Below are 56,615 nucleotides of genomic sequence, written 5' to 3'. Positions count from 1 at the left end.
TCGCTCACCTGCCGGAGGTAGGCCCGCGACTCGGCCTTCGGCACGGCGACGCCAGCGAGGGCGCCGGGCGACCTGGCGGACACGTCCTCCAGCAGCGCGAGGTCGGGCGCGCTGTCGCCCGTGTCCGCCGGGTTGACCCGCACGAGCACACGACCGGGTGCGGCCGTGGCCAGCAGATCGCGGATGGCGGTCCGCGCCCGTTCCCGGTTGTCGGCCGCGACCGCATCCTCGAGGTCGAGGATCACCAGGTTGGCCCCGGAATCCAGCGCCTTCGAGAAGCGGTCGGGCCGATCCCCCGGGACGAAGAGCAGCGTCTGCGCTGCCGCGAGGGCGCTCATCGCTCGACCGCGTCGGGCAGCGACGACTCGTCGGGGCGTGGCGTCGGGGAGACGGGCAGGAACCCGCGTCTCGAGACCATGAACGTGCGTCGGAAGCTGATGACGACGACGCCCTCCTGGTTGTACCCCTCGGTCGCGACCTCGACGATGCCGACCGAGGGGCGCGAGCGAGACTCCCGGAGCGAGAGCACCTTGGAACGCGACGAGATCGTGTCTCCCACGAAGACCGGATGCGGGAGCCGGACCTCGTCCCAGCCGAGGTTCGCGAAGACGTTCATGGACAGATCGATCGTCGACTGCCCGGTGACGAGGGAGAGCGTGAAGCAGGAGTTCACGAGGATGCGCCGGAACTCGGTGCTCTCCGTGAGGCGCGCGTCGACGTGCACCTTCGCGACGTTCTGCGTCATGAGGGTCGACGTCATGTTGTCGTCCTCGGTGACGGTCTTGGAGAACGGGTGGTAGTAGAGGTCTCCCGGGGTGAAGTCCTCGAAGACCCGCCCCGTCCATCCTTCGACGATCTGCGTCATGATGCTCCCTACAGTTTGACGATGACGGTCTTGGTCTCGGTGTACGCGTCGAGCGACTCGACGCCCTTCTCTCTGCCGTAGCCGGACTTCTTGAAGCCGCCGAACGGGTACTCGACGCCGCCGCCCGCCCCGTAGGCGTTGACGTATACCTGCCCGGCCTCGACGCGCGCGGCGAGGCGGTGTGCCCTGGAGATGTCGCGGGTCCAGATCGCCGCCATGAGCGCGTAGTCGGTTCCGTTGGCGATGCGGACCGCCTCGTCCTCGTCGGCGAAGGTCGTGGCGACCAGCACGGGGCCGAAGACCTCCTTCTGCGCGATCTCGGAGCTCGGGTCGACGTCGGCGATGAGCGTCGGGGCGAAGAAGGCGCCGGCCCCGTGCCCGTCTGGCACGTGCCCGCCGGTGATGACGCGGCCGTCGGCGCCGTCGACGAGGCCGCGTACCCGGTCCTGCTGCTTGACGGACACGAGCGGGCCGAGGTCGCGGTCGTCGGAGCCCGGGCCGATGGTCACCCGCTCGAAGGAGGTCTTCAGCTTCGCGAGAAGCTCGTCGGCGACATCCTCGTGGACGATGAGTCGTGAGCCCGCCGAGCAGGTCTGACCCGCGTTCTGCAGGATGCCCTTCGTGATGAACATCGTCGCCTCATCGAGGTCGGCGTCGGGGAACACGACGTGGGGGCTCTTTCCCCCGAGCTCGAGCACCGCCGGGATCACGTTCTGCGCGGCCGCGGTCGCGATCGACGTGCCGACCGCAGTCGAGCCGACGAAGCCGATGTGGTCGATGCCCGGATGCTCGGCGAGCGCGGCACCGACCTCGACCCCGATGCCGGTGACGATGTTCAGCACCCCGGCGGGGATGCCGACCTCGACCGCGAGCTCCGCGATGCGCACCGCGGTGCGGGGCGTCTCGTCGGCCGGCTTCAGCACCACGGTGTTGCCCGTGGCCAGGGCGGGCGCGACGGCCCGGCCGAAGAGCTGCATGGGGTAGTTCCAGGCGATGACGCTGCCGCAGACGCCGAGCGCCTCCCGCCGCGTGTACACGTGGAACGCCGGATCGACGGGCAAGGACAGGCCGTAGTAGGAGTCGATGGCCCTGCCGTAGAAGGTGAAGTACCGAGCAGCGACCGTCGCATCCGTTCGCGCCTGGGTGAGCGGCTTGCCCGTGTCCTGCGATTCGAGCAGCGTGAGCTCCTCGCGGTTCGCGATGATGGCCGCCGCGAGCGCCTGCAGCAGGTCGGCGCGCACCTCCGGCTTGGTGGCGGCCCATCCGGGTTGCGCGGCCCGGGCGGCTGCGACCGCGGCATCCACGTGGGAGGCATCGCATCGCGCGGTGAGGCCGAGCACCTCCCCTGTCGCCGGGTCGATGTTCTCGTAGCTGCGCTCAGCGGCCACGCGCTCGCCGCCGATGTAGGCCGTCGTCGTGGCAGCTCCCGACGCGGTGTGCACTGATTGGGACATGTCTCTCCTGGAATCTCTGCTGGCCTGGAATCTCTGCTGGCCAAAAATCTCTGCTGGTCGTCGGCGGATGTCGACGTGGTGTCGCCGGTGATCAGTCGTCGATGACGATGCCGGCGCGGGTCACCTGCCGCGCCTCTGCGGCGGCGAGGGCCTCTGGCACCTGATCGAGGGTGTAGTCGGCGTCCACGAGCGACTCCCACGGGAACTGCGGCGTCGCCTCGATGAAGCGCACGGCCTTGCCCAGCACCTCGAGCGGGTAGCGGATGGCGGCGCGGATCTGCACGCCGGTCCGGGTGAAGAGGCCAGGGTCGAAGTCCGTGAACTTGTTCGGAGAGATGTTGCCGATCTCGACGACGATGCCGCCGGATCTCGCCGACCGCACCGACTCCGAGAACGCGGACGGCACGCCGGTGAGGTCGATCACGACGTCACCGCCCCCGCCCGTCGCGTCGCGGACGAGCTGCACGCGTGCCGCGCCGTCAGCGGCCTGCGAGAGATCGATCGTGTGGTGGGCGCCGAAGTCCTTGACCTTCTCGAGGCGGCTCGGCGTCATCTCCGCCACGTAGACCTCCGCCCCAAGCACCGAGGCGACGGCGGAGGCGCAGACACCGAGCCCGCCGGCGCCGAAGATGACGACCTTGTCCCCGTAGGAGACCTCCCCGAGGAGGCACCCGTAGTAGACCTGCGACAGGGCGCAGTTGGCCGAGGAGGCAGCCTTCGAGGTGACACCGTCCGGCACCTTGTACACGGCCTGGTTCGGGCCCACCGCATAGTGCGTGCCGAACGTGCCGAAGAAGTGCGGGGCCTCGTCGGCCTGCTTCGACCATCCCGTGTAGGCGTTGCGGCAGATGTTGCCGTGCCCGTTGTTGCACTCGGGACAGCGGCGGCAGGCTTGGAAGTACGTGGCCACGACTCTGTCTCCCACGGCGAGCGGCGCCCCTGCGAAGTCGGTCGTGACGCCGTCTCCGAGCGCGGCGACTCGGCCGACGCCCTCGTGTCCCATGACGCAGCCGGGTCGAACCAGCGGGTGGCTGCCGTGCAGGATGTGCACATCGGAGCCGCACACGTTGGCGCGGATCATGGACAGCACGACCCCGCCCGGCACGGGGGAGGGCACCTCGTAGGACCGGGACGCGGTGCGGTCGATGTCGTCGAGGATCGTCGTCGTGCCGTGCGCCTGCTGCGCATCGGTCTGGGCGTGCGTGGAAGCTGTCGCAGTCATGCTCCGGCCCCTCTCCTGGTGGTTGTGTTCGCCGTCGAGGCTTGCGATTCCGTTGCGCGAGCTGCGGCGGCCGTCGCGGAGGCGACCGATGCGCCGATGTCGTCGCCCGCACGCAGCGGGCGCCCCTGGAAGATCCCCTCGTGGGCGAGGATCGGGCGCCGGTCACCGGCGAGCTCCGGGTACTTGGCCTCGAGCTTCTCGCGCTTCTCGATCTTGGAGCGCCAGTGGGCGACCGCTTCGGGGCGGCCGCGATCGATGCCCTGCCAGCTGTGCGGCATCTCGGCGCGGCTGGGTCCTGCGTCGGCGGCGCCCCCGATCCGCACCGCGGAGGGGACACGGCTGGTCGCCGTCCCGCATCCGGGGCAGGCGGGGTTGTCGGCAAGCATTGACTCGATGCCGGCCTCGAAGCGATGCCCTTCCTGGCAGCGGAAGTCGTAGAGGATCATGAGTAGAACCCGTTCGGCGCGAAGGTGAGCTCCTTCTTCTGCTCTTCGTCGTGGCCGAAGATCACCTGGGCGTCGGTCTCCTGGGCGATGCGGCGGAGCTTCTCGACCGACTCGAGCCACGCGAGGTTGTTCCACACGATGGCCGCGCCGACCGCGGGCGGCCCCCAGGAGTCGGCGAGGTAGACGGCGTCGGAGGTGAAGATCTTCGTGCCGTCGTTGGGCAGGTCGACCTTGAGCGACATGGTTCCCCACGTGTGGCCCGGCGTCTGGATGACGCTGACGCCCGGCAGGATCTCGTCGTCACCGGCGATGCCGCCGATGTTGAGGCCCTTGAAGTCGTCGGGGATGTGCGCGCCCTGGTTGTACCCGGTGATGGTGGCGACTCCGTCGAGCTCGGCCTGGCTCGTGACGATGCGGGTCTTGCCGTTGTCGAACATCCTGGCGTTGGCGGCGTGGTCGAAGTGCAGGTGCGAGAGCACGAGGATGTCGATGTCGTCCGGGGTGAGCTCGAGCTGCTTGAGGCTGGAGTCGAGGTAGCCGGTGTCTGCCTGTGGGTCGTCGATGACGGGGAAGAACTCGTCGAAGCCGGTCGGAGCCCAGTGCTCAGCCCAGTTGCGTGGGACGCCGGTGTCCCACAGGATGCGCCCGTCCGGGTGGTCGATGAGCACGGCGTGCGTCGGCACCTGACCCCATGCGCGTTCGTCGTGGCGGTGGTCGCGGGTCTTGATGACCCTGCCTGGCTTGAGCAGCAGCCAGGTGAGGTCGGCTTCCATGGTTCCTGACTCCAGGATGTGGAGCTTGATGTCGTTCGTCACTTGCCATCTCCTTTGATTGGCCCAGCGGGGGAAGGCGCTCGGGCTCTGGGTGGCGAGCGTGAGGAGCGCTTCCCGATTACCGTAAGCGAATATATTCAAGGGGTCAATACCTTGTAGCCAGCTCTCAGCCTTGCTATGTTGGCGAATATCCTAAAAATATTTGACGGCCTGTCGCCCTGTCGCGAGTGCCGCCCCTGATCGAAGGAGAGCCGCTGTGACAAGCCGGACTGCCAGCGACGACAGAACAGCCCTGCGTGCGCGCACTGAAGCGGTCTGCGACGAATTCGACGACACCTACTGGCGTGAGACCGACCGCGAGCGCCGCTATCCGCAGGAATTCGTGGACGCCATGGGAGCTGCCGGCCTCCTCTCGGTCATGATCCCCCGCGAGTACGGCGGTGGCGGCTACGGCATCGACGCCGCCACGGGAGTCATGGAGGCGATCAACCGCTCCGGAGGACACTCCGCCGCCTGCCACGCGCAGATGTACACGATGGCCGCACTGCTGCGGCACGGCACCGACGCGCAGAAGGACCGCTACCTCCCCGGCATCGCGGACGGCAGCATCCGCCTCCAGGCGTTCTCGATCACCGAGGACGCCGGCTCGGACACCCTCGCCATCACGACCACCGCGACGCCCGACGGCGACAGCTATGTGATCGACGGCCACAAGACCTGGACGAGCCGGTTCGAGGAGTCCGACCTCGCACTCGTGCTCACGCGCACCTCCGAGACCCCGAAGGGAACCACGGACGGCCTCACGCTGTTCCTGCTCGACCTTCGCGAGATCCGCGCACAGCAGCCGGATGCCCTGCTCGTCACCCCGGTGCGCACCATGTTCAACTACGCCACCAACCAGGTCACCTACCGAAGCGTCCGCGTGCCCGCCGACGCGGTCATCGGACGAGTCGGCAACGGCTTCCGGCACGTGCTCGACGGCTGGAACGCCGAGCGCATCCTGCTCGCCTCCGAAGCCATCGGCGACGGCTACTGGTTCATCGAGCGCGCCGTCTCCTACGCCAAGTCCCGCCACGTGTTCGGACGCGCCATCGGAACCAACCAGGGCGTCCAGTTCCCCATCGCCGACGCCTACATGAAGGTTCGCGCGGCCGAGCTCATGCGGGACGAGGCGACCGCGCGCTTCGATGCGGGTGAGCCCGCCGGCGCGGAGGCGAACATGGCGAAGCTGCTCAGCTCCGAAGCGTCCTGGGCGGCCGCCAACATGTGCCTCGACACGCACGGCGGCTACGGATTCGTCGACGAATACGACGTCGAACGCAAGTTCCGGGAGACTCGGATGTTCTCCGTCGCACCCATCAACAACAACCTGGTCCGCAGCTTCGTCGCCACGAAGGTGCTCGGGCTGCCGAAATCGTACTGAACGGGGCCCACCCCCCGGGCCGCAGCATCCACCGCATGTATCGACGAAGGAGTCAACATGAACATCCAGGGAGCAGTCCTCGAGGAGATCGGCCTGCCGCGGCCGTACTCGGAGTCGAAGCCGTTGAAGGTCGTCGAGCTGGAACTCGACGATCCGGGACCCGACGAGGTCCTGATCCGCATCAGGGCGGCAGGGCTCTGCCACTCCGACCTGTCCGTCGTCGACGGGAACCGGGTACGGCCGACGCCCATGCTGCTCGGCCATGAGGCTTCGGGGATCGTGGAGAAGGTGGGTTCGAACGTCACCGACCTCGAGATCGGCGAGCAGGTGACGACGGTTTTCCTCCCCCGCTGCGGTGAGTGCGACAACTGCAAGACCGACGGGAAGCTGCCGTGCACTCCCGGCAGCGTGGCCAATAACGCCGGCTACCTGGTCGGCGAGCACTTCCGGCTGCACCGCGACGGGAAGGACATCTTCCACCACGTCGGCGTCTCCGGATTCGCGACGCACGCGGTGCTCAACCGCCAGTCGGTGGTGCCCATCGGGCACGACGTGCCCCCGGAGATCGCCGCCGTGCTCGGCTGCGCGGTGCTCACCGGTGGCGGCGCCGTCATCAACGCGGGCAAGCCGCAGGACGGCGACACCGTGATGATCGTCGGCCTGGGCGGCGTCGGGATGGCGGCGCTCCTCACGGCCGTCTCGCTGGAGAAGGGCAAGGTCATCGGCGTGGACGCGAACCCCGAGAAGCTCACCCGAGCCCTGGAGCTTGGCGCGAGCGAGGTCTACACGCCAGCGGAACTCGCCGAGAACGGCGTGAAGGCCCCCATCGTCATCGAGGCGGCTGGCCATCCGCGCGCCTTCGAGACCGCAGTCGCCGCTACCGGCGTCGGCGGCACGACGGTCACGGTCGGCCTGCCCTCACCGGATGCGCGTTCATCGATCGCTCCGCTCGGGCTCACCGGGGAGGCACGGACCATCGTGGGCTCCTACCTGGGATCGGCAGTCCCGGCTCGCGACATTCCCGTCTACGCGCAACTCTGGCGCGACGGGAAGCTGCCCGTCGAGGAGCTCATCTCGGGACGCATCCGGCTGTCGGAGATCAACGATTCCCTCGACAAGCTCGCCGACGGGCAGGCCGTGCGACAGGTCATCATCTTCGACGAGTAGAGCGATCGCCGCCGGGCTCCGACCGGGGCGAGCCCCAGAGCTGACTTGTGGTCGTCAACCCTCAAGGTTGACGACCACAACTCAGCTCTCGACTTCCGGGCCACCGCGCGCCTCGCGCCCCGCGCCTCGGGCCTCGGGCCTCGGACCTCGGACCTCGGACCTCGGACAGCACGCTGCCCTCCAGCACCCACGGAATCCGCGCGACCCCAACCCGGATGCCGAAGGCCCCCGCGAAACGCAGAGCTGACTTGTGGTCGTCAACCCTCAAGGTTGACGACCACAACTCAGCCCTCGGCGTTCAGGGGGACGCGAGCGCCGGGTGCCGGGCGGCGGGCGGTGGCCCGAGGAGTTACGCGTCACTCGGACGCGGGCCCGGACGGCGGACCGCGGGGTTACGCGTCACTCGGGCGCGGGCGCGGACGCGGGCTGGAGAGCTTCCGCGGCGGCCACGAGGTCGGGGTGCCCCGCAAGCCCACGGACCCCGTGCATCGAGTACGTCGCCATCATGATCGCGACCGGCACGTGATCGCCGACGAGCATCAAGGGCTCCGCCCCCTCGAACTGCAGCACCAGCGACCGCTCGCGCAACGACGGGTAGCTCGCGACGACCCCCGAGTACCAGAACGACAGCCACCGCCCGCCCGCGAAGCAGATCAGTCGCTGGTTCGAGACCAGGACCCTCGCCGTCTGCCACTCTCGCCACTGCTCCGCGGCTTCTCGCTCAGCGCTCGACCGGGCGGATGCGTTGCCGAGCGCATTCACTGCAAGCCCGGCCGCGACGAAGGCCGGGCTGCCGAAGAAGAAGCCGGAGGTGGTGGAGTAGCTGACGTCTCGCCCGTAGTAGCGGGCGTAGGTCGCTGGCGCATCCTGGAAGAACACCTCGTCAGGTGAAGCGCGGAAGTCCCACACTTCGACGGTCTGCGGGATGCGCTGCTCGAGCAGCTCATCCCGGAAGCGAAGCGCAGCCGTGAGCCGGTCGTGGGAGTAACGCTGCGCGTCGAGCCGCTCGCGCTCTCGGCTCGTGTACTTGCCGCGGCGGTGCCTGCTCTCACGGCGATTCACGGCGGCCCCTCGGAGCGCCGCGCGGCCAAGGCCCAAGAGGAGGAGGACAGCGAAGAGCATGCAGGCCCAGAAGAGCAGCGAGAGGCCGAGTCCCGTGAAGGAGCGGCCGACCTCGTCGTCCGCTGACGGAGCCCCCTCGAATCCGGAGAGCACCGGGGTGACGATGGCCGCGATGAGCACGAACACGGCCCCGAGGACGAGCAGCGGCACGAGCCAGCGCCCACGCCGCTTCCACCGCTCGGCCTCACCACCCTCACCGTGCTTCCGCGCGGCCCAGCGTCGTTCGACGGCGCGCAGGAGGTCGACTCGGACGACGTGCGTCGACAGGATCACCAGGGCGAGCAGCGCGGCGGGCAGGAGCAGGAAGTACGCGAGTGTGGCGAAGCTGAACGCGAGCTCGTCCGCCGATTGCGCTACGTGGAGCCGTTCGAGCGACTGGGGTGCAGCACCGAGCCCGAATGCGACCAGGGCGACGAGCAGCCCGAGCCAGATGAAGCGGCCTACCTGTGAGCCCCGTTTCGTCGTCATGACGCCAACGTACGACGATCCACCGACGTTCGGCCAGGTCAGTCCTCCCCCGCCAGGCCGCAGAAGCGAACGCACCGGCCGAGTGCGGGATCGAGGACGAGGGTCAGGCGGTGACGCCCACCTCGCCGGTCGCGGTCGCGTCCGCGACGTCGCGCCTGCTTGCGCGGGCACCGAGGGTGCCGCGGAACCACAGCGCGCCCGCGACCGCGAGGCAGACGAGGAAGGCGCCGAGTGCACTCACGACGGGCACGAGCGCCTCGCTCGGTCCTGCCACGAACGGCATGAAGGCGACGACGAAGAACACGACGACGGCGATGGGCGGCGAGAAGAGCAGCGGCAGCGTCCAGGTCGCGAAGAGCGGTGTCTCGCGCAGTGCGATCCACCCGAACGTGGTGCCGACGGCGTACACGGCGTAGGCGATGAGACCGACGATGAACGCGAGGAGGACAAGCGGCACGAGCGTGCCGAGGAAGAACTGGTAGGCGTCGCGCCCGAACAGCACCATGACGTCGTCGCTCGCGACGGGCGTGGACGTGAGCCGTCGCAGCGAGAGGGCGATGACGCCGACGATGCCGAGCACGGCGACGACGGGCGCGGCGATGAGTGGCAGTATCCAGCGCAGGTGCTCCATGCCGCTCAAGATAAGCGCGGTTGCGGATGCGCGCGGCGAGCGACGCGCCCGAGTTACCCACCAGAGACCTCCCGACTGCGCCTCCCTCCCGCCTCACGCGGCCCTCACCCGGGCGCAAGTGTGAGCCAGATGCAGGTTCCAGCGAACTGGAACCTGCATCTGGCTCACGCTTCTGTCATCGGCGCCGGCACTGATACTGACGCAGGCGCCAGGCGCCAGGCGCCAGCGCCCTACTCGATTGCCGCGGAGTGCGGCGTGGTGGACTGCACGGTGAGGGACTCGCCGTCGCTCGCCACGACGACGGAGATCGTGTCGCCGTCGCGGACCGTGCCCGCAAGGAGTGCCCTCGCGAGGCGGTCGTCGATCTCGCGCTGCATGAGCCGACGCAGCGGCCTGGCCCCGTAGATGGGGTCGTAGCCTCGCTCGGCAAGCCAGGCCCTGGCGTCGTCGTCGACCTTGATCGTGAGGCGACGCTCGCCGAGCCTGCGCTGCAGCCGCTCGATGTAGAGCGCCACGATCTGCGCCAGCTCATCCTGCGAGAGGGCGCTGAACACGACGATGTCGTCGAGTCGGTTCACGAACTCCGGCTTGAACGAGTGCCGGACGGCCGCCATGACGCTCTCCTCCCGATCCTCGGGGGTGAGGAGCGGGTCGATGAGGTACTGCGAGCCGAGGTTCGACGTGAGGATCAGGATGACGTTGCGGAAGTCGACCGTGCGTCCCTGGCCGTCGGTGAGGCGCCCGTCGTCGAGCACCTGCAGGAGGATGTCGAAGACCTCGGGATGCGCCTTCTCGACCTCGTCGAACAGCACGACCGAGTACGGCCTGCGCCTGACGGCCTCGGTGAGCTGCCCGCCCTGCTCGTAGCCGACGTATCCGGGAGGGGCGCCGACGAGCCGGGCGACGGAGTGCTTCTCCCCGTACTCGGACATGTCGATGCGAATCATGGCCTTCTCGTCGTCGAAGAGCAGCTCGGCGAGCGCTCGCGCGAGCTCCGTCTTCCCGACTCCGGTGGGGCCCAGGAAGAGGAAGGAGCCCGTGGGGCGGTCGGGGTCTGCGATGCCCGCGCGCGTGCGGCGGATCGCATCCGCGACCGTCGCCACGGCCTTCTCCTGCCCGACGAGTCGCTTGCCGAGTTCGGCCTCGAGGTGGAGGAGCTTCTCCATCTCGCCCTGCAGCAGCCTGCCGACGGGGATGCCGGTCCACGCGGCCACTACCCCCGCGATGTCCTCGGCCGTGACGTGGTCGTTGACGAGCTTGGGCCCGCCGCCTTCCGTGGCCTCAGCCTCGTGCAGCTGCTTCTGGATGCCGGGGAGCTCCCCGTAGAGCAGCCGGGAAGCGAGCTCGAGGTTGCCCTCGCGCTGCGCGCGGTCGGCGCGCACGCGGATGTTGTCGAGCTCCTCGCGGAGCTCGCCGATGCGGTTGAGGGATGCCCGCTCGATGCCCCAGCGCTCCTTCAGCTCACCGAGGCGCGCATTCTTCGTGTCGAGGTCGGCACGGAGCGTGGCGAGGCGCTGCCGCGAGGCGTCGTCGTGCTCCTTCTTGAGCGCGAGCTCCTCGAGGCGGAGACGGTCGACCTGCCGCTGGAGGGTGTCGACCTCCACCGGCGAGGAGTCGATCTCCATCCGCAGGCGCGAGGCCGCCTCGTCGATGAGGTCGATCGCCTTGTCTGGCAGCTTCCGGCCCGTGATGTAGCGGTTCGAGAGCGCGGCTGCGGCGACGAGCGCCTGGTCGGCGATCGACACCTTGTGGTGCGCTTCGTACCGCTCCTTCAGACCGCGGAGGATCGCGATCGAGTCCTCGACGCTTGGCTCGCCGACGAACACCTGCTGGAAGCGTCGCTCGAGCGCCGCATCCGATTCGATGAACTGGCGGTACTCGTCGAGTGTCGTCGCGCCGATGAGGCGCAGCTCGCCACGAGCGAGCATGGGCTTCAGCATGTTCGCTGCCGAGATGCTCGACTCTCCGCCGCCAGCACCCATGAGGGTGTGGAGCTCGTCGATGAACGTGATGATGCGCCCGTCGGATTCGGTGATCTCCTTGAGGACGGCCTTGAGCCGCTCCTCGAAGTCGCCGCGGTACTTGGCGCCCGCGATGAGCGCCGACATGTCGAGGCTGACGAGCTCCTTGTCCTTGAGGGATTCGGCGACGTCGCCGGCGACGATGCGCTGGGCGAGGCCCTCGACGACCGAGGTCTTCCCGACGCCGGGTTCGCCGATGAGCACTGGGTTGTTCTTGGTGCGCCGGGTCAGCACCTGGCTGACGCGTCGGATCTCGGAGTCGCGGCCGATGACCGGGTCGAGCTTGCCCGAGCGGGCGATGTCGGTGAGGTTGATTCCGTACTGTTCGAGTGCGCTCTTGGCCTCTTCGTCTGGTGCCTGAGCGCCTTGCATGTTTGCCATGGGGCTCCTTCGTCAAAGTTGCTTCCGACCCAGATGGATCAAGAGTTGAGTCGGTATGGCTCAAGTTTAGATTCCGAGACGGAATAACACCACCCAAAGCTGGGTGGCTCAGCCAACTCCCAGCGCAACCTCGACGCCTCCACACCGCCTCTGACCGGGACTTCTCTTGACGTGGCAGAGTTCCTGTCATGCCAGAAGCACCCGAAGAGTCGCCGCTCGACATCAACGCACTCCGCGTCGGCAGCGTCGAGCTGCTCGGCGAGCGATTCTCGATCGTCAAGGCCGGGCCGTCGGAGGCCGTGCGCGCCTCAGGATTCGGGAGCCCGAACTCGCTCGCCTACGCGGTCTTCGGCCGCCGATCCGAGCTCCTCGAGGTGCAGGAGCTCGATGACGCCGACGCCGCACTCGCCGCCGTCCGAGCCTTCGATGACGGCGACCCGTCGCTCCTCGACGCCATCGACGTCCACCAGGACGGCACCGAGCTGCGCCGCGCCATGTGGAGGGCGGCCAGGCTCGTCGAACCCGGCACCCTCGCGAGCTACGGCGACGTCGCGACCATCGCCGGGCATCCACGCGCCGCCCGCGCCGCCGCGAGCGCGTGCGGCGCCTGCCTCGTGGGCCTCTTCGTGCCCGTGCACCGCATCGTCCGCGCCAGCGGCAAGCTCGCGGGGCACGCTGACGACATCGCCGTCAGGCAGGCGCTCATCGACCACGAACGCGCGATGGGGATGCGCGGCTGACGGTCAGGAGCGCGCCGCGGTCGAGCTCCGCGCGTGCAGCACGGGGAGGACACGAGTGCGCTGCGCCGGTCGACGGGGACCCTCCTCGAGACGCGACACCATCGTCTCGACGGCCAGCCGGCCGATGTGCTGCTTCGGGGGACGCAGCGCCGTGATGGGCGGCTCGGCGTTCTGCGCCACCTCGTCGTCGTAGGCGATGACGGCAAGGTCGTCGGGGATCGACCAGCCGTGATCGCGGGCGTACTGCTGCACGAGCACCGCTTGAGGGTCGGAGTGGATGAGCAGGGCCGTCGCAGATGCCCGGCGGCAATCATCGAGCACTCGAGCGATGAACGCCTCCCTGGACTGCCCGTCCATGTCGTCGAGGTTCGCGTCGACGTCGACCACCGATTCGAGGCCGAGCTCCTCGACGGCACCGCTCCAGCCCTGCCGGAGCTGCGCGGAGGTCGGGGAACCGGTCGAGGTGAGGATGCCGACCCGGCGGTGCCCGAGCGCCGCGAGGTGGTCGGCAGCGAGTGAGCCGCCGAAGACGTGGTCCGTGGTGACCCATTCGAGGCTCGTGAGCGTGGCGACGGAGGAGGCGTGGCGCTCGGCGAGCACGACGGGCACCGGGAGGGACTCCAGCCAGTGCAGCAGCGCCCGTCCGTCTGCACCGCCCGTCTCCGGTGCGGCGATGATGCCGTGGAGGCCGCCCGATTCGACGAGGGAGGAGATCTGCCTGCGCTGATCGTCGACGGAGTAGCTGGCACCCCTGAGCACGAGCTGCACGCCGAGGTCAGTGGCCGCGGCCCGTGCGCCGACGATCACCTGCGGCCAGTAGTAGCTCAGCGACGGGGTGACCATGCCGACCCTGAAGCGAATCGCGGTCGCCTGTGCGGCGACCGATGGCACCGAGGTGTCGAGGCGGCTCCGCAGGGTCGCGCCGCCGTGGACTCTGGTCAGGAGACCGCGATCGGAGAGGTGCGTGATGTCGCGGCGGATCGTGAGCTCGGACACCTCGAGCTGCCGCGCGAGCGCGGCGACGCGGACGGATCCTGCCCGCCGCAGCTCGTTGAGGATCCGCTCTCGACGCAGGAGACCGAACGGCGGCATGTCGTCCACGGATCCGAGCGTACAGACATGTTCGCATCGCGTCGAGCATGAACGGTTCTGTTCGCTTTGCTGGCCTTTTCGCCGACCCCACTTCAAGATCAGCTCGGAAGCACACAGTCGTGCCCGCCGCGCACTCAACGAACGAGCCCGCGCGGACAGCGCACAGAACGGAGAGCGCACATGCCTCAGGACCATCGGCTCGGTCGAGTCACGAGCACGAGCAGGGTCCGCAGGCGGCGGATGAGTCTGGCATTCATCGCGGCCACGGCGGTGGCGATGATCGCGCCGGTTCTCGTCGCCCCCACGTCCGCGCAGGCCGCGGGATCGGATCCCGTCTCGGTGACCGTGGACGGCGCAGATGTCGCGGCAGCCGCAGAGAACGTCAACGGCCTCACGTTCAAGGGCTTCGGCGTGCTCACCGCCAACTCGACGAGCGCTCTGCTCCTCGACTACAAGGCGCAGCATCCGGAGAAGTACTGGGAGCTGATCGAGACGCTGTTCGGGGGCGACCGCCCGATCATGAACACCATCAAGATCGAGATGGGCAACGACCGCAACACCTCCACCGGGCCGAACGCAGCCACGATGCGCACTCGTGACGAGTACCCGAACGTGCAGCGCGAGCCCGGCTTCCAGCTCGCGGCCGACGCGCAGCTCGTCGCGCACGGCGACGTGCACGTCAGCATCCTGCGCTGGAATCGGCCGGCCTGGGCCACCACGCACGCCGCCCAGTACATCTGGTTCAAGAACACCGTGCTCGCCGCGTACCGCGAATACGGCATCATGGTCGACTCGATCAACCCGGACGCCAACGAGACGAGCAACCCCGAGGTCCAGCTCTACAAGGACTTCTCCGGCTGGCTCCGCGGCGACGACAAGGGCTACGAGAGCGCGAGTGCGGGCGACCCGAACAGCGGCTTCGCCTCGGACCAGGAACGGGACCTCTACCGATCCATCGAGACGGTCGCCGCCGACACGGTCGGGACTCCGCCGGTGTCCTTCGGCAACCAGATGACGTCCCCGAGCGACTCCTCGCTGCGTGACGCCGTCGACATCGTGGGCTTCCACTACTCGAGCGCCGACGACAACGCGGGCAACCTCAAGAAGGTTGCAGAGGAGCTGGACAAGGAGGTCTGGAACTCGGAGGGCCAGTCCACGTTCTCCAACTCGGCCGACCGGCCGAACAACACCAACAGCGACGAGCGGGGCGGAACGGGCACCGAATTCGGCGGCCCGAACAGCGCCCTCGAGATGGGCAACTGGGTCACGACCGGATTCGACGAGTCCCGACGCACCCTCAACATCTTCCAGCCCGCGATCGGCTCGTTCTACGACGGGTTCCAGTACTCCTCCAAGGAGCTCGTGAGCGCGCGCGACCCGTGGTCCGGCTGGCTGTACTACGACGGCGGCCTCGCGATGATCGAGCAGTTCACGAAGTTCGCGAAGCTCGGCTGGGAGAACGACGACAACACGGCGGGAATCTGGCGGGCGATCCCCCAGGCGTCCGACAGCGAGCTGGGGAAGGGCAATCCGCCGAGCGGTGCCCGCCTCGGTGGCGCGTCCTTCACGACCCTGGCGGCACCCGACGCCAGTGACTTCTCGACCGTCATCATCAACGACAGCAGCTTCACGAAGACGTACCGCATCACGGCCAAGGACATGGAGCTCGGGGCCGACCGCACGGCCGAGCTCTGGGAGACGCGCGCCGCGGACGACGGCCAGGCCTACAACGACAACTACCTCACCCCCATCGGCGAGATCTCGCCGGATGGGGACGGGCTCTACACCGTCGAGGTCAAGCCCTGGTCGTCGTTGACCCTCACGACGCTCGACCAGGCGACAGCAGCAGCCGACGGCAGCCTCGCGCCCAGGGACGGCTACGCCAGCTCGCTGCCGACATCCCCCGAATACACCGACCAGGACGGGGGCCGCGACGTTCTCGACACCGACCCGACCGGCGCCCAGAACGGTGTCACCGATGACGAGGTCCTGTACGCCGACGACTTCGAGTACGCCGGCGCAGGCAACATCAGCGGCTACGACCCTGCCACCGGAGCGCTGGTCGATTCCGGAGCGTCGTTCCTGGACAGCCGCGGCGCCAAGCAGAAGCCGAGCGGAACGCCAGCGCTGCAGCCGGAGGACCAGGGCGTGACCCCGCGCTACACCAACGACACCAACGGCGCATTCGAGTCGGTTGCCACATCCGATGCGACGCACGGCCGGGTGCTCAGGCAGCAGGTCGGCCCCGGCATGGCCGGCGGCGCGTGGAACAGCGGCGACCCCAAGACGACGATCGGCGACGCCCGGTGGGCGAACTACACCGTCTCGACCGACGTGCTCTTCGAGGCGGCGGGAGCGCAGTACGCGACCATCGGCGCCAGGGAGCAGGGTGGCACGGCGAACGGGCAGAACGTCTCGGCGGCCGAGCTCAAGGTCGAGCCCACCGGCGCGTGGACCTTCAGCCGCTACGGCGCGACGCTCGCGAGCGGCACCGTGGCAGGCAACGCGGAGGTCGCGTTCAATGCTGGTGCCGGCGTCTGGAACAGCATCGCCGTGACCGTCGCAGGCGACACCTCCACTGCCTCGATCAACGGCGTGCAGATCGCGTCGCACACGGATACCGCGCCGCAGGCCGCGGGGCGCATCCAACTCGGGTCCAGCTTCAACTTCGTGCAGTTCGACAACCTGCGGATCCAGACACTGCCCGGGTACACGCCCTACTACACGCAGATCATCGACGGGATGCACCAGAGCAGCTGGTCGAACACGTCGACCCCGGTGCTCGAGTTCGACGCCAACTGGAGCCACGTCAACGGACAGGGCATGTTCGAGTGGCAGCGAACCGCATCCAAGAGCACGGCCAAGGGAGCCGCACTGAGCTACTCCTTCACCGGAACGGGCTTGGACATCATCGGCGCCAACCCCGGCACCGCGACGCTCGATGTCGAGGTGGACGGGATCCCCGTCGCGCTCGCAGCTCCAACGTGGAGCGCAGGCAGCGCCCGAACGACCTTCACGCTCCGCGGGCTCGCGAACGGCGCCCACACGGTGGTCATCAGGACTGCCAACGACAGCGCACTCAACGTCGACTCGGTCGCCACGATCAGTGCGGTCGCCGACTCCGCGCGCGTCGACACGGGAGCACTCACCGAAGCCGTCTCCGCCGTCGCGCAGCTCGTCGAGGCAGACTACGGCCCCCAGTCGTGGGCCCCGTTCGCTGCCGCACGGACGGCCGCGCAGGCCGCGATCGCCGACCCGGTCGGCTACGGACTCGACGTCGAGGGCGCCACAGCGCTCGAACGGCGTCTCGACTCCGCGGCAGACGCGCTCACCCCCAAGGATGTGAGCGCCGACGTGACGGACCTCGGCTCCCTGGCCATCACGACCGCCCAACGTGCCCTGCCCGGCACACTCCTCCTCTCGGGTACCGAGGAAGAGGTCATCTGGACTGCCGCGTCGAACGCCGGCGCCACGACCACCGGCGAGCTCGCGAGCTTCGCCGCCAGCGGGCGCACCTCGGAGAAGACCGGGGCCGGCGTCTACCAGCGCTTCTCGGCGACGGTGCTCGTCGTCCCCGCCGATCTCGACTACTTCATCGATTCCGGCTCGAGCGGTTCGGAGGCAGGGTCGGCCCACGCGGCCGCGGCAGGCGTCTCGCCTGAGCTCCGCAACGAGACCGCCGACCAGAAGTGGGACGGCACCGCCCCAGGCAGCACGTGGGGGTACTCGACCGCGGCGACCACGCTCGCGAGCGGAACACCGCAGGATTGGGGTTCCTCCTACATCGGCGCCGACTTCAACAAGCCGGTCACCTACCACCTGACCCTCCCCGCCGGTTCCTACAACATCGTCGGAGTTCAGGCACCCCGTGCGGGACTCACGACGAACCTCTCCGCGAAGCTCACGGCGAACGGCGAGACCGTCTCGAAGACGGCGACCTCGACAGGGTCGGCGACGCCGATCGCGCAGACGCTCACGCTCGACGAGGAAGCCGTCGTCCAACTGGAGTTCGGCACCAATGGAACGAGCGGCTACAACGCACGACTCGCACTCGTCTACGTGCAGACGCTGCCACGCGACCTCGGCGTGCAGGGCGTGCTCGACACCGACGATCCACTCCCGAGCACGGTGAAGGTCGCGGACACCGAACGTGCCGTCACGTGGGAGCCTGCAGCCCACGAGCAGCCCCGCACCGAATACGAGACGATCACGGCCAACGGACGCCTCGACGAGAGCGACGCACCGGTCGTCGCGCAGTTCGAGATCGTGCCACCCGGGATCGTGTACTTCATCGACGCCGGAACGGACGGCGCCGCCTCGCCCCAGTACGCGGCAGTGTCAGCTGCCGTCGATGGACTGCGCAACGACAAGGTCGACCAGGTCTCCACATCCGCCACGCAATGGGGGCACCTCTCTGACGGCATGAAGCTGAAGACGGGGACCGATATCAAGGACAAGTACTCGACGGGGCTCTACCAGGACACCACCAAGCTGAGCTACCGGCTTCCTCTCGAGGCTGGCACCTACACGCTGACCGGCGGCTTCACCGAGTGGTGGAACCTCAGCAGGACCATGTACCAGACCGTGTCGGTCAACGGCACGGAACTCGCGAAGGGAAGCATCCCCCTCTCCGGTTCAACACCTAAGCTCTCCGCCGGCCTGACCTTCACGCTCTCGGAGGCGGCGACGGTCGACTACCTCGTGACCAACGAGGGCGCGGGCGGCGAGAAGCCGGTCATCTCCTGGCTGGCCGTCGCCGACGAGACGCTGCCGGGGACTCCGCAGAACGCCGTCGCGACGCAGGAGGGCGACACCTCCATCGCCGTCTCCTGGGATGACCTCGCCAACCCCGGTGCGGGCTTCGCGGGCTACCGCGTCTACGAGGCAGGGGAATCGGAACCGGTCTGTGCAGCGACCGAGACGAGCTGCACCGTCACCGGACTCGCTCCAGGTTCGACCCACTCCTACGAGGTGACCGGCGTCAACGCCTCCGGCGAGGGTCCTCGCTCGGCGGCGACCGCACCCGTGACGCTGCCGGAGGCGCCGACGGACGACGGCGCGACGAAGGCGCCGGGAAAGGGAGTGCTCTCCTCCAACGACGGCTGGAACACCGGTCTCCGTGACGGCGAGTTCCAGCTGACGATGAACCTGTGGTGGGGCGAGAACGGCTCCACCTTCCGGCTCTACCAGGACGGCCAGCTGGTCAGCACGACACCGCTCAGCACGAACTCGCCAGCGGCACAGTCAGCCGTCGTCGACATCGCCGGCCTGGCGAACGGAACCTACGTCTTCACCGGCGAGCTGGCGAACTCGAAGGGAACGACCGCAACGGAGTCGCTCACGGTGACGGTGACGAACGCCTCCCCCGGCGCCCCGTCCCTCTCCTCGGACAACTGGGACGGCGACGGCACCTACACCGTGACGGCGAACCTCTGGTGGGGTACGAACGCCACCGCCTACCGCTTCCTCGAGAACGGCGTCGAGGTCGGCACCGGCGAACTCACCGCGGCGAGCCCCGCCGCCCAGAAGGCGACGCTGCAGGTCGAGGGCAAGGCGCTGGGGCAGTACGCCTACACGGTCGAGTTCATCAACGCCGCAGGCACCACCGTGAGCACAACCCACGAGGTGTCGGTCACGAAGTAGCTGCACGCCCGAGTGGGCTCCGCGTCGGACACGAACGCGGCGCCCGCTCGGCGGCGTTCGCCGGGCCCGCGGCCGAAGCGCTCACCGAGGGCACCACCCAGTTCCCGGCCGCGCCCGTTCGATAGCGTCGTCGTCGACCCAGAAGCCGGCAGCGCCTGCCGAAACGCGACGCGAAAACGGGGGCCTCGATGCCAAAGAACCGCAACCGCAAGGGAGCGCTCGCAGTCCTCGCGGGCGCTCTCCTGCTCATCGGCCTCGTGACCGCTGCTGCGCTGCTCGGCCTCCCGACCGGCTGGGTGATCTTCATCGCCATCGCTGGTCTCCCGCTCGTCCTCGTGCTTGCCGCATTTCTCGGGCTTCGCTGGGGCGACGCCCGGATGGCCAAGGCTGGGCCCGGTGTCCTGACTGCCCTCGGCCCGGGGGAGATCCACGAAGTGGACATCGCTGAGACGTCCGTCGCGAAGCTCGGCTGGCGGGCCGCTGTGCAGCATCTCCCCGCTCAGCTGCCGCCGGCACGCATCCGCACCCTGGTGGTCGCTGGAGTCGTCGGCGCGGTCGCGGGCGTGTGGTTGACCGTGACGCTCACCGAGGCCCCCGGACCGTGGCAGACGACTCTCGGGGCAGCGCTCCTCGGCGTGACCGGGTCAGCGGCCCTCTGCCTCGCACTGCTCCTCGCCTGGCTGGTCATGGCTCACCGAGACACGCCACTTGATCGGAGCTCGCGCAGGCTCCTGGAGCAATCGATCAACCCCGCGAATGATCGCATCCGCATCAACATCGCGAGGATCGATGAGCTGCAGGAGGCGATCGATCAACGACGCACGGTCACCCCACTGCTCCTACCCATCGCAGCCGGCACGACGATAGCCTTCTTCACCGCTGCCGCCGCCGAGCTCGTCCTCTCGGGCGGCGAGCAGTTCCCCCGCCTGGCGTCATTCGCATCACTGCCGATCCTGCTCTGGATCGGGCCCACGGTTCTCGGCAGAGTCGAGCAGATCGCCCTGGCGCTGGATGAGGTGCGGTCGCGCGAGGGGGCCGCCTGACGTCCGCACCAGGGGTTCAGCCCTCGCGAATGAAGCGAGCTTCTCCAGCAGACGTCGGCATGACGATCTCCTCACCATCGACAGACAAGCCAGTGAAGCCGCTGTAGAGCAGGTCCTCCACTTCGTGGAGATTCGGATCGCAGCCGACCTCGGACGCGGCCCAGAAGTCGATTCGGATCCGGTTCCCAACCACGGAGTACGGGCCGGATGCACCGTTGCAGCCAGCTCCGGCGAAGGCGTGCTCGTCGGTGAACTCGATCGTCGCCGAGCCGAACTCCGCAGGGACGTCGGCTGGCGACTGGCTCACGACCCAGGTGCCGATCAGCTCCTCCTGCGAGAGCGTCGGTGCCGTGCAGGCTGCAAGAGCGAGAACGACGAGGGCAAGCGACGACAAAGCCACTCGGGTGCGGCGGGACGTGTGCTGCAAGATACCTCCGGTGTGGTCGAGTGCTCGTCGAGCATCCGCTCACCATCACCCTACGAAGACCACGCGCTGCAGACCAGGCCGACTGAGCCTCAGCCGCTACGCCGAGTCGCGCCTCGAGTCGGGTTCGGTCGTGGCGGCACGGATGAGGCCCGACGCCATCCGCCGTGCCGTGGCCGTCGAGTACCGCTCATCGCGGAGACGCATCGCGAGGTAGCCCGTGACGAGCAGCAGCAGCTCCTCAGCGAGGGACGCTGACTCGTCGAACGGGCTCGCGAGGTGCGTGAGCCGCGACCGCAGCGACTCGGTGTCAGTCTGCACCGCTGCACGGACCTCGGCGGGAGCGTCGGCGTACTCGGCGGAAGCCCCGAGGAAGGCGCACCAGCGAGAGCCGAGAGGCTGCTGCCGAAACGCGTCCAGGGCATCGAAGACGGCGAGCAGCTGCTGCTCGTCATCGCGATGCTTGGCGATCTCCGCATCCCACAGCTCGATCCAGGCACGGTGTCGGCGCTCGAGGGCCGCCGCGACGAGGGCCTCCTTGCTGGCGTATCCGCGATAGAGCGTGGCCGCCGAGACCCCCGCGCGCTCGAGGACGGCGTCGATCGGCGTCGCGTGGATGCCCGCCGTGAAGAACAGCTCGTCCGCGGCGTCGAGCAGCTTGGTCTCGGTCCTGGAGCGGATTGCCATGCCAACACTCTAGAGTCGTAAATATGAAACGATCGTTTTCGTTACGGGGTCGCCGCCCACTCCTGCTGGTCGCCTCGGGGACCGCCCTGATCGCAGCCACCTACGGGCTCGTCCGCCTCGCCTACGGACTCTTCCTCCCCGATGTCCAAGCGGAGCTCTCACTGAGCGCATCCGCCGCCGGACTCATCTCGAGCGGCGCCTCCGCCGCCTACTGCGCAGCCGCGCTCGCCAGCTTCCTGCTGGCGGCCCGCGCCCCGCACCTCTTCGCGGCCCTCGCGACCGTGACCGCTGCCGGCGGCGCGCTCGGCATGGCCCTCGCCGCTGACGGAGGCGTCTTCGCGGCCTCGGCGATCCTCGCGTCGAGCGGAGCCGGCTTCGCGTCACCCGCCCTGGTGGAGCTGCTGCACAGGACAGTCAAGAAGGAGCACGTGGGACGGATGCAGGGCGTCGTCAACGCGGGCACCGGCCCCGGCCTCGTCGCAGCAGGCCTCCTGGCGCTCGTCCTGCTGCCCGACTGGCGACTCGCCTGGACGCTCGCCGCGGGGGCCAGCATCGTGGCCGGCGGCTTGGTCATCGCCTCGACCTGGCGAGGAACCACCGCCACCACCGCGCGACCGGATGCTGCGCCCCGCCTCGCCCCCGTTCCGCCGCGATCGTGGTTTCGCCAGCACCTGCCCGTCATCGCCGCGGCGCTCTTCCTCGGCGCAGGCTCAGCCGCCGTCTGGACGTTCGGGCGCACCGCGCTCGTCGACGCAGGCGCAAGCCAGGAACTCTCCGCCGGGGCCTGGATCGCGCTCGGTGTGGGAGGAGCGGCGGTCATCGCCTCAGCCGGCAGACTCCAGAAGCTGACCTCTCGACGGGCCTGGCTCATGACCAGCCTGCCCGTCGCCGCGGCGACGGTCCTGCTCGGCACCTCCGCGGGGGTGTGGCCACTCGCCTTCGCCGCCTGCATCGCCTTCGGCTGGGGGTACACGGCCGGCACCGGCGTGCTCATCTGGTGGACGACGCGACTCGATCCCACCCGCGCGCCGGCAGGGACGGCGCTGCTGTTCGTTGTCCTCGTCCTCGGCCAGGCGCTCGGCTCGGCACTTGTCGGGCAGGCCATCGAGCTCGTGGGCATCCCGGGCAGCTTCATCGCATCCGCCCTGCTCGTGGTGATCGGCATCCTCGCCGCCTCGAAGCAACCGGCAGCGAGCTCACCGGCGCGCGCCTCGGACGCGCCTCCCGCGCAGGTCAGTCGTACTGCAGGCGCAGACGCAGCCGCTCACCGACCTCGAACTGCGCATCCGCCAGCTTGAGCGGATCGAGCTGCAGGTCACGGAGATCGATCGGGTCCTTGAGCTCCTCGCGGATCTGACTGCGGACCGCCAGCAGCAGCAGGCCGATGAGCGGGTTGCGGCTCGTGAGGCGCGGGTTGATGAGCTGCAGCTTCAGGTCGTCGCCGAGCTGCGCCTCCGTCGTGAACAGCAGACTCGCACGCAGGAAACCCCGCCGGACCTTGCCGGACGCATGCAGGTGCGCGCCTCGGGGGCCGGCCTGCGTGAGCTCGAGATCGACATCGGACACGTGGATGCCCTGGCTCTCCCCCGACTCCGTGACGATGGACACGAGCGCATCCACCACCTCCCGCTGCCTCGCGGAGACGTCGATCAGCAGCGTGTCGACGGGGAAGACCGTCGCGGCCTCACCACCCGCCGTGCCCTGCCTCAATGCCAGCGCGAGCTGCCCGCGATCATCCTCCGCCCAGTCGACGTGCACACCGGCGGCAGTGATCGACGCCTCGACTTCGGCGCCCTGGATGCGAACCGGGAGGCCCCGCACCCGCACCTCGGCGACGCGGGCGTCGGTCCTCGCGACCTCGGTGCCGAACTCGGGGAACTCCGGGAGCGGCGGCGCCTCCTCGACCGTGGCGTCGAAGGTGACCTGGACGCCCGTGAGATCGATGTCGATGCCGAGGAGGTCGCCCGCGAGCGGATGCGCGGTGACACGCGCCAGGTCAAGGCCGCGCACGTCCATGGTGTTGTCCGCGTCGAAGATCGGCGGCATCACCTCGCGCACGAAGCGCTCCAGCACTCGGGAGACCGCCTCAGGCGTCGTCGGCCGCGGGGCCGTTGCAATAACCAGCGCCTCGGGTTCGACCTCGGAGGATGCGTCGCCTTCTGGGCCATGCTGAGGAGTCTCCATGCCCTCAACCCTACGGGCGAGCGGGTGCACGACCCTGGCTGCGGGCCAACACCAAGTAGGATCGATCCTCGACGCGACCCAAGCGGACGCGACAGTTCACTCCGGCTCGACGAGCCCGAGCACCAATTTCGAGAGAAACGCAGCTATGGACAGCAAATTGATCGCGTGGAACGGCGACGTGCAGCCAGAAGCCGTCGAGATCCTCACGGGAGACGGCGGACTCGTCGTCGTCCCGACGAAGGTCGGCTACATCATCATGACCTCCGACAAGGAGGGACTCGAGCGGAAGTTCGAGGCGAAGGAGCGCAACCGCAACAAGCCTGGCGTCGTGCTGTGCGGTTCCCTCGAGCAGCTGCGCGAGCTCGCGCAGCTCACGCCGGAGATCGACGCGTTCTACGAGCGCCACTGGAACGACGACATCCTCCTCGGCTGCATCCTCCCGTGGAAGGAAGAGGCCGTCGCGGCCCTTCCCGACGACGGCACGAAGGAGCTCATGATGGACGGGCGCGGCACGAGCTGCTTCGTCATCAAGTTCGGCGTCCCCGGCGAGAAGCTCGCGAAGGAGCTGTACGAGAAGCACGGACGCTTCGCGTTCGCGAGTTCCGCGAACCCGTCTGGCAAGGGCAACCGTGGACTCGTCGAGGGCATCGGCGAGCGCATCCACGACCGCGCCGACCTCATCATCGAGGCGAACGACTACGTCGCATCCATCCAGCCTGAGGCCACCACGGAGACGCGCCACGAGCAGGGCGTCATGATCTCGATGGTCGACGCCGACGGAACGCTCATCCCCGAGCAGGGCGGACAGCGTTCCATCTCGCCGGCTCCCGTCGTGATCCGCAAGGGCCTCGACATCAACCGCATCATGGCGATCCTCGCTGAGTCGTTCAACAGCTGGGACTTCCGCCAGGGCGAGTACTACTGATTCTGGCTCGCACCGGGGGCTGAGCGCCTCTTGTGCGTACGGCAGATTCACGACGTGATTTGTCGGGCGGGCTCGCTACGCTTTCCGCGTGCGAGCCCGTTCTTCGTCTGCTGACCTCACCCGCCTCATCGCGTCGCGGCCCATCTCGCGTGCGCGCCTGCGTCGTGTGCTGAACGCGCCTCCCACGGCCGCGACGACGCGGGAGTGGTGGGGCGCCTTGTCGGAGGCCGAGCGCGCGCGTCTCCTGAAGCAGGTTCCGCTGCTTGTCGGCAACCTCGATGGCATCCCGTGGTCGGTTCGCGTGCGGGCCAACCGGGAGTCGCTCGGGCGTGCGATCGGTGCTTTGGAGTCGGGCGCCTCCATCGAGCGTGCGCTCGGCAGTGCGAGTGCGTTCGCGGGTGGTGAGATCAAGAGCATCCTGGCGGATGCGAGCCGCGGGGAGCTGCGCGACCGCGAGCGGCTCGTGCACCAGCTGCGGGAGCTGCACGGGGGCCGTGGCTTCGTCGACCGCGGCGGGAAGCCGCGCTTCGTGCTCGCGTTCGATCCCGAGCGGGACTCGATCGTCGAGTACGTGGGCGCGGCGATCTCGGAGTCGGAGGACCCGTTCGCGTCTCCGTTCGCGGAGGGGGTCACGTCGGTGGGGGTGTTCGTGCCCGGCAACGAGTCGCGGCTGCTCGACTTCGAGGGCAAGGCGCACACCATGTCGGAGCTCATTACGCTCGCGCCCGCTGGCACGGCCGGGCTCGTCGTGTGGCAGGGCGGGCGGTTCCCGCGTGGCCCGTTGGCGTTGTCGGCGGCGATGGCGGATGGGCTGGCGCGCAAGCTGGGTGGGTTCGTGAACTCGATCCCCCGTGACGGGCGCGTGGAGCTGACGGCGTTCGGGTTCAGTTTCGGCGGCGGCGTGACGGGGCGGGCGATGGCACTCGGGATGCGGGTCGACCGGGTCGTGCACGTGTCGAGTGCCGGGCTGGGGCACGGTGTGGCGTCGCTCGACGATCTGCCCGTGTCGGCTCGCGTGCCGCATTACTCGCTGCTCGCTCCCGTCGATCCCTCCGTCGGTCCGATCCTGGGCATCAACGTGCACCTGCCGTTCCTGGGGCGGGTCGGCCATTTCGGGCATGGTGTGGATCCGGCGCATGCGCCCGGGGTGGTTCGATTGGAGACGGGGGTGCTCGGTGCGGCGCAGGGGAAGCGCGCTGCGGGTGCGGCGCTGTCGCTCGGTGACGTGCTGACGGGGCACTCGGCGGTTCTGGAGCAGTGGGGGACGACGGCGAAGCGCAACATGGTGGCGGTTCTCATGGGTGGTGGCGCTGAGGTCGAGTTGGCGGCCGACGGCGGCGTGCTCGGCCGCATCGCGCAGCGTCTCGTCGTGCCGTACGTGCCGTTCCTGCGGGTGCGCGAACCGGAGCTGCGCAGCGTCGCCTGAACGGGTGCGGTGCCGGAGGTCAGCGTTCGTCGCGTTCGTGCTGCGGGGAAGCCTGCTGCGTGCGCGCACGGGTGGACGTGTGGGAGCGGGTTGGGTCGGCGAGTGGGCTGGTGGTGTGTCCGAGCGCCGTGGCGAGCTCGGTGGTGAGGCGCGGGCCCTGCGCGCGCTCCTCGACCGCGCCCGCTCGAGTGGGCCGCTCGCCGTGGCTGAGGGCTTCGCGTGCGGCGCTGGTGCGGGCGCCGAGGGCCGCGAGCGCTGCCGACGTCTCCGCGTGGGCGGGGCTCTGCGTGGTGTGGGCGCGGGCCGCGATGTGGGGTGCGTCGGCTCGGAGGTCATCGATGGTGGCGAGCACGTCGCCGCCGAGATCGGCTTGTCTGAGCACGAAGTTCGCGTCTCGGTCGAGTGCTGCGAGCCAGGTGTTCGCGTCGCTCGGGGTGAGGTTGTCGAGGCCCCTTCCGGCGATGACGGCTGCTCGGGCGTCGGCGCCGTCGCGCGCGCCGGTTGTGCTCGCAGCGTTCGTGTCGATGTCGGCTGCGTGGAGGGCACGACCGCCGCGGTCGACGACGAGCACCCGGTCGACGTGCCCCTCGGCGATGACCCGTTCGAGCGACTTGGGCATCTGCTCGGCGGCGACGTCGTGGAATGCCTGTGGGGTCCACCTGCCGGCCCCTTGGTCGCGGACCTGTTCCGCGTACCGCGAGAGCACGCCGAGCCGCGAGACCGCTTCGGGCACGGCAAGCGCGCGCACTTCGACGCGGTAGCCGGCATCGCGAAATTCCTTGGCCGTCGCGACGACGGCGTCCGGCTGTCGGAACGTCGTCTCGAACACCACGGATGCCTGACGTTCCCGCAGGTAGTCGCTCGACATGCGCGCCCACGCGCCAGCAGCCTGCGCCGTCACCTCCGGCATGCGAAGCGGGTCCTCCCGCATCACGCTCACGTAGTCGGGATGAAAGACTCGCAGGTCGTCCCCGATAACCGGGATAGCCCCTCGGAAGTCCTTCTGCACGCGACCCACCGTTCGCGTTTTCCCGGCACCGGGTTGTGCTCCAACAAGCACGAGCGTCGGCTCCGAGGCTCGTTGGGAAGATCGGAGAGCATCGAGTTCCGGCCGAATGGACTTCTCAAAGATCTCGCGCAGTTGCTCGCGGGTGACCTCTGACTCCGAGCTCAATGGTCCTCCGCCTTGAGCCGTGCGACGAACGACGCCCGGAGAGCTTGCACCGCATTGAGCGAGTACGTGTCGACTTCATCCGCCTCGATCCTGACGGCGATCTGCTTCTCCAGCCAGTGCTGTCGCTGTTGTTCAGAGCCGGCTTCATTCTGTCGAGCAACATAAAGACCCCTGAGCCGGTTCGCGGCTTCGCGCATGGCGTCGTAGATCATCGGGTCGTAGTCGTCGATGGGCTCGTCGCTGGGCATGTCGGTCATGTTCGTCCTCTCGTGGTGCGTGTCTGCCGTGGCGCAATCACCGTCGCGTTCATCCGGTGCCCCGGACTGCCCTGCCGCTGCCGCGCCCGCTGGCGACGATGCTCGCCTCTGCCCGGTGCCGCTCCAGCAGCTCGTTGCGCTTCCGGACGACGCTCACGTTCGACTGGGCGTCGACGCCCGCGACCTCCTCGCGGAGTTCGGCGAGCTTCCCCAGCCACCGCCTGGACTCGAGGTCGCTGCGGGCACGCGCTGCTCGCGCGGCATAGAAGGCGGCCAGCCTGCCGCCAGCATCCAGCAGGAGGTCGTACACCTCAGGCGAGTAGCCTCCCGTGCTCGGCACCCCTCGCGGGTCGCCGGGTGAACTGTCGAACGTCGTGGTGCGCGGCACGTGCTTCCTCCCGATTGCGTACTCGCGAACCTACTCGCGGCGCGACGCCCGGAACGGTGGAGGGGCGAATCTGTGGACAACGGCAGCCGACCACGCATCGCGGTCGGCTCCGTCGAGACCGGCAGCGCCCCTAGGCGAGGATGCGCTGCACCGCGCGCACGGGAATCCTGAGCCAGGCCGGCCGCTGAGATGCCTCGTAGATCACTTCGTACAGCGCCTTGTCGAGCTCGAAGACCCTGATGAGCGCGGCCGACTCCGCAGCGCTCAGCGGCAGCGAGCTCGACTGACCCCCTTGCGAGAAGGGACCAGACCCACCTCTCGCGTCGCGCGTGCCCCTGGCATCGTCGAAGTCACGCGCCTGCCTGCGCGCGGCCCGGCTGTCGAGCGTGATCGCGCCCGTGTGACGCCCGATTCGCTCCTGGCCACTCACGGCCGCGGCGTAGCCGTTCAGGAACGACTGCCGAGCACGGGCGGCCCAGTCACCGGCGACATCCCGCCCAGTCGTCATCTCCAACGACCCGGCGACGTAGTCGAACGATCGCAGGATGCCGGCGATGTCGCGTTGCGGGGCATCCGCCGTATTGCGCTGCTCGATGCTGCGCAGCGGCTCTCCCTCGAAGTCGAGGAACACCCAGCCGCTGCCCTCCACGGCAAGCACCTGACCCAGGTGCAGGTCGCCATGCACCCGCTGCAGCGTCGGCCAGTGCATCTCGGCGGCGTGCGCGTAGACCTCCTCCGCTGCACCCCGCAGGCGCTCGAGGGCCGGGGCGACGGCGATGGCCGCATCCAGGCGCTGCCGCATCGCGTCGACCTCAGCCTGCACCTTCAGGGCGCTCGCCTCGACGCTCGGCAGCACCTCGCGGAGCGTGCGATGCACCTCAGCGGTCGCCTCCCCGAGCGTGTACGCGGCGTCACCGAAGTCGTCCCCAGTCTCGGCGGCGCGCAGCGCCACCCGCCACGCATCCTCGACCCCGGGGAGGAACTCCTGCGCGAACACGAAGTTGCCAGAGGCGCGCCCGCTGCTGACGCGCGGGTCGGGCCAGTAGCCCGACAGGTGGCCGATGGCGGGCGGCACACGCACGGAACCGGCCGCGGCGAGCGCCGACTGCAGCGTCACCTCCGGGTTCTCGCCATCGTGCAGCATGCGGAAGACCTTGAGGATGAGCGGGGCAGCGGCGCCCCCATCTGGCATGCGCATCTCGCAGATGATCGACGAGTTCGACTGCTCCCCAGACAGCACCCGACTCGTCACGAAGCTGCCGAGCACGGCCCCGGGCATCGGCAGTCCGTACGCAGCGATGTCCGTCCGCCCACCGGCCCCCGCCGCGTGCCCCTCGCGCTCGAGCAGCGCCAGGAGCGCCCGAGCGAACGCGATGTCGTGCGGACCATCGACGACGGCGCTCACACGCCCGGCTGCGTTGCTGATCGACCCGATGTACCCGAGCGCGGGAACGCGCGCATCCACCTCGCGGAGCACGATCGGCACCTGGTACACGACCGGGACATCGCCGGAGGAATCGAGGATGCACGGCACCGTGACGAGATGCACCCCGGCCTCCCCGTTCGGGTTGGCGAGCACGTAGCTGCCGAGGTGCGTGAGCTGCGGCGTCCGACCCTCACCGCCCGAGTACCAGCGCTGCTTCGGCATCCAGTCGCGAAGCATGTGGATGAGATCGGTCATTGCGCCTCCGGTTCAGTTCCCCAGCCTACCGACCGGATGCCCGCCCGGAGGCGCGAATCCGCCACTTCTCGTCGCGATCAGCCGCGCCTGCGACTGAGCACCACCGTGAACTTGGCACCGCGCGAGATCTGCGTACTGGGGCCGACGATCCGCTCGAGCGCCGCACGGTGGGCCAGACCCGAGTTGAACACCGTGAGCATGCTGGCACCGGGCCTGAGCATGCGCGCGGCCTGCTCGAAGAGCGGATGCGCCATGTCCTCGACCACCTCGTGCCGGTCGTGGAACGGCGGGTTGAGGAGCACCACATCCACGGAACCGGTCTCGATGCTCGACCCCGCGTCCTCGCGGCGCACCTCGACCCTGTCTTGGACCCCCGCGATTCGCACCGTCTCGCGAGCAGAGGACACGGCAGCCCAGGATCGATCGCTCGCGATCACCTCGAGCTCCGGTCGCAGCCTCGCGAGCGCGACGGCCAGCACGCCCGTGCCGCAGCCGAGGTCGACGGCGAGGCCCGCCTCCGGGAGCTCGTCTGCGGGGAGGTCACGCAGGGCTGCGAGCAGCTCACGCGTGCCCAGATCGAGGCGCGGGCCCGCGAACGCACCACCGTGGCTCGCGATCGAGAAGCCGAGCTCGTCGGAGCTCTGCACGATCGGGTACGCCGACGCCGCGCCTCGCAGCTCCGCCTTCGGGGCGCTCGCGTGCAGCACCCTCGACTTCTGCCTGCCGAGGCTCGCCGTCACACGCTCGAACGAACGCTCGAGGGTCTCGTTCATTCCGCGGCTCATGTGCTTGATGCGTCCGCCAGCGACGATCCGCACCTCTGGATGCGCGTGCGCCGCGACGAGGCGCGCGATCTCATCGAGTTCCGCGAGCGACTTCGGCAGGCGCAGCAGCACGAGGCGAACGCCGTCGAACAGCGCCGGCTCCAAGCCGAAGCGAACGGCCTTGAGCGAACGGAAGCTCGCCCGCACTGCATCGTCGCTGGCCCGCTCCTCCGAGACGGCGTCGTGGAAGGTGCGGACCGTGTCCAGGTCGAAGCGCTCCGCGGCCGCGACGGCCAGCGCCCCCGTGGCGTCGCCGACGACCGCGAGCGGCGCATCCACCACACCCAGCTCGGCGGCTTCATCGAGGATGAGCCGGTCGACGGGGTCGGGCTCCGTGACGCCGGAAGCTGCGGCACTCAACAGGGGATCCGGCATGCCTAGGCGATGGTGTCGATGAGGGGCTCGGCCTCTTCACCGGTGATGTAGCGGCGGCCAGAGACCTCGACGACCGTGATCGCCACGTACTCGTTCCTGGGTGCCGCGATGAGCGGGCGCACGCCGAGCGCTTCCGCCTTCTCGAGCTCAGCCTCCGTGCTGAGCACCCGGGCTCCCCCGCGTGCCACGAGGCTCGTCGCGAACCCGTCGCCGAGGGCGTCGGATTGGAACACGACCTCCTTCGCGATGGAGGCCCCCGCGAGCTTGAAGCCGGGCGCCGACTTGAAGACGATCTCACCATCGCGCTCGCTGAACACGACGTTGATCGGATAGATCTCCACACGGCCGTTCACGGCGAACGCGATGCGACCGAAGGTCGTCGCGCGCAGCAGAGCGCGGCTTTCCTCGTCACTCAGGACGGTGATCAGTTGCTCGTCTTCCATGCGTCCATCATGGCCTGATCGACGCCCCCTCGCCTGACCGATTCTCGTCGCCGCGCACGAATCGACATCTGGGAGTCGAGTTACGACGCGAGCGGTGCGAAACTTGAGGCATCCCCCGAGCGACGTCCGCTCGATCCGACACGGAGGTCATCCAATGGGCTACGGCAGCGGCATCGCACTCATCGTCATCGGCGCCATCCTGGCGTTTGCCATCAACATCGACCTCGACGGCTTCGTCGACCTCAAGACCATCGGCTACATCCTCATGGGTGCTGGCGTCGTCGTCTTCATCCTGAGCCTCGTCACGGCGCTGCGCCGCAAGCAGTCCACGTCGACGACCCGGAAGGTCATCGACCCCAACACGGGCCAGGAAGTCATCGAGCGCACGAACCGCAGCAACTGACCTGAACGGTCAGCGCTGAGCTCGGCACCCGCTGCGCTCAGGCGGAGACGAAGAACAGGCGCTTGTTGGCGAACTCGCCGATCCCGATGGGGCCCATCTCGCGTCCGAAGCCCGAGTTCTTGACCCCGCCGAACGGCAGCTCTGCCGCCTCCGCCGCGATCGTGTTGACGTGCGCCATGCCCACCTCGAGGCGCTGCGCGATACGGGTCGCGCGCGCTTCGTCGCTCGAGAAGACCGAGCCACCGAGACCAAGCGCGCAGTCGTTCGCAAGGTCGAGCGCCTCCTCGTCACTCGACACTCGGTAGACCGTCGCGACGGGACCGAAGAGCTCGACGCCGTACGACTCGGAGTCGCGTGGGACGCCGGTGAGCACGGCCGGCGAGTAGTGGGCTCCCGGGCCGTCGGACAGCACTCCGCCGATCTCGAGCGTCGCGCCCTCCGCGACCGCCTTCTGCACCTGAGCCTCCACGGTCTCGGCCGCCGTTCGGCTGGACATCGGCGCGAACTGGCCCTCGGCCAGGTCGAGCTGGTCGCCGGGGACGAGTCCCGTCGCGAGCTTCTTCAGCTCCTCGACGAACTCGTCGTAGATGTCGTCCATGACGATGAGACGCTTGTTCGAGTTGCAGACCTGGCCCACGTTGTAGACGCGGAAGTCCCACGCCTGCTTCGCGACAGCCGCGACGTCATCCGAGTCGAGCACGATCATGGGGTCGATGCCGCCGAGCTCGAGCACGCACTTCTTCAGGTTCCGGCCCGCCTGCGCCCCGATGATCGCCCCAGCACGTTCGGAGCCCGTGAGCGAGATTCCCTGCACGCGCGAGTCGGCGATGAGCGTCGCGATCTGATCGTGCGACGCGAAGACGTTCTGGTAGCCCCCGACCGGGACGCCGGCCTGCTCCATGATCTCCTGAATGGTCAGGGCCGACCGCGCGCAGATGTCCGCGTGCTTGAGCAGGATGGTGTTGCCCAGCACGAGGTTCGGTGCCGCGAAGCGCGCCACCTGGTAGTAAGGGAAGTTCCACGGCATGACGCCGAGCAGGGTGCCGACGGGACGATGCTCGATGAACGCCTTGCCGGGAATGGTGCTGGGGATCTCGGCGTCGGTGATGAGGCTCGGGCCGTGCACGCCGTAGTAGTCGATGATCGACGCAGCGAACTCGACCTCGTCGATCGACTCCTGCACGGACTTGCCCATCTCGACGGCGATGAGGTGGGCGAGCTCGTCCTTGCGCTCGAGGAAGATCGCGGCGACGCGTCGCACGACAGCGGCCCGCTCCTGCACGCTGCGCTCACGCCATTCCCGGTACACGGTGTCGGCGCTCGCGACGGCCTGCTCGATCTGCGCATCCGTCGCGTCGTCGAACGTCTCGATGATCTCGCCGGTCGCGGGATTCTGCACTCGGTACTCGGACATTTCGCTCCTCGGTCGCACGGTTCGTCGGTGCCAGTCTGTCGCAAAACCCGCTGCCAGTTTGGTCGAATACCGGGACGCGGCTCTACAAAGCCGCTATTCGAACGTCGGTGCCCGTCCGTAGGCTGACCATGTTTTCAGCCAGAACAAGCCCGCACCCCGAGGAGCATCACGTGGACTCTGCCCTTCCCACGATCCAGCACTGGATCGACGGCGCCTGCTCGACCTCGACGCCCGCGCGCACCTCGCCGGTCTTCAACCCCGCACTTGGCGTCGCCACCAAGCAGGTCGCGCTCGCCGAGCAGGCGGAGATCGACGCGGCGGTAGCGGCGGCGAAGGCGGCGTTCCCTTCGTGGTCGAACGCCTCCGTCGCGAAGCGCCAAGGGGTGCTGTTCCGCTTCCGTGAGCTGTTGAACGAGCGGAAGCTCGAGCTCGCGCGCATCATCACCTCCGAGCACGGGAAGGTCGTCTCCGACGCCGCTGGCGAGATCCAGCGGGGCCTCGAGGTCGTGGAGCTCGCGACCGGGTTCCCCCACATCATGAAGGGCGACTTCACCGAGAACGCCTCGACCGGCGTCGACGTGTTCTCCATCAAGCAGGCCCTCGGCGTGGTCGGCATCATCAGCCCGTTCAACTTCCCCGCGATGGTCCCGATGTGGTTCTTCCCCATCGCGATCGCGGTCGGCAACACCGTCGTGCTCAAGCCGAGCGAGAAGGACCCCTCCGCCGCGATCTGGCTCGCGGAGCTCTGGAAAGAAGCGGGCCTGCCCGACGGCGTCTTCAACGTCCTGCACGGCGACAAGCAGGCCGTCGACGGCCTCCTCAACCACGACGACGTCGCCGCGATCAGCTTCGTGGGCTCGACCCCCATCGCGCAGTACATCTACGAGACCGCTTCCAAGAACGGCAAGAGGGTGCAGGCCCTTGGCGGCGCGAAGAACCACATGCTCGTGCTCCCCGACGCCGACCTCGACCTCGTCGCCGACCAGGCCATCAACGCCGGCTACGGGTCCGCGGGCGAGCGCTGCATGGCCATCAGCATCGTCCTCGCGATCGAGCCCGTCGCGGACCAGCTCATCGAGAAGATCACCGAGCGCATCAAGGGGCTCCGTATCGGTGACGGCACCCCCACCGACACGCACGCAGAACCCGACATGGGCCCCATCGTGTCGGAAGTGCACCGCGACAAGATCGCCTCCTACATCCAGATCGCCCACGACGACGGCGCCGACGTGCTCGTCGACGGACGCGAGATCAGCGCAGAAGGCGCCGAGGGCGGGTTCTGGCTCGGCCCGACCCTCATCGACAACCTCCCCACCACCAGCCGCGCCTACACGGAAGAGATCTTCGGCCCCGTCCTGGGCATCGTGCGCGTGAAGAGCTTCGAGGAAGGCGTGGAGCTCATCAACACCGGCCAGTTCGGCAACGGCACCGCGATCTTCACCAACGACGGCGGCGCCGCCCGCCGCTTCCAGAACGAGATCCAGGTCGGCATGATCGGCATCAACGTGCCCATCCCCGTGCCCGTCGCCTACTACTCCTTCGGCGGCTGGAAAGACTCCGCGTTCGGCGACTCCAAGGCCTACGGCCTCCAGGGCTTCCACTTCTACACCCGCGAGAAAGCCGTCACCAGCCGCTGGCTCGACCCCGCCAAGCACGGCGGCATCAACCTCGGCTTCCCCGAAAACGACTAGGAGGCGGGGCGCCCGCCCTGCGGGCGCCCCGTGCCCGCTTCCCCGCGTCAGAGTTGTGGCGAGATGCGCTTCGGTACCGCGGCAGCAGCATCAAGCCACAACGCTGTCGCGGACGGGCGAGACGTGCAGGTGCCGCGCGGAGACACGAGGGAGGATGCACACGTGCGAATCCTCCTCAAGCTCGAGCTCGACTGCCCAACCGAACTGCTCGCCGACGCCCTCCAACGGCCGGAAGCCTTCCGCGCAGTGGCGGGCCCACTCGCGGAAGTGCGCTCGCTCGAACCCGGCGGCTTCCCCGAACGCTGGTCGCCCGAGCGCCCCCACCGCGTCGAGATCCGCCTGCTCGGCGTGGTTCCGCTCGGCACGCAGGTCATCGACGGCCAGTACCGCGACCTGGGAGACGGGATGCACGAGCTCCGCGACCGCGGGTACCCGGAGTCGGGACTCATGGCCGTCATGACGACGTTCGAGCACACGATGGTCGTCTCGCCGCTGCCCGGCGGTCGCACGCTCTACCGCGACCAGCTCAAGCTGGGTGCTGGCCTCCTGACCCCGTTCGTGTGGTTCGGGATGTGGACCTTCTGGCAGAAGCGCGCCCTCAGCATGCGGCAGCTCGCAGACCGGCTCCGGAACGGGCAGTAGCCGCCGCGCTGAGTCAGGCGTCGTCGAGGAGGCGCATCGCCGACCACACCTCGGCCCGCCCCGCGAAGGACTGCAGGTCGATGCCGAGGAGCTGCTCTGCCGTGGTCACGCGGCTGCGAAGCGTGTGCCGGTGGATGCCGAGTGACTTCGCGACCGGGTCCCACGCGCAGTTCCCCTCCGTCCAGGCGGCGAGCGTGTCGAGCAGCAGGCGGCCCTGCTCCCCATGCTCGAGCAGGGGCTGCAGGACGCGGCGCGCGGTGACTCGGCCGTCGGCCGCCTCGAGCGCGCCGAGCATCCCCGTCGTGGCGAGGTCCTCGAACCGCACGGACGGCCGGTTCGGCGTGCTGCGCTCCGCGGCCTTGCGCGCCTCCGCGAGCAGTCGCGGCAGCTCGGGCCAGTCGCCGGGCGCGGAGGCGCCGGCCGAGAAGCCAGCTTCTATGAGCGCCTCGAGCAGTGCCGCGCCCCCTCGTGCTGGCACGATCGCCACGAGGTCGTGGTCCCGTGCGGCGAAGAAGATCGGCTCGGGACCGGACCCCGCGAGCCGCTCGAGCCGGTCGAGCAGCGCCTGCCCGGGTTCGCCGCCCCGCGCCTGCATGACCCGGATCGGAGCCGCGGGGAGCTTGCCCCACACCGTCTCGGCAGTGCGCGTCGCCACCTCCATCTCGCCGGCGAGGAGCAGCTCGAGGAGGCCGACGCGCAGGTGCCCGCGGGCCGCATCCAGCTCCCGATTCTGCTCGAGCGCGATCGACGCGTGACCGATCGCGCTCGCGACGAGGTCGTTGCCCGCCAGATCAAGCGGGGCTCGCCCGCCGACCGCGAGCACCCCGCGGAGCTGGCCGTGCTGGCCGACGGTCTGCAGGGTCACGTCACCGCTCTCGCCGTGCAGGTGCGCCCCCGAGCGACCGCCGCGCGCGAGGAGGCTCTGCACCATCCGCTCGATCTCAGGGGCTTCGCTCTCCGGCACCCGGATGCGCGTCTGCGCGTCCACGCGGAGCCCCGTCGAGTCGTAGAGCGCCACCCAGCTCTCCAGCTGCCGTTCGAGCTCGACGAGGATCGCGCCGAGACCGCCGGGCCTGAGGGCGGCCCTCGCGAGCTTGCGCTGCGCCTGCAGCGACCATTCGAGCCGCGCTCGCTGCTCGAGGGCGCGCTGGTCCGCGAGGTAGCGGATGATGCCGATGAACGGGGTGCGTTCGGCGACCTCGACGAGCGTCAGGCCGTGGCGCTCGCAGGCGGCGACGAGGGCAGCGGGCACCTCCGCGTGGATGACCTCGGTCGCGAAGCCGAGCGCCGCGATGTCGGCCGCCCGCAGTCGGGCGACATACGCGTCGAAGACGTCCTCGCTGGCGAGCGCTTGGAATCGAACGGTCGCGGTCGCGGAGACCGGCGAGCGCAGTCCGTTCGCGGCGCTCTGCGGCTGCGCTCCGGGGTCCGGCGCCTCGGACACCGCGAACTGCATGCCGTCGGTGAGCAGGAGCTGGCCGGCTTCGAGCCACGGTGTCGGGTCGCCGAGGTCGGAGCTATGCGCCCAAACGAGCTCGCGTTCCAGTGCGCTCGCGTCCGCGGCGTGCAGCACCCGCAGCTTGAACTCGGTCTCCTCCACGAGCTCGCGCAGCGTGACACTCACGCGAGCCCCCTGGGTGCGGAACCATGCTGACGCTTTTGTCGAGTCATGGCACCCATTCTCACCGATTTGACCACGAACGCGACGCATTCCGGGCCGCAGAGTGGAGACATGACCGCTCCCACCCTCAGCACCCACCTCAGCAACACGGACGTTCGCGAGCGCGACCTCGCCTCGGTGTTCCACTCCTGGTCAGCTCAGGGGAAGATCTCGCCGCTGCCCATCGCCCGCGGCGAAGGCGCGAGACTGTGGGACTTCGACGGCAACGAGTACCTCGATTTCTCGAGCCAGCTCGTGAACGTCACGATCGGCTACCAGCACCCGAAGGTCATCGCGGCCATCCAGGAGCAGGCCGCGAAGCTCGTGACGATCGCCCCGGCGCACGCCAACGAGACAAGGGCGAAGGCGGCGGAGCTGATCCTGTCGCACGCCCCAGAGAGCTTCTCAAAGGTGTTCTTCACGAACGGCGGTGCGGATGCGGTCGAGAACGCGATTCGCATGGCCCGCCTCTCGACGGGGCGCGACAAGGTCGTGTCCCTGTACCGCAGCTACCACGGCAACACGGGAGCCGCGATCGTCGCGACCGGCGACTGGCGACGCATCCCCAACGAGTACGCGCGCGGCCACGTGCACGCCTTCGGCCCGTACCTGTACCGCTCGGAATTCTGGGCCGAGACGCCCGAGCAGGAGAGCGCACGGGCACTTCGACACCTCGAGCGCGTCGTCCAGGCGGAGGGCCCCGCGTCCGTCGCGGCCATCCTCATCGAGAGCATCCCCGGAACCGCTGGCGTGCTCGTGCCGCCGCCCGGGTACCTTGCCGGCGTGCGGGAGATCTGCGACCGCTACGGCGTCCTGCTCATCCTCGACGAGGTCATGGCCGGGTTCGGGCGGACCGGCGAGTGGTTCGCGTTCGATGCCTACGATGTCCGTCCCGACCTCATCACCTTCGCGAAGGGCGTCAACTCGGGCTACGTGCCGGTCGGCGGGGTCATCATCTCCGAGGAGATCGCCGCGCGCTTCGATGAGGAGGTCTTCCCAGGCGGGCTCACGTACTCGGGGCATCCACTGGCCGCCGCATCCATCGTCGCGACCCTCGAGACCATGGAGGAGGAGGGCATCGTCGAGAACGCGGCCCGCCTCGGACGCGAGGTCATCGGCCCCGCACTGCACGAGCTTGCCGCACGCCACGACGTCGTCGGCGAGGTGCGCGGCAAGGGTGTCTTCTGGGCGGTCGAGCTGGTCAGCGACCCGCTGACGCGCGCCCCGCTCGCCGCGGCCGACATGGCGACCATCAAGTCGCAGCTCGTGGCCCGCGGCCTGCTGCCGTTCGTCGCCGACAACCGCATCCACGTCGTGCCACCCGCCGTCATCACCGACGCCGATGCGCTCCGCGGCATTGCCATCATCGACGAGGTGCTCGCCGGATTCTGAGCGCTGGGCCTCGGCGCCGCCGCACTCCTGCACGACTGGACTGCTGCGGCAATGGGCGTCGCCGCGAACGGAATCGCGTTTCCTGTCCAACTTCCGTGACGATTCGGCACCGGCGGACCGCCGGGGCGTCAGCGCAAGCACGGCGTCACGGAAGTTGGACAGCCGCGGCTTCGCGCCGCAGGGAACGCCCGCGGCCGAGGGCCTACTTGTCCTCGGGCGGCGGAATCAGCGCCATGAGCGCGGTGAGGCCGCCGATCACGAGGCCCGTCTTGGTGTGCGCGGCCGTCACCCCGCCGTTGGCGCGACGCTCGCCGAAGCGGTAGATCCACCGCTCGCCGGCGACAGCGGCGAGGATCGCCCCGGCTCCAGCAGCCGTGGCGAGCCCGCCGAGGGCGACCCGGCTCGCCGGAGAGAGCGAGATCCAGAACTGGGAGAAGCTCTGCGGCTTCCCGTCTGCACCGTCTTCACCGTTCGGTCGCTCGCCCGACGCCGGGTGTGGCGCATCAGCCTGCTCGCCTGGGCCGCCGATGAGCTCGCCCGGTGCCTGCGCCGCCGGCTGCACGAGCAGGTCAGTGTCTTCGATGCGTCCGCGCTTGCCGATCTTCAGCTCGTCGTACTCCGACGCCGCGAGCCCGCCGACGCCGAGGGCCAGCATCGTCTTCGCGACTCCGCGACCAGCCCTCGACGAGATCACGTCAGGGGTGGCGTAGTAGAGGGCGGTCAGCGCGCCCTGTCCCGCTGCCAGGATCGCGCGCTTGCGGAGGTCGGTTCTCGGAGAAGTCATGCCCCCATTGTCCCGACTCGGTCTGATCAGAGCCTCAGCGGCGAACCGCAGCGCGGCTAGGCCGCGCCTCCACCTGCGGCCATGCGCATGAGGTCGGAGTTCAGCTCGATGCCGAGCTCGGTTCCGCCTGCGCTGCCGAGCTCGTGCTGGTAGCCGCCCCAGTTGTCGCCGCGGATCGTCTGCTCGACGCCAGCCTCCATCAGGGCGAGGAGCTCGACGGATGCGCGCTCGATGCGGGACCCGAGGCCCGCATCCTGCCAGTCCTCGGTTGAGGCGAAGAGCGACGTGGGCACGGTCATGGTGCGCAGGTACGCGAACATCGACCGCATCTGCTCGTCCACGACAAGCGCGTGACGCGCAGTGCCGGCGGTTGCGGCGAGCACGACGGGCTTGGCGATGAGGAGGTCGTTGTCGAGGGTCTGGAAGAACGACGTGAAGAGTCCGCTCGGCCCGGCCTTGTAGACGGGGGCGGCCGCGATGATGCCGTCGGCGTCGCGGAGCGCCGCGATGGCGCGCTCGAACTGGGGGCCGAAGCTCTGCGAGCCGAGGGCTGCTGGCAGTTCGGGGAGGAGCATCCGCAGATCGATGTGCGTCGATACAACGTCACGGCCTCGTGTCGCCGCGAGCTTGGAGACGCCACGCTCGATGCGGTCTGCGAGCAGCTTCGTCGACGACGGGTCGCTGATACCGGCGTTGACGACGGCGACGCGGTAGGCGCCTTGTGCGTTGGTCATGGAAGTCCTTCCGAACGGGTTGAAGCTGAGGGGAGAGCCAAGAGGAGAGGCGAGGAGCCGAACGGATGCGCGGGGCCGGTCGAATGGGCCGGCCCCGCGCACTCGCTTCGCGGTCGCTAGGCGACGAGCGCGGTGTCCTGGTAGGGCGAGGAGCCGGTGACGTTGTCGCCGCGGTTCTCGTTGGGGCGCGGCTGGCGCGGCGCGGCGTCGCCGTACTTCGCGAGGACAAGCGACTCGTGCGTGGGCGCGTCGGGGACCTCGGCGGGGCGGAGCGCCTCGAGCTCGCGGCGCAGCACGGGAACCACTTCGGAGCCGAGGAGCTCGAGCTGGTCGAGCACCATTCCGAGCGGCAGGCCGGCGTGGTCCATGAGGAACAGCTGGCGCTGGTAGTCGCCGAAGTGCTCGCGGAACGTCAGGGTCTTGTCGATGACCTCCTGCGGGCTGCCGACCGAGAGCGGGGTCTGCTGCATGAAGTCCTCCATCCGCGGCCCGTGGCCGTAGACGGGCGCCTCGTTGAAGTAGGGGCGGAACTGGTCCTTCGCGTCCTGCGAGTTCTTGGCGATGAACGCCTGCCCGCCGAGGCCGACGATCGCCTGCGAGGCCTTGCCGTGGCCGTAGTGCTCGTAGCGCTGGCGGTAGAAGTCGATGAGGCGCATGTAGTGCTCCTTCGGCCAGAAGATGTTGTTCGCGAAGAACCCGTCGCCGTAGAAGGCGGCCTGCTCGGCGATCTCCGGGGTGCGGATGGAGCCGTGCCACACGAACGGTGCCACGTCGTCGAGGGGGCGGGGCGTCGAGGTGAAGCCCTGCAGGGGAGTGCGGAACTTGCCTTCCCAGTCGACGACGTCCTCGCGCCAGAGGCGGTGGAGCAGGTTGTAGTTCTCGAGGGCGAGGGGCAGGCCGGAGCGGATGTCCTTGCCGAACCACGGGTAGACGGGAGCGGTGTTGCCGCGGCCGAGCATGAGGTCCATGCGGCCCTTGGAGAGGTGCTGCAGCATCGCGTATTCCTCGGCGATGCGCACGGGGTCGTTGGTCGTGATGAGGGTCGTCGACGTGGAGACGCGCAGCGTCTTCGTGAGTGCCGCGATGTGCGAGAGGAGCACGGCGGGCGAGGAGGAGAAGAAGGGCGGGTTGTGGTGCTCGCCGATGGCGAAGACGTCGAGGCCGACCTCTTCGGTCTTCTGGGCGATCTTGACGATCGCGTCGATGCGCTCGGCCTCGCTCGGCGTCTCGCCGGTGACCGGGTTGCGTGTGATGTCGCTGACGGAGAAGATTCCGAACTGCATGTTCAGCCCTTTCGTTGTGGATGCACGGGCCGGGTCGGTCCTGGTTCTGGATTCCCAACTCCATGCATATGCATACAACGTAGCGCGTGCGGATCTATTCCCGCGTGCTCGACTCCACTGGCAGCACACCTTCGACGGGAGCAGCGACAGGGGCGGCGACGGCGGTTCGAGCCCGGATCCCGGGCACGCGCCCCTGGCTCGCGAGCACCCCCACCACAACGATCAGACCGCCGAGCGGCTGGTTCCAGTGCACCGACTCCCCCAGCACCACGACCCCCAGGATGACGCCGACAACTGGCGAGAGATAGGTGACGGTGGATGCGCGGGCCGGGCCCCAGTCGTGCAGGATGCGGTTGTACCAGATGTAGGCGAGTCCGGTCCCGAGCACGCCGAGCCCCGCGACGGCCAGGAGCACCGGCAGGTCGATCGCGACCTCGCCCCGCGCGGTGAGGGGCGCGAGGAGCCACACGATGACGGCGGCCAGGCCGATCTGGACGGTCGACAGGGTGATCGTGTCGTATCCCGAACTCGTGAGGAACCGGCGCATGTAGAGCCCCGCGAATCCGTAGGAGATGGTGGCGCCGAGGCAGGCGAGCTGGGCGGGCAGCAGCTCGGGCACCTGGCCCGTGCCGATGAGCTGCCAGGGGGCCGCGAGCACGACGACCCCGCTCAGACCGACCACGAGGCCGACGACCTGCGTGCGCGTGAGCCGCTCGCCGACGAGCACAAGCGGCATGAGCAGGAGCGTCATGATGGGTGTCGTCGCGTTGTAGATGCTCGAGAGGCTGCTCGGCATGTACTGCCCAGCCCAGGCGAAGAGCGAATAGGGCACAACCGCGAGCGCGAGGGACACGACGAGCATGTGCACCCAGATCTTCCGCCCCCTGGGCCAGCGTCGCCGAGTGACCAGCATGATCGCGACGAGTGCCGCGGCCCCCAGCGTGAGGCGTCCCAACACGAGCTGCGCTGGACTGAGCCCCTCGAGCCCGACTTTCATGAAGAGGAAGCTCGCGCCCCAGACGAGGGAGAGGACGACAAAGGCGGCGACGGTGCCGCGGGTGTTGCCGGTAGGACTCATGGGACTTATTGTTGGCGGCACCCCTACATGAGGCAAATGCATCTGCTTCATCCCCACATGAGGAGATCTCATGACCGTCACCATCGCCCAGCTCCGTGCGCTGGTCACGGTCGTGGATCGCGCGTCCTTCACCGTTGCCGCCACCGAGCTGGGGGTCAGCCAGTCGGCGATCTCGCACTCCGTGACGGGCCTCGAGAAGGCTGTCGGCGGCCGGGTCCTGCGCCGCGACGGCGGGATCACCCTCACCGCGCTCGGCCTCGGCGTGATCGAGCATGCCCGAGCCGCGCTGGCCTCCGTCTCAGCGCTGGAGAGCGCCGTGAGACGCGACGAGACCCTGTCCGGCACCGTCCGACTCGGGGCGGTCGCGACGGTCTGCCAGGGGCTGGTCCCTGACCTGCTGGCCCTGTGGTCCGCGCGGCTGCCCAACATCGCCGTGTCGATCTACGAGGGCGACGACGAGGAGATGCCCGAGTGGCTCGAAGCGGGACTCGTGGACGCCGCGGTCCTCGTCGAGCCATCCCCCGCGCCGCCAGGCGGGCTCCTCGTCGCCACGGACGAGTTCGCCGCGCTTGTGCCTGCCGACCACCCGCTCGCGCAGCAGGACTCGATCCCGCTCGACGAGCTCGACGACGACGGCCTCATCGTGTCGACGGGCGGATGCGAGACGCACGTCAGGAAGATGCACGACGAGCTCGGGCTCCCCTACGTCTTCTCGCACCGCGTCCGCGAGATGAGCACGATGTTCCGCATGGTGCAGCAGGGCATGGGTGTCGCCGTCATCCCGTCCCTGGGGCGCGGGATGCTCCCGGACGACCTCGTGATGCGCCCGCTCACGGCACGCAGGCCGCGGCAGCTCGTGCTGTCCGGGCCCAACACTCGCCCATGGCACCCGCTTGTGGGGGCACTCGTCGATGCGACTGGCGTCGACTTCGCGAGCACGGTGAAGGTCGAGCTCTGATGGCCCCTCAGGCCTCGGAGGGTTCGGCTCCTTCGAGGTACGCGACGATCGCGTCCACGATCTCGACTGGCGTGCCCGCGACGGGAACCACGACCCCAGCCTCCCAGGGCGCGAGCGGTTCGAGCACCTCGAACTGACTGTCGAGCAGCGTCGTTGGCATGAACTCGTGCTGTCGCGTTGCGAGGCGTGAGGCGACGAGGTCGCGCTGGCCTGACAGGTGGATGAAGCGCAGCTCTGGCACGCTCGAGCGCAGCAGCTCCCGATACCAGCGCTTGAGCGCCGAGCAGGCGACGATCGTCACGCGCCCTTCGGCGGCGTTGGCGGCGATCGTCGCGCCGATGACCTTGAGCCAGGGCACACGGTCTTCGTCGTCGAGGGGTGTTCCCGCCGACATCTTCGCCTTGTTGGCGGGCGGGTGCAGGTCGTCGCTGTCGATGAAGGTCACGTCGAGTCGGGCCGCCAGTGCCGAGCCGATCGTGGTCTTGCCCGTGCCCTGCACCCCCATGACGACCATGGGCGGATGCGCAGGAGCGGGACGCGCGGCGCCTTCGGCCTCCGCAGCGCTCACGACGCGGCCCCGTCCACGCGAGCGTCGGCGTCGGCGTCGGCGTCGGCGTCGGCGAACGAGAGCAGCACCTTCGACGACCTGGAGGCGTCACCGGCCACGGCAAACGCCTCGAGCGCCCGCTCGACCGGGAACTCGTGCGTGAGCACTGCATCCACGACCAGTGAGCCGTCGGCGAGCGCGCCGATCACGGCGTCGATCTCGTCGGTGAAGCGGAACGAGCCGACGAGGGTCAGCTCGCGAGTGATCGCGAGCGACAGCAGGGCGGGGACCTCACCGCTGCGCTGCAGACCGAGCAGGACGACGCGGCCCGCGCGACCGGCGCCACGGATGGCGCTGGCGAGCCCAGGCACCGTGCCAGACGACTCGATGACGACGTCGGCGTGCACGGCGGCGATCGCAGCCGCATCGCGCGCGTCGATGACGCGATTCGCCCCGAGCTCGGTGGCGACGGCGAGCGGCAGCTCGTGGAGATCGCTCGCGATGATCTCGCCGGCGCCGTGGTGCTTCAGCACGGCGACGACAAGCGCGCCGATCGGGCCGGCGCCGATGACGAGCACCCGCTTGCCTCGCACGTCTCCAGCCTGCCCGACTCCGTGCCAGGCGACGGAGGCCGGCTCGGCGAGGGATGCCAGCTTGAGGTCGAGGCCCGCTGGCAGCGCGCGGAGCATGCGTGCTGGCAGGGCGACTCGACGCGCGAATGCCCCCTGAGTGTGCGGGATGCGCGCGGCAGAGCCGAGATAGGTGCCGGCAGGAGAGAGGTTCGGTCGCTCGGCCGGGTAGGGCGTCACGCCATCCTCACCCTGCGTGGCGGGGTGGACGGCGACTTGCTGGCCGACCCGAGGGCCGCTCCCGTCAGCCGCTGCCTCGAGCACGGTGCCGACGATCTCGTGGCCGAGGAGGAGCGGGTCACGGAGGATCGACTCCCCCGCGGCCCCGTGCATCCAGTAGTGCAGGTCCGAGCCGCACACGCCGCCATACGCGATCGCGACGACGGCCTGATCCGGGGTCGGCTCCGGCTCCGGTAGGGCGTCGAGCCGCAGGTCGCCCTTGCCGTGGGCGACGACTCCGAGGTTCTCCTGGGTCACTTGCGATCTCCTTGCACGTCGAATGGTTCGTGAGTCAGACGCACGGCGTCACCAGCGGCACGCCCGCGACGGTGATCTCGATGAGGTCCCCGGGTTGGGCCGCGAACCCCGACTTCGGGGCGCCCGTCATGATGATGTCGCCGGGGCCGAGCGGCACCCAGCTCGTGACGTAGGCGACGCACTCGGCGATGCCCGCTGGCAGCTCCTGGCTTCCGGTGAGCACCTTCCGCTCGCCGTTGATGCGCACCTCGAGCTCGGCGGCGGCGAGGTCCGCTCCCGTCTCGATCCAGGGGCCGAGCGGCGTGTAGCCGACGCCGCCCTTGCCCTCGAAGTTACGGGGGTCGATGCTGCCCCGGTCTGGGTTCGAGATGTCGTTGACGGCGGTGAGACCGAGGATCACGGTGTGCGCGTCCTCCGCAGACACGTCGACCGCGTCACGGCCGATGACGACGCACACCTCGCCCTCGATGACGACCTTGCCGACGCCTCGGCGCAGCGCCACCGGGGTTCCGCTCGGCACGACCGTGCGGGGGCTCTTCAGCCAAGCCTGCACCGGAGAGGGATGCTCCGGGCCGTTCTGCGCGATCCCGACGACGATGCGCGGCTCGCTCGGAGCGAGCAGCGTCGCATCCGCGACACCCTCGCCCTCGCGCGTCGGCTCGACGCCGCGTGCGAACGCCTCGTAGGGGTCACTGCAGGGCACCCACGAGTCGCCATCGGCGAACGCGTGCGTGACGGTGCCGTCACTGGTCTGGATCCTGGAGATTCGCATCACACAACCGCCGTCATTCCGCCATCGACATAGATCGTCTGGCCGTTCACGAACGCCGAAGCGTCACTGGAGAGGAACACGAGCGTGCCGACGAGCTCGTCGACCTGCCCCCAGCGCCCGGCGGGCGTCCTCTGGGCCACCCAGGCCGAGAACTGGGCGTCGTCGACGAGCGCCTTCGTGAGCTCGGTCGCGAAGTAGCCGGGTGCAAGCGCGTTCACGGTGATCCCCGCCGGCGCGAGGTCGGCGCAGAGCCCCTTCGTGAGCATCACGATGGCGCCCTTCGTCGCACTGTACGGCGCGATCGAGGGGCGGGCGACCTGCGACTGCACGCTCCCGATGTTCACGATCTTGCCGGTGCCCCGCTCGAGCATGCCGCGAGCCACGCGGCGCGAGAGCAGGAACGCGCTCGTGAGGTTCGTGGCCAGCAGCTCATGCCAGTCGGAGTCGGTGAACTCGGCGATGGGGGCGCGCCGCTGGATGCCCGCGTTGTTGACGAGGATGTCGACCGTTCCGATGCTCGCCTCGAGTTCGCCGATGCCGGCATCAACGGCTGACGCATCCGTCACGTCGAAGGTCGAGACGATCGGCTCGGCCGTCGTTCCCTCGAGGCCGAGGGCCTCGGCGATGGACGCCGCCGCGCGCTCAGCTTTCGCCCGGTCCCGTCCGTGCACCACGACCCTGGCCCCCGCGGCGGCGAGACCGCCCGCGAGTGCCCGGCCGATGCCCTGGCTCGACCCCGTGACGAGGGCTGTCCGACCCGTGAGGTCGAACGCCTTCAGCCCGGCGGGGAGGCTCACGACTTGGCCCCCACCGCGGCGGATGCGCTGCTCGCGGTGCCTGCGGCAGGTGCGGCCTCGTAGATGTCCTGCAGGTCGATCAGGCCGGTGTCCTCCTCGTCGGTGGAGACGCGGATGGCGTCCTCCTTGCGGAGCAGGTCGCGCCCCTTCGTCTCTGGAACGAGGAACGTCGCTGCGGTGGTGATCGCGGCGAGCGTCGCGAGGTAGAGCCCCATGACCACCCAGTTGCCGCCGGTGAGCGTGAGCAGCCACGTGCCGACCACGCCGGCCAGGCCGCCGGCGAGCACGGCAGAGAGCTCTCGGGCCATGGCCACGCCGAGGTAGCGGTGCTTGTTGCCGAACAGCTCAGGGAGCATGGCGCACTGCGGCCCGAGCATCGAGTTGACGGCCACACCGATACCGACGGCGATGACGGCGATCGTGAGGGGTCCGTTGCCGAGCGAGAGCATCCACCATGCGGGGAATGCGAAGAGCAGCATGAAGACGGCGCCGAACCGGTAGACGGCGCGGCGGCCGAGCTTGTCGGAGAGGTGCCCGGAGAGCGGCACCGAGAAGATGCCGATAAGCGAGCCGATCGTGACACCCCAGGTCGCGATGCCGCGGTCGACGGGGTTCGCGATGAACGTGCCGGCGACGAACGCGAGCGACACGTTCTGGAAGATGTACGAGCCGCCGTTCTCGGCCATGCGCAGGCCGATGCCCGTGATGACGCCCGGCATGCCGCGGGTGAAGATCTCACGGATCGGGTGGTCGGCGACCTGGTCGCTCTTCTCGAGCTCGACGAACGTCGGGGTCTCACGGAGGCGCATGCGGATGAACAGCGCGACGAGGATGAGGGCGAAGGACCCGAGGAACGGGATCCGCCAGCCCCACGACAGGAACGCCTCGTCCGGCATGAGCGTCAGCAGGCTGAAGACCACGGCGGCGAGGAGCGTGCCGGCCTGGATGCCGACGAACGGGAGCGCGGAGAAGAACCCGCGGCGCTTCACGGGCGCGTACTCGGCCATGAGCACCGTGGCACCGGCCTGCTCGGCGCCGGCGCCGAAGCCCTGCGCGAGACGCAGGAGAACGAGCAGCGCCGGGGCCCACAGCCCGATCGTCTCGTAGGTGGGGAGGAGGCCGATGGCGGTGGATGCGCCGCCCATGAGCACGATCGTGATGACAAGCACACCCTTGCGGCCGAGGCGGTCACCCATCGTGCCGAAGAAGAGCCCGCCGAAGGGTCGGGCGACGAAGCCGACGCCGTAGATGGCGAAGGCCCCGATGACGGCGACGGCCGGGTCGCTCTGGTCGAAGAAGAGCTTGTTGAAGACAAGCGCGGTCATGAGGCCGTAGAGCGCGAAGTCGAAGTACTCGAGGGCGGAGCCGATGCTCGAGGCCAACGTCGCGCGGCGCAGGTTGTCTGCGTACTCCGGGTCGTCGGTCGGCACTGGAGGCCGGGTGTTCTCAGTCACGAAACATCTCCTTTGATGTGCGGTGCACCGAGGCCGTGGTGAGCCGGTCGGTGCATGCTTGCTGACCACAAGCTAACACTCCAGTGGACGACGTTCAACACTTTGAACGCACGAGATGTTGCCGAGGCCTGAGCTACCGCCCTGCCAGCGGGTTCGTGAGCTCCCGCGCAGCCTCGATGAGCGCCACACCGACGCGAGCGACGTGCTCCGCATCCGCGAGCTCCGTCGGCAGAGCCGCCCCGAGCGCAAACGGGGGATCACTCGGCGACCAGGAGGCGAGCGGCACCGCGACGCCCGTCACTCCCCCGACCGAGCCATTCGAGTCGATCGAGTAGCCGCGCTCCCGAGCGACGGCGAGGCAGTCGAGCAGCTCCCGCGTCGTCCCGATGCTCTGCGGCGTCAGCTTCGGGAAGGAGGCGGAGGCGCCGACGAGCTCCACAACCTCCTCGTCGTCGAGACGCATGAGCAGCGCACGACCCGAGGCCGTGAGCGCCGCCGGCAGGCGCGAACCCAGCGGCGTGCCCAACTGGTAGCGCCGTCGACCCTCGTGACGAGCGAGGTAGACCGTGTCCGGGCCGTCCAGCATGACCACCTGCACGAGCTCGCTGCGAAGCACGGGAGACGCATCGCATACCCCGAAGAACTCTCTGATCTGGTTGAACTGCTGCGCGAACGCGCCGCCGAGCTCGGCCGTGCGCCTGCCCAGCTGGTACCCCTGCGGCACACGCTGCAGCATCCGCCCGTCTTCGAGCACGGCGACCAGATTGGCGGTCGACGATTTCGCGATACCGAGCGCCCTGGCGATATCGCTCAGCGTCATGGGCGCGCCATCAGCGTCGGCCAGCAGCGACAGGATGCGCAGCGAGCGCGTCACCGCCGGTGCGAGGTCGCGCTCCGGCGCGTCCTGCGCGCCCGCCTTCGTTGATGCATCCGCAGCTTCTGGCACGGTGCCGCTCCTCGCCTCGTCACGCCTGCCGGCCCGTTGACGTCGCAACGGGCCCACAGGTGGGAAATCAGTAGAACTCGACGATATCGACAACGTTCTTGAGCGGCTCACCGTCGAGGAGCCGGCGCGCGTTCTCGGCGAAGAGCTTCGCGATCCGGGGCTCCTCTGCGCTCGAGAGCGCGGCCGTGTGCGGGCTGACGAGCACGTTCGGGTGCGCCCAGAGCGGGCTCTCGGCTGGCAGCGGCTCCACCTCGAAGACGTCGAGGGCCGCGAACCCGACGCGGCCGTCGTCGAGGGCCGCGAGAAGCGCGGATTCGTCGATGACCGTGCCGCGCCCGACGTTGGAGACGATGACACCCGGCTTCACGTTCGCAAAGACCTCCTCACCGAGGAGTCCCGTCGTCGCATCGGTGCCGGGGAGCGTGACAACGATGGCGTCAGCCTCGGACACGGCCGAGGCGAGCTGGTCGATGGGCACCAGCCTGTCGACACCCTCGACGGCCTCGCCACTGCGCGTCGTGCCGAGCACGGTGGCACCGAGGGCCGAGAACTTCAGCGCCGCTGCCTTGCCGATGCCGCCGAGGCCCACGATGAGCACGGTCATCTCATCGAGCTGGCGCATCTCCCAGCGGCCCGTCCACTGCCGGGCCGACTGCTGCTGCTGCAGGCGCGGAAGATCCTTCGCCCCGGCGAGCACGCCGAAGAGCGCGAACTCGGCGAGGGTCCCGCCGTGGACTCCGGCACTCGTCGTGAAGACGATTCGCTCGAGCGCATCCTGGCCGAGGCCCGCCGCCTTCACCTGCCCCCCACCGCCCGCCGCCGTCGCATGCACCCAGCGGAGTCGCGGGTTGGCCGCGACCGTGCGCGCGAGGGAGGCGGAGTCGACATCCGGGAGCCCGAAGAGGACGTCGGCCGAGTCGATCAGCTCGTCGAACGCGGCCTGCTGCTCGGGAGTTCGAGTCACGCTCGGATCTCCGGACCAGTCGGCGGGCCCTCGCATAGGCCGGTAGAACGTGTGGTCCCGCACGACTTCGAGTCGAGGCTCGAGGCGCTCGACGAGCTGGCAGAGCTCCTCGCTCAGGTCGACGGCGACGACCGCGCGCAGTTTCTGGGGGCTGTCAGTCATGGGATCCTCTTCGATTCGTGGCGACAGGTGCAGTCTCTCGTGGTGAAGTCTACGTCGATTCAACACTGTGGACACTGTCCTACACAATGATCAGCAGGCTAGGGTGTGCTCATGACCACTGCTGCTCACACTCCTCGCGTCGGCGTACTCGGCCTCGGCGCCATGGGTCTCCCGATGGCCGGCCACCTGCTCGCCGCGCACGGCACCCTCCAGCTCACTGGGCGCCGCCCCGACCGGGCAACCGCCCTCATCGAAGCAGGCGCCACCTGGCACAAGTCGCCACGCGAACTCGCCGCGGCCAGCGACGCGATCCTCGTCATGCTCCCCGACCTCCCAGAGCTCGAGGCCGTGCTCGCCGGGGACGACGGCCTGCTCGCTGGCGCAGGAGAGCTGCTCATCATGGTCGGCTCCACCGTGTCGCCAACCGGGCTCCGCGAGCTCGCGGAGCGCCTGGCCAGCGAGAGCGAGGGTCGCGTTCGCGTCATCGACTCCCCCGTCTCCGGAGGCGAAGACGGCGCGAAGGCTGGCACGCTCTCGATCATGCTCGGCGGAGGTGACGACGAGGTCGCGACAGCCACGAGCATCCTGAACCCCTGCGGACGCCCCGTGCACCTCGGGCCGCTCGGCGCCGGCGAGGTCGCGAAGGCCTGCAACCAGATGATCGTGTCGTCCACGATCCTGGCACTCGGCGAGGCGAGCGTGCTCGCCGAGCGCAGCGGCATCGATCTCGCCGTGCTCTGGGACCTGCTCGGCGGCGGCTACGCCGGATCCAAGCTGCTCGAGAGCAGGCGCGAGAAGCTCGTCACGGGAGACGACTCCCCCTCCGGCGTCGCCAAGTACATGGTGAAGGACCTCACCTTCGCAGCCGACGTCGCCGACGCGACCGGCACGCACCCAGTGCTGCTCCCCACCCTGCGGGCCGCCTTCGACGAACTCGTGGATGCTGGCCTGGGCGAGCGGGACATCGCCGTCACCAGACGCTTCGTCGCGGAACGCTCCGAGAACTAGACCGCGAGCGACGTCCGCGGCGCGAGGAACTGGATGTCCTCGCGAGGAACGCGCTGCTTCCCGCCGCGCAGGTAGCCGTAGGCGAGCGAGGTGACCACGCCCTCCTCGGCGTTCGGGCCCGCTGAGAACGTGAAGTCGAGGGTGAGCGTCGAGCCGACGGGAACCTCCTGCGTCGTGGTCCACACCTTGCTCGGCGCCGTGGCCCAGTCCTCTTCGTTCAGGAAGCCGGGGCGAGCAGCCCCGTCGATCGCCACCGTGGCGACGTCGAACGCGGTAATGAAGTCGGTCGGCTGGCTCGCGAACGAGTACTCGATGGTCTCGCCGGCAGGGATCGGGTTGGGTCCGGTGGACGTGATCGTGAGCTGCCGCGGGTAAGGAGTAAGTGTACTCGCTTCCATCGATCGTGACAGGATGCACTCCCCACACGGTCGAAAGCGTGGCATCCCACGGCTCGATGTCCTCGATCTGGGACGTGTACGTGACGGTGTTGTTGCTCAGGTCCGGGTCTCCGCTGGTGATCACCTCGACCTTCCAGGGGGCGAGGTCGGGGAGCATCTCCGTCAGCGCGCTCGGTTGAGTGGGAAGGACACGGAGCCGGCCCTCCGCCCCAGCCGCGATCGACTCCGGGTGCTCGGCCGACTGGGTCGAGACGTTCCCGACCGTCGTGATCGGCCCCGGAACCGAGCCTTCGGTCCATTCGACTGCCGTCGCCCAGCGGGCGTCCCAGCTCGCGCGCGCCGTGAATCCCGTCGGCGCTGGCGCCGTGCTCAGATTCGTGACGGAGAACATGGTCCCGACCGTGAGCGACTGGAGCTGCAGACCGTCCTCGCTGTACCAGGAGTCGGTGTAGCCAGCTCCGTTCGTGAGCTGGAGGTCTGCGCCGGTCGCGCCACTCGCGGAGGAGGCCGGGGCGGCACTGGCCAGAGCGATGACCGGAAGAGACCAGGCTGCTCCGGTGAGGATGCTGCGGCGGCCGATCTCGCGTCGCTCTCTGTTCGAGGCGCCGGCGGCGTGTGTGGAGGGTGTGGTGCGGGGCATGGCGGGGGTCCAATCTGCGGAAGCCATCGGGGAGGTCGTACGGCTACGGCTCTCGCACCGAGGTGCGGAGAAGAGGCGCTTACGATACCCGGATTTCCCCGGTGAATTCCCGCTATCACCCGGGGAGTTCTCCCCGGGCGAGAGCACTACCAGGAGAACGGCACGGCAGACAGAATGGTGACGCGCTGCTGACCGGCCGGTGGCGTGAAGGTCACCGTGCTGCCGACTCGGCTCCCCAGGATGGCCTCCCCGAGGGGCGAGTCCGACGAGTAGACGTCGATCGCGACGCTCGGGTCCAACCCGGCGAGCCCCCTGCTTCCGAGCAGGAAGGTCGCCTCGCGCCCGGCGTCGTCGAAGCGCACCGTGACCTGCATACCAGCCTCGACGAGCCCATCGTCGGGCTTGGCGGCGACCTCGGCATGATCGATGAGCTTTCGAATCTCCCTGCCGCGCGCCGACGAGTCGGCGCCCACGCGCAGCAGCGCCTCGAGCTCGTCCTGCAGGGCACGCAATGCCGTCGGCGTCATCCAGACCGTTTCCACGGGAACCTCCTCTTTCATGTCGCGAGGCGACAAAAGGGTAAACGATCATGATAGCCCAAAAGCCCCCAGAAAGGCCATTTACCCCAAGGATGAGAACGCGCAGGAAATGGACTATGGTCGTCCGGATACCCGCCAGCTGAGAAAAGGGAAGCGAGTAAGAGAATGGCAGACAGAAAGTCCAAGGAAAACGCGAAGAAGGCACCACAGCTCACGCTGAAGGAGCGACGCGCACTCAAGCGAGACAAGACCCAGGCAGAGGACCCGTTCAAGCGAAAGAGCTAGAACGACAGGCCGCACGGGGACACCTGAGACCACCGGAGGCTCCCATGCGCCTCCTTCACAGCTTTGAACGAGGTATCAAGCCATGTTTTCGTCGAACCCCGGCGCCTTTTCGGCGCCGGGGCATCGTCACGCAGGAAAAGCAGCCAGGAAGATCGTGCCCAAGCTCATTCTTCGGGGCGACGCGTTACCGTGCCTTGCCGCCCTTGATCCACGTTTTCGGTCCGATGAAAACGGACCCTCCGAACTCGAGGAACTGGCGGATTCTCCTGTCTCCCTGGTTATCGGAAGAGACGCCTCTCGAAGAGAGAATCGCCGAAGCTTGTCCGACCTCCTCCAGGAGGTCATGCACGACTGCGTCGCACTCTCCTCGAAGCTGCCGAAGCTGCGCCACGTCATCGTGGTGCTCGCGGACCCGGGCCTCAGTGATTCGATCGTTCTCACCGCCTGCGAGCAGGCCGCCTCGCGACTCTGCGAACGGGTCGCGAGAGAACACGGCGACTACCTGGTCACGACATTTCTCCTCGTCGCCGATTGCGACGACCCTGAGTTGCTCGCTCGACGCATCCGCGACCGAGCCGCGCAGCCACCGGCGACCGATTCCGCCTGCGCACTCGCCTGGGACGACATCAGGGCCGTCTCCATCGAGTTCGCGGCCATGAATCGCTACGTCTGACACCGGCGCAGTCACTCAGGGGCGTCCGCCTCCTCTGGGAGGCCGACGCGCAGCAGCCGGCGACCCCAGGCTCGCAGCGCGTCGACGAGTTCAGGTGGTCCGACGACCTCGCACCGGGCATCGAGCCTGGCGAGGAGGTAGACGACGTAGTCGAGGTCGTCCGTGCGCATCCGCACCTCGCTCCACCCTTCTTCGAGCTCGAGGACCACACCCCACTGGCCAACCTCAGCCCGTGCGTCCTCGGCTGGCACCTCGACTCGCACGACCGCCTCGTAACGGGTGGGCAGGTTGCGGATGCTCGACTGCACGAACGCGTCAGCATCGCCTCCCGGAATGGGCCGCGAGCCGAAGCTCTTCGGCAAGGACTCGACGCCGCGCATCCGGTCGAGGCGGAACGTGCGCCAGCCGCCCGCCCCCTCGTCGAACGCGACGAGGTACCAGCGGCGGGCGACCGGAACGAGCGCATGCGGCTCGACGAGCCGACTCGAGAGGGCACCATCACGCTTCTCGTAGTCGAACGCCAGCATCGTGCGGTCCCGGCAGGCCGTCGCGACGCTGGCGAGCACGGCGACCTCGACCTGGGGCGCCCCCTCGCGCGCCTGCCCGGCACCGACCGTCGAGCCGATACCAGCAGCGAGCTTGCGCACGTGCATCGGCAGCACTGGCACGATCTTCGCGAGCGCGCCGACCGCCGCGTCCTGCACCCCTTGGACCCCACTGGCAGTCACGGCCCTGAGTCCGAGCACGATCGCCAGGGCCTCCTCGTCGCTGACCATGAGTGGCGGCAGCGAACCGCCAGCGCTCAGCCGGTACCCGCCCCCGACGCCGCGCGTCGTCTCAACCGGGTAGCCGAGCTCCCGGAGCTGCTCGACGTCACGCCGTAGCGTGCGCGGGCTCACCCGGAGCTTCGCGGAGAGCTCATCGCCGGTCCAGAACCGGTGGTTCTGGAGGAGCGTGAGCAGCGTGAGCATGCGGGATCCGGTGGACATGATCCCATCGTAGAGAGATAGCGGCCAGTATTCGTCCGCAATTACCGTCATCGTGAATCCTGCAAGCATCACCCGACCCGCTTCCGAATGTCGGAGGACAGGTGGATGATGAGAACACCGATTCAGGAAATCAGGGATACGCATGGCCGACACCACACCCCCGTCCACACCTGAAGAACGCTCCTCGGCTCCCGAGGCCTCGCCGCGAGCGCTGCCACATCAGGACGTGCCGACGCTGGCGACCCTGCGCAGCTTCTACCAGGTGCTCGTCAACACGCTCATCGCCAACGTCACGACGAGTTACCTGTGGTTCGCGCTCACCTTCTGGGCGTACCTCGAAACGGGTTCGGTGCTGGCGACGTCCATCATCGGCGGCAGCTACATGCTGCTCGTGGCGGTCTTCGGCATGATCTTCGGCGCGATCGTCGATCACATGAAGAAGAAGGCCGTCATGCTCATCTCGAGCGCGGTGACCCTCATCACCTACCTGCTCGCCGGCGTACTTTACCTGAGCTTCCCGGAGGAGGCGCTCGTCGACTGGAACGGCATCTGGTTCTGGCTCTTCGCCGGCGTCATCCTGGTCGGCGGGGTCGTCGAGAACCTGCGCAACATCGCGCTGTCGACCACCGTCACGCTGCTGGTGCCCGCCGACCGGCGCGACCGGGCGAACGGCCTGGTCGGCACGGTGCAGGGCATCGCGTTCATGGTCACCAGCGTGTTCTCCGGCCTGTCGATCGGCCTGCTCGGCATGGGGCCGACCGTGCTCATCGCGATCGTCGCGACCGCAGTCTCGTTCGCTCACCTCCTCTTCGTGTCGATCCCCGAACGCGGCATCGCCCACGACCCAGAAGCAGGCGCCGCGAAGGTCAACTTCCGCGGCGCGATTCCCGCCGTCATGCTCGTGCCCGGCCTGCTCGCGCTCATCCTCTTCACGACGCTCAACAACCTCGTCGGCGGCGTCTTCATGGCGCTCATGGACCCGTATGGCCTCACCCTCTTCTCGGTCGAGATGTGGGGAGTCTGGCTCGGCGTCACGAGCATCGGCTTCATCGTGGGCGGCGGCCTCGTCGCGAAGTTCGGCCTCGGGAAGAACCCCGTCCGCACCCTCCTCATCGTCAACATCGGCGTCGCCCTGCTCGGCGCGACGTTCACCATCCGCGAGTACGGCTGGCTGTTCATCGTCGGCATGTTCATCTTCATGGCGATCATGCCCATCGCGGAGGCGGCAGAGCAGACCGTCATCCAACGCGTGGTGCCGTTCGAGAAGCAGGGACGCGTGTTCGGCTTCGCGGCCACCGTCGAGTCGGCGTCGACGCCCATCAGCGCGTTCATGATCGGCCCCATCGCGGAGTTCTGGCTCATCCCATACATGGAGTCCCGCGAGGGCCAGGAGTCGCTCGGGTGGATGCTCGGCGACGGCGATGCCCGCGGCATCGCGCTGGTGTTCCTGGTCGCGAGCGTCCTGCTGCTCGGCCTCGTCATCGTCGCGTTCGCATCCCCGCAGTACCGTCTCCTCTCGAAGTCGTACGCGGAGACTCCGCCGCCGAACTCGGAGGCAGCCGAGGCGGCTGAAGGGGCCGTCGTCGCGGAGGCACCGGAGGAGGCCGAGCGGCAGCGTTAGGCGTCGCGCCAGGTCTTCGCCACGACCCGAAAATCACCGTCGATGTTGGCGAGCGACAGGTGGTCCTCGAAGACCTGGTCGAGGATCCTCAGCCGCACCTTCGCGACGACCAGGTCGGCGGAGAGGAAGTCGAGCGACAGCAGCTCGTCCTCGCGCGCCTGCCCGACCGACTGCGGCGACGGTCGATTGGCGACGATCTCGCGCCACTCGGCGAATGGCATGGCGGTGAACGTCCCGTCGGTGACGTCGAACAGACTCGCGGAGCTGTCGAAGACCCGGTCGAGCTTGGTGACATCGCACTCGTGCAGCGCTTGGAAGTAGAGGTCGACGGCGGAGGTCACGGCGGGGACTGCGTGGAGTGACATGAGGGCGGATCCTTCGGTTGTTGGTGTGCCA

53 protein-coding genes (1 of these 53 only partly in view) are annotated in these 56,615 nt (G+C 68.8%); 17 read left to right on the top strand and 36 right to left on the bottom strand.

The genetic code is table 11. From position 1 onward, the window contains the following. The 6 genes from C5E06_RS00540 to C5E06_RS00515 form a co-directional block, all read right to left on the bottom strand. Positions 1-338, bottom strand: partial view of a CoA ester lyase gene (locus C5E06_RS00540; RefSeq protein ID WP_104239752.1) — the 5' portion only. The gene continues 502 nt to the left of window position 1, outside the view; only the first 338 of its 840 coding nucleotides appear in the window; its start codon is at positions 336-338; the stop codon falls past the left edge of the window. Beyond that, positions 335-865 (bottom strand): MaoC family dehydratase, encoded by a 531-nt coding sequence (locus C5E06_RS00535; RefSeq protein ID WP_104305648.1) that lies wholly within the window; start codon positions 863-865, stop codon positions 335-337. Before C5E06_RS00535 ends, C5E06_RS00540 begins: the two co-directional genes overlap by 4 nt. 8 nt (positions 866-873) lie before the next feature. Continuing rightward, positions 874-2,319: an aldehyde dehydrogenase family protein gene (locus C5E06_RS00530; RefSeq protein ID WP_104305647.1), complete on the bottom strand. Its 1,446-nt coding sequence runs from the start codon at positions 2,317-2,319 to the stop codon at positions 874-876. A gap of 91 nt (positions 2,320-2,410) precedes the next feature. Then, on the bottom strand, positions 2,411-3,541 hold the full coding sequence (locus C5E06_RS00525; RefSeq protein ID WP_104305646.1) for a zinc-binding dehydrogenase: 1,131 nt from the start codon (positions 3,539-3,541) through the stop codon (positions 2,411-2,413). Beyond that, complete coding sequence (locus C5E06_RS00520; protein WP_181059705.1) at positions 3,538-3,987, bottom strand: zinc ribbon domain-containing protein; 450 nt, start codon at positions 3,985-3,987, stop codon at positions 3,538-3,540. Before C5E06_RS00520 ends, C5E06_RS00525 begins: the two co-directional genes overlap by 4 nt. Beyond that, positions 3,984-4,802, bottom strand: a complete 819-nt coding sequence (locus C5E06_RS00515; RefSeq protein ID WP_104239747.1) for an N-acyl homoserine lactonase family protein — start codon at positions 4,800-4,802, stop codon at positions 3,984-3,986. Before C5E06_RS00515 ends, C5E06_RS00520 begins: the two co-directional genes overlap by 4 nt. 214 nt (positions 4,803-5,016) lie before the next feature. Here C5E06_RS00515 and C5E06_RS00510 point away from each other — a divergent pair, with 214 nt between their 5' ends. Then, the gene (locus C5E06_RS00510; RefSeq protein WP_104239746.1) at positions 5,017-6,183 is read left to right on the top strand and encodes an acyl-CoA dehydrogenase family protein; all 1,167 of its coding nucleotides are present in this window, start codon (positions 5,017-5,019) and stop codon (positions 6,181-6,183) included. A gap of 57 nt (positions 6,184-6,240) precedes the next feature. Continuing rightward, a complete protein-coding gene (locus C5E06_RS00505; RefSeq protein ID WP_104239745.1) occupies positions 6,241-7,350 on the top strand; it encodes an alcohol dehydrogenase catalytic domain-containing protein in 1,110 nt (369 codons plus the stop codon). 399 nt (positions 7,351-7,749) lie between these two features. Here C5E06_RS00505 and C5E06_RS00500 read toward each other — a convergent pair whose 3' ends face one another. From C5E06_RS00500 to C5E06_RS00490, 3 genes are all read right to left on the bottom strand, one after another. Beyond that, on the bottom strand, positions 7,750-8,940 hold the full coding sequence (locus C5E06_RS00500; RefSeq protein WP_104305645.1) for a hypothetical protein: 1,191 nt from the start codon (positions 8,938-8,940) through the stop codon (positions 7,750-7,752). A 103-nt stretch (positions 8,941-9,043) separates the two neighbouring features. Beyond that, positions 9,044-9,571 (bottom strand): hypothetical protein, encoded by a 528-nt coding sequence (locus C5E06_RS00495; protein WP_104305644.1) that lies wholly within the window; start codon positions 9,569-9,571, stop codon positions 9,044-9,046. A 230-nt stretch (positions 9,572-9,801) separates the two neighbouring features. Beyond that, positions 9,802-11,973 carry an ATP-dependent Clp protease ATP-binding subunit gene (locus tag C5E06_RS00490; RefSeq protein WP_104305643.1) on the bottom strand — a complete coding sequence of 724 codons (2,172 nt, stop codon included), beginning with the start codon at positions 11,971-11,973 and terminating at the stop codon, positions 9,802-9,804. A 188-nt stretch (positions 11,974-12,161) separates the two neighbouring features. Here C5E06_RS00490 and C5E06_RS00485 point away from each other — a divergent pair, with 188 nt between their 5' ends. Then, a complete protein-coding gene (locus C5E06_RS00485; protein ID WP_104305642.1) occupies positions 12,162-12,713 on the top strand; it encodes a methylated-DNA--[protein]-cysteine S-methyltransferase in 552 nt (183 codons plus the stop codon). Between the two features lie 3 nt (positions 12,714-12,716). Here C5E06_RS00485 and C5E06_RS00480 read toward each other — a convergent pair whose 3' ends face one another. Continuing rightward, complete coding sequence (locus tag C5E06_RS00480; protein ID WP_104305662.1) at positions 12,717-13,805, bottom strand: substrate-binding domain-containing protein; 1,089 nt, start codon at positions 13,803-13,805, stop codon at positions 12,717-12,719. 240 nt (positions 13,806-14,045) lie between these two features. On the opposite strand from C5E06_RS00480, the gene C5E06_RS00475 reads away from it, so the two are divergent. Next, a complete protein-coding gene (locus C5E06_RS00475; RefSeq protein WP_181062844.1) occupies positions 14,046-19,448 on the top strand; it encodes a fibronectin type III domain-containing protein in 5,403 nt (1,800 codons plus the stop codon). A gap of 188 nt (positions 19,449-19,636) precedes the next feature. Beyond that, on the top strand, positions 19,637-20,491 hold the full coding sequence (locus C5E06_RS00470; RefSeq protein ID WP_104305640.1) for a hypothetical protein: 855 nt from the start codon (positions 19,637-19,639) through the stop codon (positions 20,489-20,491). A 16-nt stretch (positions 20,492-20,507) separates the two neighbouring features. Here the strand turns inward: C5E06_RS00470 and C5E06_RS00465 are convergent, their stop codons facing one another. Beyond that, positions 20,508-20,918, bottom strand: a complete 411-nt coding sequence (locus C5E06_RS00465) for an META domain-containing protein (protein WP_181062843.1) — start codon at positions 20,916-20,918, stop codon at positions 20,508-20,510. Between the two features lie 96 nt (positions 20,919-21,014). Next, a complete protein-coding gene (locus tag C5E06_RS00460) occupies positions 21,015-21,602 on the bottom strand; it encodes a TetR/AcrR family transcriptional regulator (RefSeq protein ID WP_104239738.1) in 588 nt (195 codons plus the stop codon). Positions 21,603-21,625: 23 nt separating this feature from the next. Between C5E06_RS00460 and C5E06_RS00455 the strand changes: the two genes are divergently transcribed. After that, entirely contained in the window at positions 21,626-22,900 is a 1,275-nt protein-coding gene (locus C5E06_RS00455) for a sugar MFS transporter (protein WP_104305638.1), read from the top strand. On the opposite strand, the gene C5E06_RS00450 is transcribed toward C5E06_RS00455, so the two are convergent. Then, positions 22,836-23,786, bottom strand: a complete 951-nt coding sequence (locus C5E06_RS00450) for a hypothetical protein (RefSeq protein ID WP_104305637.1) — start codon at positions 23,784-23,786, stop codon at positions 22,836-22,838. The genes C5E06_RS00455 and C5E06_RS00450 overlap by 65 nt on opposite strands. 145 nt (positions 23,787-23,931) lie before the next feature. On the opposite strand from C5E06_RS00450, the gene C5E06_RS00445 reads away from it, so the two are divergent. Together C5E06_RS00445 and C5E06_RS00440 are read left to right on the top strand one after the other, a co-directional pair. After that, the gene (locus C5E06_RS00445; protein ID WP_104239735.1) at positions 23,932-24,711 is read left to right on the top strand and encodes an L-threonylcarbamoyladenylate synthase; all 780 of its coding nucleotides are present in this window, start codon (positions 23,932-23,934) and stop codon (positions 24,709-24,711) included. A gap of 88 nt (positions 24,712-24,799) precedes the next feature. Continuing rightward, positions 24,800-26,137: a hypothetical protein gene (locus C5E06_RS00440; protein ID WP_104305636.1), complete on the top strand. Its 1,338-nt coding sequence runs from the start codon at positions 24,800-24,802 to the stop codon at positions 26,135-26,137. Positions 26,138-26,156: 19 nt separating this feature from the next. Here the strand turns inward: C5E06_RS00440 and C5E06_RS00435 are convergent, their stop codons facing one another. From C5E06_RS00435 to C5E06_RS00410, 6 genes are all read right to left on the bottom strand, one after another. Then, positions 26,157-27,311, bottom strand: a complete 1,155-nt coding sequence (locus tag C5E06_RS00435; RefSeq protein WP_104305635.1) for a zeta toxin family protein — start codon at positions 27,309-27,311, stop codon at positions 26,157-26,159. Continuing rightward, positions 27,308-27,568 carry a hypothetical protein gene (locus C5E06_RS00430; protein ID WP_104239732.1) on the bottom strand — a complete coding sequence of 87 codons (261 nt, stop codon included), beginning with the start codon at positions 27,566-27,568 and terminating at the stop codon, positions 27,308-27,310. Before C5E06_RS00430 ends, C5E06_RS00435 begins: the two co-directional genes overlap by 4 nt. 49 nt (positions 27,569-27,617) lie before the next feature. Beyond that, a complete protein-coding gene (locus C5E06_RS00425; RefSeq protein ID WP_104239731.1) occupies positions 27,618-27,956 on the bottom strand; it encodes a hypothetical protein in 339 nt (112 codons plus the stop codon). A gap of 130 nt (positions 27,957-28,086) precedes the next feature. Further along, positions 28,087-29,637 carry an aminoglycoside phosphotransferase gene (locus C5E06_RS00420; protein ID WP_104305634.1) on the bottom strand — a complete coding sequence of 517 codons (1,551 nt, stop codon included), beginning with the start codon at positions 29,635-29,637 and terminating at the stop codon, positions 28,087-28,089. Between the two features lie 77 nt (positions 29,638-29,714). Next, positions 29,715-30,836 carry a class I SAM-dependent methyltransferase gene (locus C5E06_RS00415; RefSeq protein ID WP_104305633.1) on the bottom strand — a complete coding sequence of 374 codons (1,122 nt, stop codon included), beginning with the start codon at positions 30,834-30,836 and terminating at the stop codon, positions 29,715-29,717. Between the two features lie 2 nt (positions 30,837-30,838). After that, a complete protein-coding gene (locus C5E06_RS00410; RefSeq protein WP_104305632.1) occupies positions 30,839-31,279 on the bottom strand; it encodes a pyridoxamine 5'-phosphate oxidase family protein in 441 nt (146 codons plus the stop codon). Between the two features lie 154 nt (positions 31,280-31,433). Between C5E06_RS00410 and C5E06_RS00405 the strand changes: the two genes are divergently transcribed. After that, entirely contained in the window at positions 31,434-31,682 is a 249-nt protein-coding gene (locus C5E06_RS00405; RefSeq protein WP_104239727.1) for a DUF6458 family protein, read from the top strand. Positions 31,683-31,719: 37 nt separating this feature from the next. Here C5E06_RS00405 and C5E06_RS00400 read toward each other — a convergent pair whose 3' ends face one another. Beyond that, positions 31,720-33,096, bottom strand: a complete 1,377-nt coding sequence (locus C5E06_RS00400; RefSeq protein ID WP_104305631.1) for an NAD-dependent succinate-semialdehyde dehydrogenase — start codon at positions 33,094-33,096, stop codon at positions 31,720-31,722. A gap of 128 nt (positions 33,097-33,224) precedes the next feature. On the opposite strand from C5E06_RS00400, the gene C5E06_RS00395 reads away from it, so the two are divergent. After that, the gene (locus C5E06_RS00395) at positions 33,225-34,787 is read left to right on the top strand and encodes a CoA-acylating methylmalonate-semialdehyde dehydrogenase (RefSeq protein ID WP_104305630.1); all 1,563 of its coding nucleotides are present in this window, start codon (positions 33,225-33,227) and stop codon (positions 34,785-34,787) included. Positions 34,788-34,949: 162 nt separating this feature from the next. After that, positions 34,950-35,429, top strand: coding sequence for a hypothetical protein (locus tag C5E06_RS00390; RefSeq protein WP_146081262.1), 480 nt, complete (start codon positions 34,950-34,952; stop codon positions 35,427-35,429). 13 nt (positions 35,430-35,442) lie between these two features. Here the strand turns inward: C5E06_RS00390 and C5E06_RS00385 are convergent, their stop codons facing one another. Further along, the gene (locus C5E06_RS00385) at positions 35,443-37,053 is read right to left on the bottom strand and encodes a PucR family transcriptional regulator ligand-binding domain-containing protein (RefSeq protein ID WP_181062841.1); all 1,611 of its coding nucleotides are present in this window, start codon (positions 37,051-37,053) and stop codon (positions 35,443-35,445) included. Positions 37,054-37,161: 108 nt separating this feature from the next. Between C5E06_RS00385 and C5E06_RS00380 the strand changes: the two genes are divergently transcribed. After that, entirely contained in the window at positions 37,162-38,481 is a 1,320-nt protein-coding gene (locus C5E06_RS00380) for an aspartate aminotransferase family protein (RefSeq protein ID WP_104305627.1), read from the top strand. Between the two features lie 202 nt (positions 38,482-38,683). Here the strand turns inward: C5E06_RS00380 and C5E06_RS00375 are convergent, their stop codons facing one another. From C5E06_RS00375 to C5E06_RS00360, 4 genes are all read right to left on the bottom strand, one after another. Further along, entirely contained in the window at positions 38,684-39,265 is a 582-nt protein-coding gene (locus C5E06_RS00375; protein WP_104305626.1) for a hypothetical protein, read from the bottom strand. Between the two features lie 56 nt (positions 39,266-39,321). Then, positions 39,322-39,999 carry a CE1759 family FMN reductase gene (locus tag C5E06_RS00370; RefSeq protein WP_104305625.1) on the bottom strand — a complete coding sequence of 226 codons (678 nt, stop codon included), beginning with the start codon at positions 39,997-39,999 and terminating at the stop codon, positions 39,322-39,324. A gap of 116 nt (positions 40,000-40,115) precedes the next feature. Continuing rightward, positions 40,116-41,282: an LLM class flavin-dependent oxidoreductase gene (locus tag C5E06_RS00365; protein WP_104244763.1), complete on the bottom strand. Its 1,167-nt coding sequence runs from the start codon at positions 41,280-41,282 to the stop codon at positions 40,116-40,118. A gap of 94 nt (positions 41,283-41,376) precedes the next feature. Further along, a complete protein-coding gene (locus tag C5E06_RS00360; protein ID WP_104305624.1) occupies positions 41,377-42,360 on the bottom strand; it encodes a DMT family transporter in 984 nt (327 codons plus the stop codon). 70 nt (positions 42,361-42,430) lie between these two features. Here C5E06_RS00360 and C5E06_RS00355 point away from each other — a divergent pair, with 70 nt between their 5' ends. After that, positions 42,431-43,318: a LysR family transcriptional regulator gene (locus C5E06_RS00355; protein ID WP_104305623.1), complete on the top strand. Its 888-nt coding sequence runs from the start codon at positions 42,431-42,433 to the stop codon at positions 43,316-43,318. Positions 43,319-43,325: 7 nt separating this feature from the next. On the opposite strand, the gene C5E06_RS00350 is transcribed toward C5E06_RS00355, so the two are convergent. The 7 genes from C5E06_RS00350 to C5E06_RS00320 form a co-directional block, all read right to left on the bottom strand. Beyond that, positions 43,326-43,886, bottom strand: a complete 561-nt coding sequence (locus C5E06_RS00350) for a gluconokinase (protein WP_258067450.1) — start codon at positions 43,884-43,886, stop codon at positions 43,326-43,328. Beyond that, positions 43,883-44,971: an L-idonate 5-dehydrogenase gene (locus C5E06_RS00345; RefSeq protein WP_181062840.1), complete on the bottom strand. Its 1,089-nt coding sequence runs from the start codon at positions 44,969-44,971 to the stop codon at positions 43,883-43,885. The genes C5E06_RS00350 and C5E06_RS00345 overlap by 4 nt, the downstream gene beginning before the upstream one ends. Positions 44,972-45,005: 34 nt before the next feature. Then, complete coding sequence (locus C5E06_RS00340) at positions 45,006-45,743, bottom strand: fumarylacetoacetate hydrolase family protein (RefSeq protein WP_104305621.1); 738 nt, start codon at positions 45,741-45,743, stop codon at positions 45,006-45,008. Continuing rightward, positions 45,743-46,540: an SDR family oxidoreductase gene (locus C5E06_RS00335; RefSeq protein WP_258067449.1), complete on the bottom strand. Its 798-nt coding sequence runs from the start codon at positions 46,538-46,540 to the stop codon at positions 45,743-45,745. Before C5E06_RS00335 ends, C5E06_RS00340 begins: the two co-directional genes overlap by 1 nt. Further along, on the bottom strand, positions 46,537-47,994 hold the full coding sequence (locus C5E06_RS00330) for an MFS transporter (RefSeq protein ID WP_104305620.1): 1,458 nt from the start codon (positions 47,992-47,994) through the stop codon (positions 46,537-46,539). Before C5E06_RS00330 ends, C5E06_RS00335 begins: the two co-directional genes overlap by 4 nt. Positions 47,995-48,127: 133 nt before the next feature. Then, the gene (locus C5E06_RS00325) at positions 48,128-48,940 is read right to left on the bottom strand and encodes an IclR family transcriptional regulator (protein ID WP_258067448.1); all 813 of its coding nucleotides are present in this window, start codon (positions 48,938-48,940) and stop codon (positions 48,128-48,130) included. Between the two features lie 67 nt (positions 48,941-49,007). Further along, positions 49,008-50,066 carry a D-2-hydroxyacid dehydrogenase gene (locus tag C5E06_RS00320; protein WP_104244749.1) on the bottom strand — a complete coding sequence of 353 codons (1,059 nt, stop codon included), beginning with the start codon at positions 50,064-50,066 and terminating at the stop codon, positions 49,008-49,010. 111 nt (positions 50,067-50,177) lie between these two features. Here C5E06_RS00320 and C5E06_RS00315 point away from each other — a divergent pair, with 111 nt between their 5' ends. Next, positions 50,178-51,074, top strand: coding sequence for an NAD(P)-dependent oxidoreductase (locus C5E06_RS00315; RefSeq protein WP_104305659.1), 897 nt, complete (start codon positions 50,178-50,180; stop codon positions 51,072-51,074). Here C5E06_RS00315 and C5E06_RS00310 read toward each other — a convergent pair. Beyond that, a complete protein-coding gene (locus C5E06_RS00310) occupies positions 51,071-51,472 on the bottom strand; it encodes a hypothetical protein (protein WP_104305619.1) in 402 nt (133 codons plus the stop codon). The genes C5E06_RS00315 and C5E06_RS00310 overlap by 4 nt on opposite strands. Positions 51,473-51,651: 179 nt before the next feature. Here C5E06_RS00310 and C5E06_RS00305 point away from each other — a divergent pair, with 179 nt between their 5' ends. Further along, on the top strand, positions 51,652-51,924 hold the full coding sequence (locus tag C5E06_RS00305) for a hypothetical protein (protein ID WP_104305618.1): 273 nt from the start codon (positions 51,652-51,654) through the stop codon (positions 51,922-51,924). A gap of 334 nt (positions 51,925-52,258) precedes the next feature. On the opposite strand, the gene C5E06_RS00300 is transcribed toward C5E06_RS00305, so the two are convergent. Further along, positions 52,259-52,654, bottom strand: a complete 396-nt coding sequence (locus C5E06_RS00300; protein ID WP_219820160.1) for a GreA/GreB family elongation factor — start codon at positions 52,652-52,654, stop codon at positions 52,259-52,261. Positions 52,655-53,255: 601 nt separating this feature from the next. Here C5E06_RS00300 and C5E06_RS00295 point away from each other — a divergent pair. Further along, a complete protein-coding gene (locus C5E06_RS00295) occupies positions 53,256-53,609 on the top strand; it encodes a hypothetical protein (protein WP_104305616.1) in 354 nt (117 codons plus the stop codon). A gap of 11 nt (positions 53,610-53,620) precedes the next feature. Here C5E06_RS00295 and C5E06_RS00290 read toward each other — a convergent pair whose 3' ends face one another. Next, entirely contained in the window at positions 53,621-54,598 is a 978-nt protein-coding gene (locus C5E06_RS00290; RefSeq protein ID WP_181062839.1) for a YafY family protein, read from the bottom strand. A gap of 142 nt (positions 54,599-54,740) precedes the next feature. Between C5E06_RS00290 and C5E06_RS00285 the strand changes: the two genes are divergently transcribed. Further along, the gene (locus tag C5E06_RS00285; protein ID WP_104305614.1) at positions 54,741-56,219 is read left to right on the top strand and encodes an MFS transporter; all 1,479 of its coding nucleotides are present in this window, start codon (positions 54,741-54,743) and stop codon (positions 56,217-56,219) included. Here the strand turns inward: C5E06_RS00285 and C5E06_RS00280 are convergent. Then, positions 56,216-56,584, bottom strand: a complete 369-nt coding sequence (locus tag C5E06_RS00280) for a nuclear transport factor 2 family protein (protein ID WP_104305613.1) — start codon at positions 56,582-56,584, stop codon at positions 56,216-56,218. The genes C5E06_RS00285 and C5E06_RS00280 overlap by 4 nt on opposite strands. Positions 56,585-56,615 lie beyond the last annotated feature (31 nt).

It is taken from the genome of Pseudoclavibacter sp. RFBI5 (assembly GCF_002931395.1).
Lineage (GTDB): Bacteria > Actinomycetota > Actinomycetes > Actinomycetales > Microbacteriaceae > Pseudoclavibacter.
The sequence above is the reverse complement of the archived record's forward strand: the minus strand, read 5'-3'. Positions and strand labels throughout refer to the sequence as shown.

Excerpts from the sequence above, each read along its gene's own strand:
- C5E06_RS00535 (WP_104305648.1), bottom strand. The coding sequence starts at position 865 with ATGACGCAGATCGTCGAAGGATGGACGGGGCGGGTCTTCGAGGACTTC.
- C5E06_RS00530 (WP_104305647.1), bottom strand. The coding sequence starts at position 2,319 with ATGTCCCAATCAGTGCACACCGCGTCGGGAGCTGCCACGACGACGGCC.
- C5E06_RS00525 (WP_104305646.1), bottom strand. The coding sequence starts at position 3,541 with ATGACTGCGACAGCTTCCACGCACGCCCAGACCGATGCGCAGCAGGCG.
- C5E06_RS00520 (WP_181059705.1), bottom strand. The coding sequence starts at position 3,987 with ATGATCCTCTACGACTTCCGCTGCCAGGAAGGGCATCGCTTCGAGGCC.
- C5E06_RS00505 (WP_104239745.1), top strand. The coding sequence starts at position 6,241 with ATGAACATCCAGGGAGCAGTCCTCGAGGAGATCGGCCTGCCGCGGCCG.
- C5E06_RS00500 (WP_104305645.1), bottom strand. The coding sequence starts at position 8,940 with ATGACGACGAAACGGGGCTCACAGGTAGGCCGCTTCATCTGGCTCGGG.
- C5E06_RS00495 (WP_104305644.1), bottom strand. The coding sequence starts at position 9,571 with ATGGAGCACCTGCGCTGGATACTGCCACTCATCGCCGCGCCCGTCGTC.
- C5E06_RS00490 (WP_104305643.1), bottom strand. The coding sequence starts at position 11,973 with ATGGCAAACATGCAAGGCGCTCAGGCACCAGACGAAGAGGCCAAGAGC.
- C5E06_RS00485 (WP_104305642.1), top strand. The coding sequence starts at position 12,162 with ATGCCAGAAGCACCCGAAGAGTCGCCGCTCGACATCAACGCACTCCGC.
- C5E06_RS00480 (WP_104305662.1), bottom strand. The coding sequence starts at position 13,805 with ATGCCGCCGTTCGGTCTCCTGCGTCGAGAGCGGATCCTCAACGAGCTG.
- C5E06_RS00475 (WP_181062844.1), top strand. The coding sequence starts at position 14,046 with ATGAGTCTGGCATTCATCGCGGCCACGGCGGTGGCGATGATCGCGCCG.
- C5E06_RS00470 (WP_104305640.1), top strand. The coding sequence starts at position 19,637 with ATGCCAAAGAACCGCAACCGCAAGGGAGCGCTCGCAGTCCTCGCGGGC.
- C5E06_RS00460 (WP_104239738.1), bottom strand. The coding sequence starts at position 21,602 with ATGGCAATCCGCTCCAGGACCGAGACCAAGCTGCTCGACGCCGCGGAC.
- C5E06_RS00455 (WP_104305638.1), top strand. The coding sequence starts at position 21,626 with ATGAAACGATCGTTTTCGTTACGGGGTCGCCGCCCACTCCTGCTGGTC.
- C5E06_RS00450 (WP_104305637.1), bottom strand. The coding sequence starts at position 23,786 with ATGGAGACTCCTCAGCATGGCCCAGAAGGCGACGCATCCTCCGAGGTC.
- C5E06_RS00445 (WP_104239735.1), top strand. The coding sequence starts at position 23,932 with ATGGACAGCAAATTGATCGCGTGGAACGGCGACGTGCAGCCAGAAGCC.
- C5E06_RS00430 (WP_104239732.1), bottom strand. The coding sequence starts at position 27,568 with ATGACCGACATGCCCAGCGACGAGCCCATCGACGACTACGACCCGATG.
- C5E06_RS00420 (WP_104305634.1), bottom strand. The coding sequence starts at position 29,637 with ATGACCGATCTCATCCACATGCTTCGCGACTGGATGCCGAAGCAGCGC.
- C5E06_RS00415 (WP_104305633.1), bottom strand. The coding sequence starts at position 30,836 with ATGCCGGATCCCCTGTTGAGTGCCGCAGCTTCCGGCGTCACGGAGCCC.
- C5E06_RS00410 (WP_104305632.1), bottom strand. The coding sequence starts at position 31,279 with ATGGAAGACGAGCAACTGATCACCGTCCTGAGTGACGAGGAAAGCCGC.
- C5E06_RS00405 (WP_104239727.1), top strand. The coding sequence starts at position 31,434 with ATGGGCTACGGCAGCGGCATCGCACTCATCGTCATCGGCGCCATCCTG.
- C5E06_RS00400 (WP_104305631.1), bottom strand. The coding sequence starts at position 33,096 with ATGTCCGAGTACCGAGTGCAGAATCCCGCGACCGGCGAGATCATCGAG.
- C5E06_RS00395 (WP_104305630.1), top strand. The coding sequence starts at position 33,225 with ATGTTTTCAGCCAGAACAAGCCCGCACCCCGAGGAGCATCACGTGGAC.
- C5E06_RS00380 (WP_104305627.1), top strand. The coding sequence starts at position 37,162 with ATGACCGCTCCCACCCTCAGCACCCACCTCAGCAACACGGACGTTCGC.
- C5E06_RS00375 (WP_104305626.1), bottom strand. The coding sequence starts at position 39,265 with ATGACTTCTCCGAGAACCGACCTCCGCAAGCGCGCGATCCTGGCAGCG.
- C5E06_RS00370 (WP_104305625.1), bottom strand. The coding sequence starts at position 39,999 with ATGACCAACGCACAAGGCGCCTACCGCGTCGCCGTCGTCAACGCCGGT.
- C5E06_RS00365 (WP_104244763.1), bottom strand. The coding sequence starts at position 41,282 with ATGCAGTTCGGAATCTTCTCCGTCAGCGACATCACACGCAACCCGGTC.
- C5E06_RS00360 (WP_104305624.1), bottom strand. The coding sequence starts at position 42,360 with ATGAGTCCTACCGGCAACACCCGCGGCACCGTCGCCGCCTTTGTCGTC.
- C5E06_RS00355 (WP_104305623.1), top strand. The coding sequence starts at position 42,431 with ATGACCGTCACCATCGCCCAGCTCCGTGCGCTGGTCACGGTCGTGGAT.
- C5E06_RS00340 (WP_104305621.1), bottom strand. The coding sequence starts at position 45,743 with ATGCGAATCTCCAGGATCCAGACCAGTGACGGCACCGTCACGCACGCG.
- C5E06_RS00320 (WP_104244749.1), bottom strand. The coding sequence starts at position 50,066 with ATGACTGACAGCCCCCAGAAACTGCGCGCGGTCGTCGCCGTCGACCTG.
- C5E06_RS00315 (WP_104305659.1), top strand. The coding sequence starts at position 50,178 with ATGACCACTGCTGCTCACACTCCTCGCGTCGGCGTACTCGGCCTCGGC.
- C5E06_RS00310 (WP_104305619.1), bottom strand. The coding sequence starts at position 51,472 with ATGGAAGCGAGTACACTTACTCCTTACCCGCGGCAGCTCACGATCACG.
- C5E06_RS00290 (WP_181062839.1), bottom strand. The coding sequence starts at position 54,598 with ATGTCCACCGGATCCCGCATGCTCACGCTGCTCACGCTCCTCCAGAAC.
- C5E06_RS00285 (WP_104305614.1), top strand. The coding sequence starts at position 54,741 with ATGGCCGACACCACACCCCCGTCCACACCTGAAGAACGCTCCTCGGCT.
- C5E06_RS00280 (WP_104305613.1), bottom strand. The coding sequence starts at position 56,584 with ATGTCACTCCACGCAGTCCCCGCCGTGACCTCCGCCGTCGACCTCTAC.